Source organism: Liquorilactobacillus aquaticus DSM 21051 (assembly GCF_001436755.1).
Taxonomy (GTDB): Bacteria; Bacillota; Bacilli; order Lactobacillales; family Lactobacillaceae; genus Liquorilactobacillus; species Liquorilactobacillus aquaticus.
Genome location: NZ_AYZD01000011.1, coordinates 296,871 through 346,600, shown reverse-complemented (window position 1 = coordinate 346,600; position 49,730 = coordinate 296,871). Strand labels below are relative to the sequence as shown.

Genomic DNA, 49,730 nt, shown 5'->3' with positions numbered 1-49,730 from the left:
ACTCATTACTTGCTTTGCAGCCAATTTTCTATCATACAGATGAGTCGGAATTGTTAATTGTGATCCTCGGTAATGTTCATAAACTGCCAACATTGCATCAACCCCTACTATTTCACTAAGTCCCTTATAGAAAGACTGAAGTGCCTCAATATTTATCGATTCTTTCATAGCTGTCCTCCTCCATAGTTTTTTAAAATACAAACCAATTGTCGCCCTTTAGATATTTTAGGCACTAATCACGCCTTTCGCTACTTCACTTTAGAAGTTACTTTGCCTTACATTTTCCTTTCAAACCTCCTTATATTCAAAATAAAAAACACAACTTGATTAGCTGCATTCATTTTAATAATATATAAATCTAACGGTGGTCATTACGCTCATTGATGAATATTCGCTTGAAAATTCATAAAATCAATTGTAATATCTGTGTTTGCCCTTTCCCCCTCATTTGCTTGGTGTTATAACTCAGCATGATGTTCTATTAACTGACCCTGTTGCATTATTCAATTACATGTAGCTTGTTGCTCCGAGGTTACTTCTATTTTTCTTGAAACAAATTCCATTGTGAAGACTGTATATTTTCAAGAGTCACAATCTTGCTCATTCTGAATCCATAGTTATCAAGCGCTTCGACATCCACATCCTAGTTTTCAGATAATCATTCAGCTGTTCATAGCACAATTTAGTTCTGTTTCCCGCTTTATATGGTTTCTATCCCCTACAAATTGGGCAAAAATATGTTTAATTTAAAGCTATCCAAATCGATATTCCCGCTTTCCCGTTATATTTTAAACAGAACAATATACATTTACAGACATTCATATAAAAGCGACTTACAGTTTGCCAAGCTTATCCACGATTAATCATAAAAATATAATTTTATCAATATTGTTCTATACTTTTATAATTATTTCTTCGTGTGACTGCAAAGAAGGAGCAGGTGCTCCCTTCAGGGAACCCGCTCCTTCTCGTTGATGCTTCTTTATCTGCTGTACAACCTTATCATCGAAAAACATTTCTACCCAAATTAACTTTTCTTTGCGGCTAAACTGGATATTATCAATAAACAATGCAAACATTCTCTTGAGGTACTTGCGTTCCTTGTTCGAAATGATTTCTTTGATCAAACTTACAACCCTTTTTATCGATGTACTCGTTGGCCCGTTTCCATACGCTAATATTTTTTTCGAACATTGATTAATTTCTGCTTGCAGCCCCACAATTTCATTAATTAAAGCTACTTTTCTGGATGCTATACTCTGTGCAAGAACCGCATCTTCCCTTCCAAGATCCTCATACTTGCTGACTCTTGCCTCTAAATCCTTCATAATAGCCTCCTTATTAGAGACAATCTCTTGCAATAGTTGAATATTTGCATTCTTTTCCTTGTCCATTTTTCTCGCAATGATCTGTACGATGTTCGGCTCAGTTACAACATATAATAATTTTTTCATCACTAGTGTTTCGGCTTCTTCTGCACGAATTGAATTAGCATGACAAACTTTGCTACCCTTATTACGAAAATTTGCACAACTATAATAACGAATACGTTTTTTAGTTCCGTCTTTCAAAGTATTGGTCGTATTACTTGCTGCCATCGGTCCACCACACGCAGGGCATTTCAACAATCCCGTCAATATATTAGTACCTTGATGGTCCCATGCCGGAAGTTTTGAAGTACTTTTTCGCCTCGCCTCCACTCGATTCCAAAGTTCTTGTGAAATTATGGGTTCATGTTTTCCCTGCACTAGTACCATTTTTTCATTTAAACCATTGCGTCTTTTCTTATCCCAATTACGATACTTGGCATAGCGTACTTGTCCAACATATAACGGATTATCGATAATACCTTTAACTGCTATTGTCGAAAATTCATTACCATTTTTTGTTTGATAGCCTCGATGATTTAACTCATTAGCGATCGCCCTCAATCCCTTTTCTTGATCGAACAAATTGAAAATCAGACGAATGATCTTTGCTTCTTCAGGCTCAATCTTTAAAATTTTCTTTCCTAATTCATCAATTCCCGGTTTATATCCCAAAACCCGCCCAACAGTTGCATATCCCTCTTGCGCTCTTTTATACATACCAAGATAAACATTTTCTGCAATGTTATTTCTCTCAAGTTCGCTAACCGTGCCCATGATTGTGAACATGAATCTTCCTTGTGCTGAGTCAAGATCTATTTTTTCTGACACAGAAGCAAAGCCTATTCCATTTTTTTGAAAGAGATCGACCATCTCCAACAGATCTTTCGTATTGCGTGCAATTCGGCTGTTTTTCCAGACAACAACCATATCAAATTTTTTGCTTTTAGCATCCTCAAGAAGCTCTTGAATTCCAGGCCTTTTTGTAACACTACTTCCAGAAATTCCTTCGTCAGCGTAAATCTTTATTAGCTTCATATCATCATGTTGACAGAATTCATTTATTTTTTGCCGTTGAGCATCCAACGAGTAGCCCTCTAATGCTTGATCCCTGGTAGAAACTCTGATATATCCAACTGTCCTTTTTACCTTTATTTCAGCCAAATCATAACAGCTCCTTTTGTAAGTGTACGAGGTCAAATTCACCTTTACCTAATAAAATAGATTTTACATTTTTTCTTTTATCGACGGTTATACTGCTTACGATCAAATCAACAAAGCCTTGTTGTCCTAGTTTTAAAAACGACCCCAAAATCATATTCAAATTCACTTTACGTTGTCGGTTTCTTAGTGCATCTCTGTCATTAGTGATTGTTAGTCGTTCCTTCAATTGTTCCACAGTTAATTCACCGTTTTCAAATTGCATAAAAATTTGCTTACGGTCAGTAACGTGTTTCTCGTACGCCTTTACCTTTTTCTTAGCGGAAAGTTGTCGTACCACAGCTTTAACGAAAAGGCCTTGGAAAACCTCACTTTTAAAAATAGTGCGAATTGTTTCAGTAACTTTTCGTTCAATATCAGTACTTTTAAGCCGATAGGAATGGTACGCTTTGTCTTGTCGTGGATAATTCGTACCCACACTACAATAATAATAGTTGTACGTCTTCCCGTTTGAGCATACTCGATTATCTGACATATGGTGTTTGCACACAGGGCAGACTAGCTTTCCATGTAACAATTGTGGTTCTTTTTTGATTCTTCTTCTTGGACAGTTTTGTCTTTTTTTTGTCATTAATGTCTGCACATCAGCAAAGGTCTGTTTTTCTATAATTGTTGGATACATATCTTGACGTTTTCCGTAATTCGTTTTAACTATCCCAATATAACGTTGATTCATCAAGATCTTCTTTATATTAACCGGCCGAAGTTTCGTGTTAAATTTTTCTCTAACCAACGTTGATAGTTTACGATACCCCTTACCTTCCAGATATGTTTTGTACAGAAATTTAACAACTTCCGAGGTTGCTGTTTCAATTTGGACTTTGTGTTGCTCATTGAAAAAATATCCGTATGGTAACTGAGATGAAATCACTCGCCCCTGCTGAAACTTATTAGCCAAACCCAAGCGCACATTTTCTTGGATAATCGATCTTTCAAATTCTGCAACAGCTCCGTAAATCTGTGCTTGGGCCATTCCCATAGATGTTGTTAAATCATCCAATTGTTCAGTCAAACTGATTAATGTCACCCCATTCTTACGAAATAACTCCATCAGTTGCAAAAGTTCTTTTGCATTACGACTCAGACGATCAAGTTTAGTAATGATTAGATAGTCAATTTGCTTGGTGCATTTTATTTCTGTTATCAAACTCTGTATCCCTTGACGATTAGACATGTGATATCCACTTAAACCTTCATCCTGAAACATCTTCAAATCCCAGCCGCGCTCTTGTGCAATCCCTGCTATCCTTTGGCTTTGAGACAACAGGGAAAAACCCTGTGAAGCTTGTCTAATAGTTGAAACACGAGCATATCCAACAGCCCTTTTTCTCACGTTATTCCCCTTCTTCATTCATAAATTCAATAATAATCTGAACCAATTGCTCCGCAAATTTTTCTAATGTCAATTTTTTTTGACCCATGATATTTGACCTCCTTCTTAGTCTAAGAATTGTTTCTTATTGAGAACGAAAAATTCCTTACGATACTCCCAATCCAATTTCAAAGTGTAGGTTACTGCACGTTGACTATTTATCGTGACCCGCTTGGTTTTTCGATCTTTCTCACTTTCTAATATTCCGCGCTGTTTCCATAATCTAAAAACTGTTGACTTGTCTTCGTAGCCCAAGTCATCAAGTATTCGTGTCATTTCATTTTTTAAAATAGCTATACGAATGTTTGTATCAGTGGCTTCCGGGCGGATAAACATTCCAATTAAGTTCAACGGTGTGTTATAGTCGTCAACATACGATTTAAGGTCTCGTTGATGCCGTATCAGATATTGCACGACATCCGATAATGCTGCTTGTCCCACATCCTGACCGAGCTGCTCATCATCTGTATGCTCAACAACAAACCCATGTAGCTTTTCCAAATCAATACTTGTCCCCATTAATTTATTTAAAAGAAGAGCGGTTAGAATAAGTACAGCATTCCGGCCTGCAATACGATTTCGGTATTTTGACTCTGGAAGTTGTTTAATGCAAAGTGTGACACATTGCTCATAATAATCTGGAATAGCATTCCAAACAGCTTTTTCATTTATGAGTCTTTTTACGAATTCAGGTTGCAACCAACCATAGTTTCTCACCACCACACTTTTGATATACTCTGCCTTCTCTGGACTGGTCGTGAATTCAACATCTGATAACTCAAGTATCCTGACCCGTAAGCCATCATTTTTAGCAATTTTATCAGTAACCCGGGCTTCTCCTGTACTAATAATGGTAGTACTCCAATTACGAATTTGCTTTAGCCCAGCATCCTGATTTGAACGTGCTTTTTCGTTTCCATCCACTAATTGATAAACCAACGAAGTCATATCACTAATTTTAGACATGGATAGCTCATCTAGAATTATTGGAATACCAAAATTGTTATTAAGAGTCGCCATCAGCGCATTCTGAGTTGTCGCCCAAGTTCGTTTAAGGCCCCTATTGTTAGTAGTTGGCCGACCAGAAACTGAAGCAGCAAGTTGCGCACTGGTTGTTTTCCCCGAAGAAGACTGCCCCACAATATGAACGAGGAGATTGGAAATGTCTGGATTGATGAAAGAAATCAACGGAACCAGTGTTGATGAGACTCCTAGAACCAAAGCAAATTCTAAGGCCGTATTTCCCATGACTTCCTGTTGAACCATATTGTTCCAAGCATCAAAAGTTCCACGTGAAACAAGGTCGTACCGTGCCCCCTCATTAAATCCAGCCCATTCTTTTGAACTTATCAGGGTATCATGCGCAAACAGCTTATTGTCTTGCCAATCATTTTTCTCTATCCAACCGACTGAATTGTAGTAATATTGAATTTGAACACACCCTCTCTGTGATATCAGATAATCAAGTACCTCGAGCTTATTTCGAATCGGAAAATTAATCCCCTTCGCGATCAACTTTTCAATTCCTTGTGACGTGAAAGAATTCCCATCAACTCTAATAGTTTCAAAACATCCCGTTGCAGATTCAAAATATTCCAAATCGTACATCTCAGCATGAGTTTCCAAGCTTCGATAGTGACCAACAATTCCCATGACAGGAGTAATGAATTTAGCCCCATCTTTTTCACGTCTATAAATAGACGTGTTTTGCAAGTAATAAGGGTACGGTATGATGTTGTTATTGATATCCATTAAAAACGCCTCCAAAATTATTATATATAAATATTTTTTGTTTAATTAAGGTTAAGCAATAGCGAGTACATCGCCACAACACAGCTTAATCTGCTCCCCGCGAAATTTTCTTTGGCTCTTTAAGCTGAACAATAGAATCCACTGATGAGAGCAGCAATTGATGCAATTTTATTACCAACAACTGTACTGCCATCAATCACGGTTTAGTTTGCCCATCTGAACTTACATCCGTTCTTATCTTGATAAGCGCTTTTCCAACCCACATTTACCGAGAATTCTTCAACTTCTTTGATACCTATGCAAAAGGCTTTAAAACTGAAATTTTTTTGAATTTCAGAATTATTGATAAAATATTTAATTTAAGTTAGTATTATTTCTGTTATTGAATTGATCATAACTAGTTCCTCCTTTAATTATTTCGTAAACCTGTTAGCTTACAAAAATAGAATATAACTAGCATATGGAGTTTGTACTCGCTCTTAAAAAAATTTTTTTAAGGTTACTGTGTTCTCCAAATTCTTGCTAACTTGAAAATTTAATTATCATTTTCATTTCAGCGATTTTCGGCCAAAATTTTATCAAAAACTTGGAATAAAATTGACATTAACGTTGTATTACCTGATAAAAACATCATGTTTGTTCAATGATTTGAAGAAATAAAAAAATGAGATAGAAAATTCGAAAATTTTCTATCTCATTTTTTATCGATTCCGAATCACGTCCCAGACTCTTCCTCAATTTATAAGTATATTTACATTTAAGCCGATTACATCAGCGATTTAATTTTTGTTAACTTGTTAATGACTTTCTTTTATTTTGCCATTTGTTTTTATATATTTACAAACATTAAAAACATTAATAACTTTCTGTATTTCTTCCTTTTCTTGCTGTAAACTTCTAAGCACATTATTTGTGCTAGCCATAGCCCCTCTTAATGAGGTTATCATTTCCAATTTTTTTTTCTTATTTTTCTTATATTTTTGGGGAATATTTTCATTCATAAGCAAATTTATAATTGCAGTACTCTCATCTTCCACTTGCTTATCGTCATTAACTACTTTAGGAAATAGTATCTCCACTATAATAGCCTTAACTGCCTCTTTATTGTACCCACTTATATTCGCAAAAAGCTTAGCTCGTTTTTTGCTTATCTTTTTAACACTATTTTCACGTATTCTTTGTGTATATTCTTTATTAACACTAACTTCATCGACCAACCCTGTTTCATAAAGTGCAAATTCTTTAAGACCTAGAAAGTCCTTTGGCCATTCATAACCTCTGTTTGCAGGATTATAAAGATTCCTGCTATAAGTTTTATACATATCTATTGCCTCAAAAATACGTTTCAACGCAAACAACCGTACTAGCAATTGTTTGCCAGACTCATGAAAATGTCTATTCTTTACTATGCTGCCATTTGAGTTCAATAGAAAATCGTCATCACAAACTGCTCTGTTCATCTCCCCAATAAAAGACAATTTATCTTTAAAAGAACTATGCTGTTTGGAAAGCAAGTCTTCCAATACGTTTTTTTCAATTATTTCAGTTCCTAATTTATTTTTGGCAAAATGCACAACTGAATAAAATGCTCTCTTTAAGCTTTCATCATCCTTAGTAAGGTCAATACTTAATTCCTCAGCTATTAAATTAACAGATGTGAAAAGCTTCTTGTAACTTGTTATTAGCATAAATGCTACAATACACTCTCTATTTTCTATCTTTTCTTCTTTAAGTTGTAACTTACCAGACACAACTTCTTTCGCACTTAATTCTGTATTTTCAACAAATGTTTCAGATATACATAAAATTTTAAGGCTTTCAAGAGTTTGATTTATACTCTCACTTCCTCGAAAATACTGTCTAACATCTATCTTTTTTGTGCTTTTTCTGGGCTTGTAGCTTTTGGGTATACAATCTAAAATATCCTTAACTAACACTGGTAAAAAACTCCTCCGAAAAAATTATTACCTACACTGAACATTAACTTTATTCTTACTATATTAAAAATTGTCTGATTCCTCGTAAATGTGAACGACTTGGCTTTTCAATTAAACTTTTAACTATTTTAATTTCAATCCGACAATTTTCCATTAAATCTATTTAACAGTACACCAATAATTGTTGCAAGAATCTCGTTATGATACGCTATGCCATACTTCCTATTCAAAATTGAACCAATATCACTTGATTCCATTTTATGATCTTATTCAAAAAGATTCAACAATTGATGTAGTAACAATGATTTACCTCTCTCATTACATGATCTAATGGCCAATTTTACACCATTTATGATGACCAATCCTTTTCTGTACTATAAAAATATTGATTAGCCGCAAGAATTACTAGATACCGCGTTCAGTACCCAAACTATCGCATTAGCAGGAATATATCAATATAATTTTAATTGAAATGTAATAGTCTAATCCTATTGTTTTATTACCGAAAAACTCCGTAAAAGCTTGAGCTTGCAATAGGAACTCTGAAGTAAATTTATCAGGTTTGTCCCATTTGTCGACAATCAGGCGCATCAGGAGTCTGTGGCTCAGACACTCCAGCATGCAGAAAACCACATTGGTTGGAAAATTCAATAAAAAACTGGTTATTGACGTTTTTATTAGTTAAAATCCAGTTTAAAAACACTAAAATGCATTATATTCTTATTTCCAATATAAAATTTAAAAGAAACAAGAGTATTCCAACGGTAATCTACCACTATTTGAGGTACGTACTGAACCTCGTGGGTCTCCTATATTTTGAGTTTTGATGGTACAACCTATTTCTTTTGGATTCAACCATTCATTCATACACTGACAAACCGCATCACTTATGATAGGGACTTCCCACATTGATCATAAAACTCCGGTAGATTTGTTCTGTTAGTACAAGACGCATTAACTGGTGTGGTAGTGTAAAGCGCCCAAATGAAACTTGTGTGTCAGCGCGTTTGAGCACTGTTTCACTCAGACCCAACGATCCACCTATGACAAAGGTTAAATCGCTGTGTCCATAAGTTCCCAAATTCTGCAATTCTTGTGCCATTTCCTCAGAAGACCGCTCCTTCCCTAAAATTGCCAACGCATACACATATTCTTTATCCTTGATCTTATTTAAGATTCGCTCACCTTCAGTTTCCTTAACCTGCATCATTTCTGCTTCACTCAATTTTTCAGGTGCTTTTTCGTCCGCAACTTCAACAATCTTAAATTTGCAAAATTTGCTAAGTCTTTTAGTGTATTCTGCAATTCCCTGTTTCAAATACTTTTCCTTCAATTTTCCCACAACAATGATTTTGATGTTCATAACTCTCCACCTTTTCACAAGTTATCCCCAAAGTTATCCACTTATCCACAGGACGTTTTCTATATCTTGGACCGAACAAATTTTCGTCACAACATTTATTTATTTCACTTTTGTCAAGCTCAAATTAGTTATCCACAGTTATCAACAAAGGCTATTTAACTTTTTATTTTACAAAAACGCTGTTATACCAGCGATTAAGCTTGAATTATTTTAGTTCAAAGAAAGTTACTAACAGCCTTCAAGCTCACTTGTGGATAACTTTCAGCCATCTAAAACACTAACATATCAACTACTTAGCTATTTTTCAACAACTACTTTTCAAGTAAATCACTTTTTTGTCCACAAATAAACAGTTTTTCACTTTTTTCCTCAAAAAAAAAGGTACTTCAGCGTGATTTTCATCCACACCAAGTACCTTTTTTTAATCTACAATTATCTATAAACTTTATCTTACTTTAATTCCCCGAACTTGAAGATGTTGTTGTATTTGTATCGTTAGCCTCAAGAGTTAGCTTAATATTTGCTGTTTTCTGTGTTCCGTCATGATAATATTTGATTTCAACTGTATCACCTATCTTATGGTTATACAACGCCTCGCGCAAAGAAGACAATCCTTTAACATCTTTGCCGCCTAAAGAAGTAATAACATCATATTTAGATATCCCAGCTGACTTAAGTGGAGACTTGCTGGAGACTTTTAATACGACAACCCCACTTGTTACACTTGTCGGCAGCTTAAGCACTGATTTCTGATCACTCGTTGAAACATAACTCAAATCTACTAATGAGATTCCCAATGCTGGACGTTTGATTTTTCCATCTTTTACCAACAAATTAATAACTTTGACAACCTCATTACTTGGAATCGCAAAACCCATTCCTTCCACTGAAGTCGTGCTCGTCGTTGATGAGCTTGTTCCAGTGTTTGCCAGTTTCATGGAATTTATCCCAATAACCTGACCAGATAGATTGACTAATGGGCCGCCTGAATTACCTGGGTTGATTGCTGCATCAGTTTGAATAACAGTTGTCTGCCCCGTATTTACACCTGAGCTATCTGTAGTATCGATCGTCCGCTTCTTAGCTGAAATAATTCCTTGAGTCAGCGAAGTAGCATATGTTGAACCCAATGGAGACCCGATCGCAAGGGCCGTTTGACCAACTTGAATATTATCAGAATTGCCAAATGACGCTACTTGTTTAACATTTTGTGCATTGATTTTTAAAACAGCTAAATCCGTAACAGAATCATGTCCCACGATTGTCGCTGTTTCCTTTTTCCCACTATTTAGAAGCACTTCAACCTTATTCGACCCAGAAATAACATGATTGTTAGTAACAATAAAAGCCGTGTTACCTGTCCTTTTATATATTACCCCCGACCCTTCACTTTCTGAAGTTGAACTACTACTGCTTCCCGACTCTGAGCCGAAAATATCATCTAACGAATCACTAGAACTATTGGTCGAGTAAGCCTCGACCGAGACAACTGCATTTTGAATCTTATTGAATGCCTTAGTGCTCTGTGTACTTACATTGACTTTAATATTGCTGACACTTGTCTGTCCCTTAGAGTTATCTGTTGTAACTGAACTTGATTCGCTCTGCTGATAGAGTGTATAACCACCGACTATCGCTCCGCCGCCTAATACACCACCTAACAAGGCAATTATAAAAATTTTCAACATGCCGAAACGTCTACCACTGCTATTTTTAGAGGCTTTCACTTCACTGTACTTTGCTTCTTTTTCCTTTTGCTCATTACCATTCTTCATGAGTTTTGTGTTTTCTCATCATCAGGAAAAAACACTTCCCTCCCTCCCAATTAAAATATTCCATACTTACGTATGTCTTCATTTTAACGATAAAGTTTGAAAAAAGCATGAATTAAATCCTAAGTTTGTCTAAAAAAACCGTTTTGTTAAATAACCGTTAATTTCGTTGCCTTGTCTGGATCAGTATCAAAAAGATTAAAATCATGGCCAACACCAAAATCATGCTGTTTCATGGATGATGCAACAGTTAAATGTGCAAGTTCCTTAACGTTATTGTCCTGGCTCAAGTGCCCAAGATATATTTTTTTAGTATTTCTGCCCAAAATATCCATTAAAGCAGTTGCGCCATCATCATTGGAAAGATGTCCGCGATCGCTTAATATTCTTTGTTTAAGCGGCCATGGATATCCACCCATACGCAGCATTTCAACATCATGATTACATTCCAACAAATATCCATCAGCATTCTGGATGATTCCCTCAACATTTTCGGAAACATATCCCGTATCTGTCAAAATAACAAATGAATGACCATTGTGGTGCACTTGATAAAACTGCGGAGCTACTGCATCGTGCGAGACACCGAAACTCTCGACATCAAGATCGTCGAATGACATTGTTTTACCCATTCCAAAAAGATGCTTTTGCTCAGTCGGAATCTTACCTATTTTGTGTGCCATCGCATCCCATGTGCCTTCATTCGCATAAACATTAAGATGATATTTTCTGGCAAGCACACCCACTCCTTTGCAATGATCACTATGTTCATGTGTCACTAATAAACTATCGACATTGTTTAAATCACGACCAATTGACTTCATCAAACCAGCTATCTTCTTGCCGCTTAAACCTGCGTCAACAAGTATTTTACGTTTAGGTGTCTCGATATATGTAACGTTACCAGTGCTGCCACTGGCTAGAACACTGATCTTCATCGTATCTTCCTGTTGATTTTCTATAGCCATTTCTGTTATCTTCCTTTTCTCAACTCTGTCTTCGCCTATCCAATTACAATTAAAGTTAGTCTGTTTCTTCCATAAAGGCACCCGTAAATGCGTTTATTCTTCGATACTGAACACTTCCAGAAGAATCGCTCTTTACCTTGATCACCCATGTTGGGATATATACAATGCTGTCATTAACAGTCAATAACTGCGTATACCCTAAGCGCACCCATTCCACTGTGCTGTTATTAATTAATTTATTGTACTGATACAACCAGATTAATGCTCTTTGCTGGCTGATCATTGGTTTCTTCTCACGTAATATCTCGATGCTTGCTAAATGACCTTGAGTATATTCTGTAACATATCCATTTTTTATCGTAAACCGAATTTGACCATTGGATGTATACACTGGTGAGTTTAGAGCCTTCTGCGTGTATACAATCGTTTTATTAGTTGACAGATATTTATCATACTGATAATCGTCACCATCGATGACCTTAGTGTCATCTTTGACAACCGTGTTCAATGTTTTCTGTGGGTTGTCGGTGTCTTTAACCTTTATGCTAGTTCCGAAATCAACCGTCAGCTTATGATTGTTATACGACCAGATTACCCCTTGAAGTTGCCCCGCCTGTTCCTTAAGATTGCCCTTGATCGGGCTTGCAATGTAAAAACCTTGTCTCTTCTTATTAGACAATGTTCCGTAATATATCTGATCATTGTGGATGCTTTTCATGACCGATGTAGTTGTGTTCTTTGATGATGTATTGGTCGTTGATTCAACCGCATCATCCTTTTGTGTATACGAAGCAAACAAAAAGATGTCCAGCGCAATAAACGCAACAAAGAAAATCAGTTCAATTCGCTTAAAATTCATTCCTCACGCCGTCCTTTCATCTAATTCTCCTCAAAGTCTAGTTTAACAATTCGTTATAGTCTGTCCACTTGCCTGCATAATTCACGAAGTAAGTCGGCACCAAGTCTATAACTAAGCTCGATGCGTCATTCTCTCTCCAGCTATAACCAATTTGAATATTTTTCAGTTTGCTTGCTGAGTAACCGGCATTTATCAAATTTTGATAGACATCTGTCGTTGAAGGCAAAGTAACGTTTTTTCCACCCGATGGCACAGGAACCTGCAAACTCAGTAATGAAAAATCATACTTTAAGCCTCCTGAATTCATTGTCTGAATCTTAAAAGCACCATAGTTGTGCTTGTCAATGATAGGAAATCCCGAGACATAACTACGATATATCGTCATACTGTTTGACTGATCATACTCTGAATAATAGACATCATCAAGCGATGCACCGATTGAATTCAGCTTCGCAAAACTCTTTCTTAAATGGTCATTTAATGACTGACGCCGCTCTATCGTATTATTGCTGTAGTCAGAATTAGAATAATTAGCATATTTTATTTGACTAGTGCTGTCCATAACTGTCATACGATTGTCTGCGCCATCTGAATAAATTACCTTATTTTTTTGCATTTTAGTCGAAATCGAATCCCCACCATTAGAATCCAATAATTGTGTAACAAAAGAGCTTGCATTTGCCTTGTTAATCAAATAACTGTACTGCGGTACTTGAACGGAATTCAAATAGAATATCGCTAGATGCCCACCTAATAAATAGTACTCCATCTGCAAGCGCTTAATCTCATTGTTCTTCAACAGTGTTCTGATTTTTTTGACATTCTTTTTACTAAATGAGACTTTATAGACCCCTCTAGTTTGATCATTCATCAAATAAATCACTTTTTTTTGATTTAGCGGTATCAAGATTCGATTATACTTTTCACCTTGATGCTTCTCAATTTTTTGTGAGAAAGTCTGGTTAAATAACTTTATCGTCACATAATCTGAATAATTCAGTACAACAGCATTTTTTTGCTCCAGAAACGCAACATACTCTTCTTCGTTCTTAAAAGTTGTCTTGGTGACATTTTTCCCTGCACCCCACTTGCGGATCTCTTTACGAAGACTGTTAACCAGATTCGTTTTTGAGCTGTACAGCTGAAACTGTTCCCGATCTTGATTCAAAATTGTTTGGACAGGTACAAAAACATCGCTTATCGTTTTAGTACTCGTCGTTGCAGTGTCATTTTCTCCAGGTGAAGTCGTTGTTTTCGAATCTCGTTGAAAGGTTGCCGGATTTGTTAAGATAATGGTGGTTAAAACCACACTGAGAATTACGGTAACTGTCAGCCCAAAGTGCAATAAAAAGTTTCTAATTTTCATCCCACAGATCCCCCTCATATTCTTCATAAGGTAATGAGATATAGAATGTTGATCCTTTTCCTTCTATACTATCGACCCATATTTTGCCTCCGTGCATTTCAATTACTTCTTTCGAAATAGCTAAGCCAAGCCCTGTTCCACCTTGAGCACGTGATCTTGCCTTATCAACTCTGAAGAAGCGATCAAAGATATGCGAGACATCTTTTTTAGGAATTCCCAAACCTTGGTCAGAGATACTTAAGATAACATGATTATGTGTTTCTAAAAGACGGCAAGTAACTACGCCTCCATCAGGTGAATACTTAATAGCATTATTCATGATATTATCAACGACTTGCATAAATTTGTCCGTATCTATCTCAACCCATAGTTCTCTGCGTGTAAAATCACGCTTAATCGTATAATTTTTCTTAACCTTTTCAGTATTGTCACTAGAGTTATCTGTCTTCAGCATCATATCAAATCTATCGAGAATATAATTATACAACTCATTTAAATTAACTAACTCTAAATCCAGTTTTGATGTTCCTGAATCCATTCGTGACAAGCTCAGCAAGTCATTGATCATCCTGATCATTCGATCAGTCTCATCTTGTGTCACTTTTAGAAAATTAGGTGCCACGTTAGGATCTTTCCATGCGCCGTCATTCAATGCTTCAATATAGCTGCGCATACTTGTTAAAGGTGTCCGCAATTCATGCGAAACATTCGAAACAAATTGACGACGTTCGCGATCAATTTTCTTTTGTTCCGTAACATCATGCAGAACACATACAAGTCCGCTGATAAAACCTGATTCACGCTGAATCAGTGAGAAATAAGCGTTCAATACCTGTTCATGCTCCTCGTCAGACAAATCAAGAATGATTTCATCATGCTTTTCCAGTAAATCACGCAATGTATAACGTCCACGAATGTTTAATATATCCAAAATAGATTGACCATCTGCATCAGCTGCGTCAATATTGAGTGCTTCAGAGGCTGTTTCATTCATGATAATAACATTGCCACGGCGATCAGTCGCGATCACCCCATCAGACATATGCGACAAAACACTATCTAATCGTCGCCGTTCAGCTTCGGAGGATTCCTGAGCTTCTTCAACACGAACAGATAAGTTATTAACCGCTTGTGCCAATTGTCCTAATTCATCATTGCCATACACATGAACTTGACCAGAATAATCCCCCCGTGCAATTCGCGCTGTCTGCTTTTTCATTTCATCAATCGGCTGTGTAATAGCACGTGAAATTAGGATAGCTAAAAACAAACCTAACCCTGTTGCTATTAGTGAAGCAGAGAAAAAGATAACTGTTACATTGCTAAGAGAAGAATAAACTTGTTCTAGACTTGCTCTGAGATAAACGGCTCCGACTAAAGTGTTAGTACTACCGCTTGAACTAAACAAAGGTGTAATCGAGACATAATACCGCTTATCATCTGTCTTATCGTAAGTTAGCTTACTATATGTTCTACCATTATAAAGAACCTGCTTGATATCTTCGTCAGTTGTCTTCTGTCCAACCCAAGCTTGGCTATTGACATCACTGTCTCCACGAATTGTTCCCTTGGTATCTACAACTTGAACCTGGGTCACATTTGAGTTATTGATGTCTTCTAAAATATCACGAATATTGGAGTTGGCGCTTTTAGTATCTGTTTTGGAAAGATTATCAATCAAAGAATTGTCAACATAACTCGACAGCTCAACTTGTTGCTTAAAAGTCTTCAAGTTATCCTTTTTCAATTGTTGCACAAAATAAGCTCCGATTATTTGAAACGTTATTAGAAATAACAACGCAAAAACAAGAGCTATTTTAAAGTGTATAGACTGAAAAAAATGTAGTTTTTTATTCATTACAACTCCACTGACCTAATCTTAGAAATGTTCGCAACTTATTCTGTTTCTGGATTACGTAAATAATATCCAACTCCGCGGCGAGTTACCAACCATGTTGGGCGGCTAGGATTATCTTCAACTTTTTCACGCAACCGACGCACTGTCACATCAACTGTTCTAACATCACCAAAGTAATCATAACCCCAAACTGTCTGTAAAAGATGTTCACGTGTCATTACTTGCCCAATATGCTTTGCCAAATAATAAAGCAATTCAAACTCACGATGCGTTAATTCGATTTTTTCATCACGTTTAGACACCATATAGGCCTCTGGATGAATTGTTAGATCACCAATGGTAATCTCATTGTCCTTGTTCTCCTCCTCAGTTTGAGCAGTCGCTGCCGCGCTTGACTGTCGTCGCAAATTGGCCTTAACACGCGCAACCAGCTCACGATTAGAGAAAGGTTTTGTCACATAATCATCGGCTCCCAGCTCCAGCCCCAAAACCTTGTCTATTTCAGCATCCTTGGCTGTCACCATAATAATAGGCATATCGTGTGTTTTTCTTACCTCACGTGCCACTTCAAGTCCATCGATTTTAGGCAACATAATGTCAAGCAAAATCAGATCAGGATTTACCTCCTTGACCTGTTTCAAAGCTTCTTCCCCATCATAAGCTGTGTAAACGTCAAAGCCTTCTTTTGTTAAATTAAATTTTACTATATCAGAAATTGGTTTTTCATCATCCACAACTAATATCTTCTTCATTTTCATACTCCTTCCAATAAATACCTAATCATTCTAGGTACTCAGCCAACAGTCGATTATCTTTAAAAAACTGCTTTGCTTACTATACTAACAATCTATGCACATCTGCAGTCATTTTTTTAATGACTCTGCATAATTATAATTCGCCAAATCATAGCCTTTTTCATTATAACCTATCCTTAACTTAAAACCAACTAGCCTTCTGCTTGCATCATTGACTTGACAATGAAGAGAATGCTTTAAGGGTATACATCTAATTGTGCTATAATATTCTTACTCTATAAGAATTCAAGGAGGTGCACAGATGTCGACAGATGTTTTAGTTGCTCAGGATTTATCCTGCGTTGGTCAAGTTTCTATGAGTGTTGCTTTGCCTTTGCTGGGGGCCGCGGGGCTTAGACCCACTGTTCTTCCAACTGCTTTGCTGTCCACTCATACAGGTGGATTCGGTACTAATACATATCTTGATCTAAGCGGTGAAATCGAAAAAATCGTTAACCATTGGAACTCTCTCAATCTTAACTTTTCAGCTGTTTACCTAGGATATTTAGGTCAAGGACCTTTAAATACACTTTTGCAGCATTTCGAAGAATTAGTTACTCCCAAAACATTCAGTCTTATTGATCCAGTTATGGGGGATAATGGACATCTCTACCATGGTTTTGACAATGGCTACATTGAAGGTATGCGTAATTTGGTAAAAAAAGCTCACTTGATTACTCCCAATGTAACTGAGGCGGCATTGCTTTTAGGCAAACCACCATCTAACCGGGCACTATCTCTTCTTGAAGCACAAGATTTACTGGAAGAATTAGTCCAAGTGTTTAACAAACAGCAAATTATTTTGACCGGAGTCCACTTGGTTAACGACAAGATAGCAGTACTCGGCTGCGATGAGATTTCCCGGGAAATATGGGACCAGCAGATCTCGAAAATACCCGGCAACTATTTTGGGACAGGAGATATCTTTGCCAGCATCTTGTTTATCATGTTGCTGAAAGGCGCAGACATCAAAACATCTGTTAGTACTGCAATGGAGTTCGTCAGTGATTCCATTCAAAGTACACTTGAAATTCCAGGCTTTGATACACGCTATGGAGTTAACTATGCTCCACATCTGCCAAATCTTTTGAACAAAATAGCCCACATTCAAAGGGGGAACTAATCATGTTACACTACAATAAAAATTCACTTCAAGCAATTATTATGACCGGACTTTTTACTGCTCTTATTTATCTTGGGATTTTCATTTTTAGAATACCCATTCCAGCTCTGGTTGGACGACCATTTATTCATTTCGGCAATACTTTAGCCATTCTGGCTGTTTTGTTTCTTGGACTGCGGAACGGCGCTTTGGCGGGAATAATCGGCTTAGGCGGTTTTGATATCTTGAATGGCTATGCTCTAACTTCATGGCTCACGATGTTAGAAGTTGCTCTTGTAGCATTAGTCGTCAGCTTTCTTTTAAAAAGTTTTAATTATAATGACAATAAAAAAAATATTATTATCATTGCGATTGCCGCTGGAACACTTAAAATTTTAACATCTTATTGCACATCAATTATTGAAGCCCTGATGGTTGGAACATCATTCAATACGGCTGTGGTTGCTTCCTTCTTAAGTCTCCCAGCAACTGTGATCAATTCTATTTCAACTGCTATCTGTGTCCCACTTCTCTATTTCTTGTTGAAGCGAATTTTTAATACCATTAATCAAAGGCGCAATTAATTTTACTTGCTTGGCACAAAATAAGTCCTGATCCTCAGCATAAATATTCGAACTTTCAAATTTCTTTTAAAATTAGGTTGCATCTCATCAATATAAATGGTAATATATTTCTTGTTGATGAGATATGGGTGGCTAGCTCAGCTGGCAGAGCAACGGACTCTTAATCCGTGGGTCCAGGGTTCGATCCCCTGGCCACCCATCAGAGGTTTACTACCAGCAACAACGACTGTTAAAACAGCGTTGTTGCTGGTTTTTTTGTACCTAAAACTAAAGCTAGCATTGATACACTGAAAAATAGTACGCTAAAAAAACTAAAAGAGCCTAAGACAAGATCAAAACGACCTTATCTTAGACTTTTTTTATGAGGTTTCTTGCCGCTATTGTCAGCCCGTAACACCTATCTAAGTAAATAAATTAATGCCCATTTGTCTTGCATACATACGAATATTAATTTACTTGCTTATCTAACTAAAAATAAGTTACTTTGCGCTTAGATCGTATTGATATCATTCTTAAGAGAACGCAGTACGTTGATAACTTCTGAAGTGCTTAAAACGTTGCGGCCTTCTCGTAATACTGATTCAATATCATCAATTCTAGTAAAAATAAGACCCTTTTCTTTTTTATCCACAAGCTCACCCCCTTCCAGAGCTCTGTTTTAATGATACCATATGCTGCTGCACTATTTCATCCGCTTTTTTAATAATTTCACGCCTGCTAACATTAATTTTCACAGCACTTTTAAAACAATTTGAGTTAGTAAAAGCAGTATATTTCACAAAACTCTTCCAAAGTATTACTGTGGAGTTACACGCTTGAAATGAATTCTGTTTAATTAATGTTTATCAATAAGGAGGCCACATCACATGAACAATTCTAAAATAACGCTTAACGATGGTCATCGTATTCCTTCAATCGGGCTTGGAACCTATCAAATACGTGGTGGTCAGGGAATCGATCAGGTTCTCTCCGCCATTCAGGATGGTTATCGCTTACTTGACACCTCAACTAACTATGATAGCGAGGGCATTGTCGGTGAAGCTATCCGTCGTTCTGGTATTCCACGTTCAGAATTTACTGTTACGTCAAAACTTCCTGGTAAATACCATCATTATGATGACGCACTGATGAGTATTCAGGAGTCACTATGTCGAATGGGATTATCATATTTTGACTTGTATCTGATACACTGGCCGTTGCCCAAGAGAAAGCTTTATGTTGAAGCGTGGAAAGCTCTTATCACAGCAAGCAAGCTGGGACTGATTCGTTCGATCGGTGTTTCAAACTTTGAACCAGAACATCTTGATCGTCTTATCGATAAAACCGGTATTGCTCCTGCAGTCAATCAAATTGAAGTCCACCCATTCTGGAATCAGGAACGAATGCTGAAAGCAAATAAAGAGCGTGGAATAGTGACCGAAGCATGGAGCCCTCTCGGACGCGGAAGCAAAGCTTTGCAAGAGCCAATAATCAAAAAGCTTGCTGATAAGTACAATAAAAACGTTGGACAAATAATTTTGCGCTGGCATATTGACCGAGATGTTGTCCCCATTCCTAAATCAAGCAACTTACTTCATCAGCGTGCTAATTTAGACATCTTTGATTTTAAACTGACTGCTGCAGAAATTGCTGCAATCAATGAACTAACTCAAAGTGATGGACGAATCGATAATCAAGATCCTAACGAATACGAGGAGTTCGACTAACTTTTCTCCGCTGAATATACACTCAATTAGCCACTGAATACTATTGCTTACTAGTTAAAAAAAGATGTTTACAAAGCATAATTGATATGGTATAAATATATATGTGCTATTAATCATCATTGCTCAGTAGTTCAGTGGTAGAATAATTGACTGTTAATCAAGAGGTCGTAGGTTCGAATCCTACCTGAGCAGTTTATAACATATCGATACAAAAGAGAAACTTGTAATTATGCAAGTTTCTTTTTTTCATACTCTAATCTTGACCCGCAAATCTTCAATTTTATTCAATAACATTACTACTTTCCGCAGAAAAATATAGCTAGCAGAGAACAGACCTAAACAGCGATCTTCATCAGAAAGTTAATTTGATGACGATCGCTGTTTAAAATATCATATCTCATACTTATTTGAAATAAATTTCTCAATATTTACCATATTATATGGTGTAGCTCCAGTACAAAAAAATTCTATTTAAGAAAAGTTAGTTAGCCTGCCCTTCTTTTATTCTGTTTGGGCCAACCAATGTGGTCTTTGTATCAATGATTCGTTTCAACCCAACTCCTGTAAAGCCGCTTAGAAGCGAGAAAAGTGGGCATAGGAGACTGAAAAAGACAAATGGTAAGTACTGCACTGTCGGAACACTTAATGTATTAGCTAGAAAAACGCCCCCAACTCCCCAAGGAACCAAGTAGTTAATAACTGTACCTCCATCTTCAAGGACACGACCCAAAGCATTATTGGCTAAACCGCCCGCATTAAATGCTTGTTTAAATGCCCGGCCAGGCAGGATGATCGATAAAAATTGTTCGCCCACAAAAACATTAACACCAATACATACGAAAATTCCAGCGGTTATTAACTTGCCAGCACTATTAAGATGTTTTGCCAATGGATCCATTACTGTTTTTATTAAACCAAATTTTACAAGAAGCCCCCCTAAAGACAAGGTCAAAACAATCAAGGCAACAGTTGGCATCATGCTAACGATTCCTCCACGAGACAATAGTGTGTTGACTGTTGCGTTCCCTGTCTTAGCAACAAAACCATTTGTGATGATTTCCGCTAACTGCTTCAATGGGACTTGCGGATCCTGAATAAAAATCATGACACTAGTGACAAATACATTCAAGAGCATTGTTGGAACAGCTGGCATCTTTAACCCAGCACATACAAAAACTAAAATAATTGGAATTATTGCCCAAAATGAGACATTAAAATTTGCATTTAAAATAGCAACTGTTCGATTAATTCTCCCTAAACTCATATTAGAATCATCATGCCCCATAAACATGAAAAGAACAGCAGTTAATATTCCCGCTGGGAGCGTTGACCATAAAAGGTTTTTGATGTGCTCAAACAACTCCGTATCTACCACCGCTGATGCTAGATTGTTAGTTTCTGAAAGAGGAGAAAGTTTGTCTCCAAAAATTGCTCCTGAAATAATAGCACCTGCTATCATAGCTGGATTTAAGCCCATTGTTACTCCCATGCCCATGAAGGCGATCCCCACTGTTGAAGCTACTGTAAACGCACTTCCAACTGCTGCTCCCACAAGTGTACACACTACAAATACCGAAGGAAGGAACCAGCGGACATTTATTATTTTAAATCCTAGAACCATCAATGACGGTATCGTCCCCGCAGCGATCCATGTGCTGATCATGGCACCGATCAATATAAAAATAAAGATAGGTATGATTCCTTTTTCAATTCCATCCTTAATGCCTAGATTAACACTCGCCCAACTGAACTTTCTTAGCTTTGCCCATAAAATAATCGTCCCCATCGCTAACATAACTGGGACTTGTGGTGAAAGCCCAAAGCCAATCACTCCTCCGCCCATTATCAGCAACACTAAAATCAAAATACCGCTTGCTTCGCCCACACTTATTTTTTTAATTTCATTCATTCGTTACACTCCCCATTTATTAAAATTTAGCGCTCATTTTTGTTATTTAACGGTAATATTGATAACCTGCCATCCCACCAAAAGTCTCCATCATTATCATCATCCTTTTTTAAAATAAAAAAGTCCCTATTGCAATTATTGCAATAGGGACGAATTTCCGTGTTACCACCCAGTTTGAAGATAAACTGTTACATATCTTCCACTCACTAGACGATAACGGAGTCTAGTTATTAACCGTTCAGAGAAACTCTGCCAATGTATTTGATCAAACTACCCTGATCGGTTCGCAGCAACCACCGACTTCCTGACACCCAGATAGAGAGACTACTTATTATGGCATTCAACGTTCATTTATTAGAATATGCAAAGATTAACATGCCATACCTTTAATGTCAACCCACCTTTTCATTATACTGCTGATAAATTCATGGGGTATCTCTTGAGATGATATAAAAATTTTATTCAATTCAAAATCGAATGTTTGACAAGTCATGTGCCATAGTATATCATCAAGCTCGTACTTCGATGTGTTGCACATTATCTAAATTCAATTCAGTAGAATTTGAACTGAGCGTCCAGAAAGTCGGTGGTTGCTGCGAACCGATCAAGTTTAAATTTCGAATTACGTTGAATCAGTTTATTTACATTTAAATATTTTTTTAAAGAAAAACGTCTATCGTTTTAAAATTAAGGTGGTACCACGAGTGAAATCGTCCTTAGCATTAGCTAAGGGCGATTTTTTGATAAAAAAATATTTTTGAAATCATAAAGTTTAAATTCATAATTTAGGAGGACAAATCAATGCACGCAAAAAAAATATCATTACTCGAAACCAGCATCGTTCTTGCTGTGATCATCTTGAGTATTTCTTTGAGCGTTATCGTTTTAAAAGTGACACCTAGTATTGCAATTCTATTTTCAATCAGTCTGACCATGCTCTATGCTTGGATGCGGCGTTTTCCCCTCGCACTTTTGAATAAGGGAATTATCTCAGGAATTCAACCAGGTATCGTCCCGATTTTCATTTTTATTCTAGTAGGTTCGCTGATTGCCGTCTGGATAAAGGCTGGTATCATACCGACTCTGATGGTCGTCGGTTTCAAGATTATCAGCATTAAGTTTTTTGTACCTTCCATCTTTGTTGTTTGTGCTGTCGTTGGAAGTGCTGTTGGGAGTGCTTTTACTGTCATGTCGACTATTGGAATTGCTTTCTTCGGCATCGGAACAACACTTGGTTTGGACCCCGCACTGGTCGTTGGCTCGATCGTTTCTGGTGCTATATTTGGCGATAAAATGTCGCCTTTATCAGAATCTACTAACTTAACGGCGGCCGTCGTTGAAGCGGATTTATTCAAGCATATTAAGAATCTGATGTGGTCGACCGTCCCTGCCTTTATTTGTTCGCTTATTTTATTTTGTATATTAGGTTGGAACAATCACAGTGCCAGCTTGAAACAGATTAGGAACGTCGTCTCCGTATTAGAAGAAAACTTTTCTATTTCATTTTGGGCAGTAATTCCAATTTTATTTATGTTTATTTGTGCTTGGAAAAAAATACCTGCTGTTTTCACTATTCTACTAAATATCTGTATTTCAGTCGGAATGATTTTCATTCAAAATCCTCACACTAGCTTTAAATCTTTAGGAACAATAATTGAAAGCGGCTTTGTCTCGCACACTGGTAATAAGCAGCTCGATCTACTACTTTCACGTGGTGGAATTGAGAGTATGATGCCTACAGTTGCCCTGATTATTTTAACTTTATCACTAGGCGGTCTTTTGATGGAAACTGGCTTAATTGAGACAGCTATGAATGCAATAGCCCACAAACTCGTATCAACTTCCAGTTTGATCTCAGCGACACTTTTAGCAAGTATCGGCACTAACATTTTCGTCGGTGAGCAATTTTTATCAGTTATTTTACCTGGGAATGCGTTTAAAAGTGTTTATAAGAAAAAACAGCTTGATCCTGTTGTCCTAGGCCGTGCTTTGGAAGATGGTGGGACTGTTATTAACTACCTTATTCCTTGGGGAGTCGCTGGCAGCTTTGTTGCCGGAACATTCGGTGTTCCTACCCTTACCTACCTTCCTTTTGTTTTTTTCAGTTTATTTTCACCTCTTTTTTCATTTTTAAGTGCTCTAACAGGAATTGGAATAAAATACACAAAAAAATAAGATTCTTTTTGCTAATAAAAGGGTTACCAATGTTTCATGTGAAACATCGGTAACCCTTTTATTTTTTACAGTTTTTACCAGTGTGCTATTATTATACTAAAACCCACACTAAGAATTTCAGGAGGTCTAGACTTACTATGAACTGTCAACAAACCTTAGCAATTACGAGCCACCGCGTTCTAGCCAGTGATTTAAATGAACATGAAACCTTTTATGGTGGTCGTTTGCTTGAGTTGCTAGATAGCACTGCTTCAATCTCAGCATCTCATATCGCGCGCACAGAAACTGCCACTGCGTCGCTTGACCACTTTAACTTTATTGCTCCCCTCAAATTGAAAGACTTCTTCTACATCGAAACATACGTCAGCGGAGTCGGAAATCGTTCTATCGAAATCTTCGCTAAAATAATTGGTGAGCATCTTCAAACAGGTGACCGTTTTTTAGGAGCAACCGCCTTTTTAACTTTCGTCACCCTCAATAAAAAAAACGCGCTCGATTCCATTTCCCCATTATCGGAAGAAGAACGGGCTGTTTGTTCAAAATATTCTGAACGAAAACAAAAACAAGTTGAACTTCTTAAACAACAAAAAGAATTTAGAAAGAAAATCTCGCTTGCACTCCCCTGGCAGGAAGCATAAGCAAATGCCGACAAGTTATTAATTCATCGACTTTTGCTTTTGAACAACATCAATCAAAAATGCTATTGCTTCCTCATATGTACATGCTTTTTGTTTCATAACTGTCCTGATTGCCTTCTCAGTATCCTTAGAAAATACCATTATCATCACTCCTATAATAATTAACTCCCAGCACCGTACTCTCTATGAACCACAAGACAGTTTTGCCAGACATCAATCTTTTATCGAACGCTCATTCTCATTTTATAACGGTTAAAGAAAAAAAACGAGGATAATGTATTGTTAAAATTTGAAGTAAGTCTTCTCCTTAGCGTCAAATTAGGAATTTATCAAAACAATTTTTTTTAAAACAAAAAACACCCCTCATAGTTGAAGTGGAAAAAATTAACTATGGAGGTATTTTTTGTAACTAGAATTTTAAAAAAGAATATTTAAATTTGTTCCCAGACATTGTCTAAAACATTAGTTTGTTCACGGTCAGGTCCAACTGAGAAAGTTGAGATTCTGACACCAACTAATTCTTCTATTTTTTGTATATAATTACGTGCATTAACTGGTAAGTCTTCGAGACGTTTGATATGTGTAATATCTTCCTTCCATCCCGGCAATGTCTCATAAACAGGTTTACATTGGCTCAACTGTTTCAAACTCGCTGGATAATGATAAATTGTCTCTCCGTCTAATTCATACGATGTACAAATCTTTATTTCATCCAATCCTGTCAATACGTCCACACAGTTTAAGCAAAGATTTGTTAGACCCGAAACACGTTTAGCATGACGTAAAACCACGCTATCGAACCAACCGATCCGACGAGGACGATGAGTAACAGTTCCATATTCATGTCCCGCTTCACGGATGAAATCACCCGTTTCGTTATTCAGTTCCGTTGGGAAAGGTCCATCCCCCACTCTTGACGTATAGGCCTTGCATGCTCCTACAACTTTGTCAATCTTAGAAGGTCCTACACCGCTACCAATTGTCACTCCACCCGCAACCGGATTAGACGATGTTACAAACGGATAAGTTCCTTGGTCAATATCAAGCATGACACCTTGCGCACCTTCAAATAATACCCTTTTTCCACTATCAAGAGCGTCATTCAGTATCACTGAAGTGTCCGCAACATTATCTTTAAATTGTTGACCATATTCATAGTATGCTTCAAAAATATCCTCAAATTTCAATGGCTCATGGTCATAAAAACGCGTAAATTCTTGATTTTTTTCTTCAAGATTATGGCGTAGTTTAGCTTCAAAAATTTCTTTGTCTAATAAATCAGCTACACGAATTCCAACTCGTGCTGCTTTATCCATATAAGCCGGCCCGATACCTTTATTAGTTGTCCCAATCTTCTGATCCTTTTTAGCCTTCTCTTGAAGGCCGTCTAACAGAATATGGTACGGCAAAATAACATGTGCGCGATCCGAAATACGTAAATTATTGGTCGAAATTCCCCGATCTTTCAAGTATTTTAATTCTTCTACTAATGACTTAGGATTTAATACAACCCCGTTGCCTATTACACTCGTCTTAGATGCATAGAAGATTCCAGATGGTATTAGTCGGAGCTTGAAAGTTTCTCCGCCAAATACGATCGTATGACCCGCATTGTCGCCGCCTTGATAGCGAGCTATTACATCTGCATTATGACTTAAGAAATCGGTGATTTTACCTTTCCCTTCGTCGCCCCATTGACTACCTACAACTACTATTGATGACATTAAGTTTCACCTCATTAAATGATTTAAACAAAATAAACTACACAATCTTAATCATTAACCTCGATAATTGTATCAGTCAAAAGTTTATCTTTCAAGTAAATAACGAATATTTATTAAAAAGCTTTTTTTAAAATTCAAAAATAACGAACTTTAACATTGACTTTGGTTTTTTATGAATTAGTCTAAGAACTTTATGCAAATTGATATACCAAAAAAGGACTGCACTAAAAACCAAAGTTTAATGTGCAGTCCCTTATCTTTAACTTTTTTATATTGACGTGTTTCTGGGGATATTCTTCCCCGCCGACTATGAGTTGTCACGATAGTTCTATCAAGCCATCATCAGAACGTAAAAATCCCTCTCTTGGCAAAATGCTCTCTCCAACCTTGCTCTGTAAAAAAACAATAATGCACTAAAATGCTGTTTCAGCCATTATCAGGAACATATGCAACCGATGAAAATTTATTATAAGATTTCACAAACAAAAGTTTAACGGTGCCACGTGGACCTGAACGATTCTTCTCAATAATTACTTCCACTTCACCAACATCTTGCGTATCATCGTCTTTGTTATTGTTGCCATCATTTTCATCGCCTTCTTGCCGATCATAGTAGTCATCACGATACAAAAAAGCAACAATATCCGCATCTTGTTCGATTGAGCCTGACTCACGAATATCAGACAGGACCGGTCTTTTGTCTTGGCGCTGTTCAACCCCACGGGAAAGCTGTGATAGGGCAATTACAGGTACTGACAATTCCTTGGCCAGTTTTTTTAGCTGACGTGAAATCTCAGAAACTTCCTGTTGCCTGCTTTCCTTATTCGTTCCCTCAATCAACTGCAGATAATCAACGACAATTAAGCCTAAGTTTCCCTTTTCTTTAGCTAATCGACGACATTTAGCTCTTATCTCTGCCATCTTAATGCCTGGTGTATCATCGATGTAAATAGCCGCTTGTGATAGCGACCCCATGGCTACGACCAAATTCTGCCACTCTTCATCGTTCAACTGCCCGGTTCTCAAATGATTAGCATTGACGCTTCCTTCTGCACAAAGCATGCGATTAACTAAAGACTCAGCACTCATTTCAAGCGAGAAGATAGCCACAGTCTGATCGGTCTTAGTTCCGACGTTTTGTGCGATATTCAATGCAAAAGCTGTTTTCCCCACGGCTGGTCGAGCTGCTAAGATAATCAAATTATCTGGTTGAAGTCCAGCAGTCATTTTGTCCAATTCGTTATAGCCAGTTGCTAGACCCGTAATGTCTTCATCATTCTGATATAATTTATCAATTTGCTCGATCGTACTATTCAAAACATCTGTAATCGATTTAAAACCGCTTCGGTTCCTACGTTCAGAAACATCCATAATCTGCCGTTCAGCATCATCCAATAACGTTGGCACGTCTTCTTCTTGATTATACGTCTGAGTGACGATATTCGAAGCAGTCGCTATTAGCCGCCGCATAATCGCCTTCTCTTCAACAATTCGCGCATAATATGCAACATTGGCAGCCGTCGGAACAGCTGTTGCTAATTCAGCAATATAGCTAACTCCGCCGACATCCTCGCTTTGATTCTTAGCGTTCAAATAATCATTCATCGTAACTACGTCAATTACCTCATCTTGATTATTTAAATCTATCATCGCTTGGAAAATTATCTGGTGTGCGCGCCGATAAAAATCATCCGGTTGAAGATATTCCATCGCCTCGACTAACGAATCTGAACGCAAAAAAATCGAACCTAAAACTGCTTGCTCAGCCTCGATATTCTGCGGTGGCAAATGATCTGTCAAAACATCATTACTCATCTTTTTTCCTCTCACTCCAAATAACCCTAAACATTAAGAACATTCCATTTGAATTGTCAAAGCTCTTATCACTTGTTATTTTTCTGTCACGTGAACTCGAACTTTAGCACTGACTTTACTATGCAGTTTAACTGGGATATTAGTATATCCAAGTACTTTAATCGGTTCTGGGAGATCCATCTTCCGTTTGTCGATTTTTAAACCATATTGCTTAACAAGTGCCTGTGCTACTTGTTTACTTGTAATCGAACCAAACAATCTTCCATCTTCTCCGGCTTTAGCTTTCAATTCAACGACCATTTCACCAGATTCTAGTTTTTCTTTGAATACTTTTGCTTCTGCCAGAATTTCAGCATCTTTCTTTTCTTCAGCACGCTGCTGTGCCTTCAGTTGGCTCATCGCCTGTGCAGTTGCAGCTTTAGCTTTATTCGACTTCATCAAGAAATTAGCGTATCCATCAGGGATATCCTTAATTTCTCCACGTTTTCCTTTACCTCTAACATCTTGTACAAAAATAACTTTCATGCTAAATCCTCCTCAAAATAAACTTCTAATTTTCTTTTTTCAGAACATCTAAAAGTTGTTCTCGTGCTTCGCTAACCGAAATACCCTCCAACTGCGTTGCCGCATTTGAAAGATGTCCACCACCGCCAAGCTGTTCCATGATAACTTGGACGTTTGCCTTACCGTTACTGCGTGCGGATATACCTACTTTTCCATCCTGACGTTGGGTAACAACAAATGAAGCCTCGACCCCACTAACTGTGAGCAGTGCATCCGCTGCCTGTGCTGCAGTCACTGGGTCATAAATTTTATCTGTTTCTCCGGCACACAGTGCCAAATTATCACCAATGAACTCTACACGATCAATTAGATGATTGCGCTGCAAGAAATTGTCAGCATTTTCCTTCATAAAATGCTGCGACATGGCTGAATCTGCTCCGACTGAACGTAAGTAACTAGCCGCATCAAAAGTCCTCGTCCCTGTTCGTAACGAAAACGATCTTGTATCTACGATAATTCCTGTCAACATTGCTGTTGCCTCAATCTTGTTGATCGGCTCACTCTCTTTGGATTGATACTCAAACATTTCTGTTATCAATTCACATGTCGATGACGCATAAGGTTCGATGTAGACTAAAATTGGATTCTCAGGAAATTCTTCACCCCGTCGATGATGGTCAATCACCATTACCCGGTTAATTAATTTAGTATACAGCTCTTCACTAACTGAGATTGAGGGCTTAGAATGATCAACCATTATTAGCAAACTCTGTTCTGTCGTTTTTTCCAAGGCTTCCTCAGCTGAGATAATGGTTCCTTTTATATCAGGATACTGCTCAAGTTCTTCCATTAGTCGCTCAACATCTGAATGCAGACTATTTTTATCTAAAACAATCCAGCATTTCTTTTTGTTCATAGCAGCAATTCGTCTAATTCCAAGACACGCACCTACAGAATCCATATCCGGCTGTTTATGACCCATCACAAAAATCTGTTCCGACTGACTCATCAATTCCTGCAAAGCTTGTGATATCATACGTGCGCGAACACGAGTCCTTTTCTCCATCGGATTCGTTTTTCCACCATAAAAGCGAGCTTGACCATCAGGTGTTTTCACAACTACTTGATCTCCTCCGCGGCCAAGAGCCAAATCTAGATTGCTTTGCGCTAATCTAGCCAAAGCGGCTAAATTATCATCATCGTATGCGATCCCGATACTTAAGGTTAAAGGAAAGTTCTGTTTTGAAGTTCGTTCACGGATTCGATCCAATATCCTAAATTTTTCATCTTCTAACTGTTTTAGGACACCTGCATAGGCTACAACAAAAAAATGATCATCATCAATACGTTTGAGATACATCTTAAACCGCTTAGCCCAGTTGGAGAGTTCGTTAGTCACATAATTGCTTAGGTTAGAGACCTTTTTATCCGTCATCGTCTGGGTGACCTCATCATAGTTATCCAGGAATATTTGTCCAACAACAATTCCTGTATCACGATCATGCTGCTCGATTTGGGCATAGCGTGTCACATCCATCAAATATACCGCATGAATATCATTTTGGATCATCATCTGAAACTTACGTTCGCCCCAAGAAACCTCCAAAGCATCCTTAGCTTTGGAGTTTTCTTCGATCAAGGTTGCCAACTCTTCATCAACTTCAGATACAGGTTTCCCCAGTACTTCATTTTTACCAAAATACTTCTGCAGATAAGGATTGATCCACTCGATCTCGCCTTTTTCGCTTAAAAATAAAATTCCGATTGGCATTTTTATTAGTGATTCCTGCTCACCACGCTTGATGCGATAAGATAAATCTGAAATATACTCAGTAGTATCTTCTGTAATTTCCTTTAGCGTAAAGAATGCCACCACGATTGTCAGCACTACTAAAACCAAAAGAACGAGCCCCAAAATTGGGTTTACAATAAATGCCATTATCTCGCAGACAATCGATAGCAATAAAAGAAAAATTGCGATTAGCATTATTTTACTGTTTTTCATAAAAGCTGGCAGATGCCAGAAATCCTTTGAAAAAAATTGTTTCACTATCTTCTCCTCACATTCTGTGAATATTAACAAAAACTGTTAATCAGATTAAAAGCAGCCATGGGTTTCCCTATAGAATCTTCAATCAGTATACAGCCTCACTTGATAGCATAAAACATATGAAGCTCATCGTGCTTTCTATTTTATCACAAACAACGAACGGTTACACCAGATACAAAATTGCCTGATACGTTGAAATTGTTTTTGAACATCAATTAAGTTTATCTTTACAAAAAACAAGGGAAACTGTGAATTTGATACTCAAACTCACAGCTTCCCTTACTTTTATTATATTATCTTATTAAAATTAAACTTCCGTATGTGTGTTTGAACGAAACCATCCGCGAACACTGAAAAATGCATACATATCATTTAAGAAGAAGACACTATAACTAAAAATCAGTGCAAAGTTGCCATCCCCTTGCAGCATGGTCTGCATCCACAACGCGATCGTAAAGATTGAACTGATCGTCCATACATAATACTGCTCACGTTTCCGATTCAATTCAAGTAATGATCCGGTAATAGCCATTGCTAAGTTCAAACTATCCAAGAAAACACGTGGATCGCTAGTTAAACTAAAAATATAATAAAGAACCACCCATGCTAAGCCAAAGAAAATGATGTAAGCGATCCATTCAAAGCGATTTTCAAACTTTTCAGCTTGAATATTATCGTTCCATTTTGGATCTAGGATACAGAAAAAATCAAGAAATAGCAAGTACCCTATTTGCTCCCACGCAGTTGCGTAGTTACCAGCCATAAATCCCACCGAGGCAATACAGATCGCACTAACAGCACCGGCCCAGCCTTGGATTCCTGAACGATTTGAGATTCCAATAACACAGGCCACAGAGAGATTCCCTCCAACAAATGAAATCACAGATTGAAGGGGAGCAACATTGAATGATTGCAGCAATGAAAAAACCTGTAAAATAAAATTAAATGCCAAGAGACCGTAACTAAATTTTCCCCATCCGCGACATTGGTTTAGTAACCAGTTAAAATAACCCTTGCGAAAGACATTCTTGGAATAGCTTGGTAAATTTGTTAACACATCGATATAACGATTAAACATTTTGATATTATCCCCCTTAAAATTTAACGCACTTTCAATTGGTTCAGGAAACATTTTTCTGAACCGCATATCAAGCAACTCACGCTTTCCTAGTATATGCGTTAAAATCAGGAAAAAACAGTCTTGACATTTCGATATATTGATTAATCATTATAAAAAAACACTATATATAGTGTTTAATTTCTTAATTAAGAAATTAAACACAAAAAAAAGGCTCGGAAAACCGCGCCTTGTTTTTCTTAATCTTCTGTAACAAATGGTAAAAAGCCCATAATACGTGAGCGTTTAATTGCAATAGTTAAACGGCGCTGGTTTTTTGCGCTTGTTCCTGTTACTCGGCGTGGTAAAATCTTGCCTCGCTCTGAGATGAAACGTTTTAAAAGATCTGTATCTTTGTAATCAATATATTCAATGTGATTAGCCGCAATAAAATCTACCTTGCGACGGCGGCGACCGCCTCTACGTTGTTGTGCCATTTATTTTCCCTCCCTTTGGATTAAAATGGTAAGTCATCATCCGAGATATCTATCTGTTTTCCATTGTCTGCAAAAGGATCGACATCATTATTATTATCCTGCGCTTTTGCAGGATTGCTTTTAGCTGGACCGCCAAACAAATTATCATTGTTTGCACTAGATCCATTCTGAGAGGAAGCGGAACCTTGGTTATCATTGCCATGTTGCTGTTGATAACGTTCTGATTGTGAACGAGATTCAAGCAATGAGAAACTGTCAACAACAATCTCAGTCACATAAACACGATTACCCTGCTGGTTTTCGTATGAGCGAGTTTGAATACGACCATCTACTCCAACCAATGAACCTTTATGGGTAAAATTAGCAAAATTTTCTGCTGCTTTACGCCAAATCACACAATTAATAAAATCAGCTTCACGTTCCCCTTGCTGATTAGTAAATTGACGATTGACAGCAACCGTAAACGTTCCAACGGCCACTCCACTGCCGGTATAACGTAAATCTGGATCACGTGTTAAACGACCTACAAGTACAGCTCTATTGATCAAGATTCCGTTCCTCCTTTTTTAATTTCAAAATAATTAAGCTTCACGTTTAACTATCATGTGACGTAAGATTCCTTCGTTGATCTTAGCAAGACGATCAAATTCGTCAATTGCCTCTGCATCATCAGCCTTTACGTTAACGATATGGTAAATACCTTCTGTAAAACCACCGATTTCGTAAGCAAAACGACGCTTAGACCAGTCTTTTGAATCTACGACTTCAGCACCATTGTCTTTTAAAACTCCATCGAAACGTTCTACCAAAGCAGCTTTGGCAGCTTCATCGATAGCTGGGCTGATAATATAAGTAATTTCGTAAGTCATGACTGTTTACACCTCCTTATGGACTATTGGTTCTTATTTTTTAAGAACAAGGAAAGTAATCTAATGCTATTTCTAGTTAGATACTAACGAATAAAAATTATAACATTCAAAGATGGATAATGCAAGGGGACCCCCTGTCATCCTTACGACTATTAAGTACGCAAGTTTAACGAGGTCCCCTTGAAAAATGTTTTTTTATTTATTATTCTGTCTCTGTTTCAATTGCTTCTGCTGTCTGTTCAGGTTCCACCTTCGCCATCGTTGAAACTACTGCATCCGAATCAACTTTGATCAAATGAACCCCTAAGGTCGCACGACCTGTCTGAGAAACACTATCAATTCCAAAACGAATCATTACACCTTTATTCGTAATCAGCATTATGTCTTCTCCTCCAAGAACCGTGGTCAATCCTGCTAAGGGACCATTTTTCTCGGTTATATTGGCTGTTTTGATTCCTTTGCCGCCACGCCCTTTGATCGGATACTCTTTTGACGCCGTTTGCTTACCAAAACCTTTTTCACTGATAACAAAAACACGACTGTCTGGATACAATATGTCCGCTCCTACTACGTAATCACCTTCACGCAGACGAATTCCTCGAACTCCTGCAGCAGATCTTCCCATTGATCTTACAGCCTCTTCAGCAAAACTGACTGCATATCCTAAATGAGTCCCTATAATGATGTTACGCTCGCTGTTAGTTATCTGAACACTCATCAATTCGTCTCCGTCTTTAAGTGTAATTGCTTTAAGACCATTACTCCTTATATTCGAAAACTCGTCAACTGCCGTTCGTTTAACAATTCCCAGCCGGGTAGTGAAGAAAAGATAGTTCTTCTGATCTTCATTATTCCTCGAAACGTTGATCACTGCCTGAATTTTCTCACCTGAATCAATTCCTAAAAGATTAATAACGGGAATCCCTTTAGCAGCGCGACCATACTCTGGAATCTCATAGCCTTTCATCCGATAAACTTTCCCCATATTAGTGAAGAACAAAATGCCTTCATGTGTTGAGGTAGTAATCAAATGTTCAATAAAATCATCATCGTGAACTCCCATGCCTTGAACGCCACGGCCTCCACGACGTTGAGACTTAAATTCGCTGGTTGGTAATCTTTTAACGTATCCGTTATGCGTCAATGTAACAACAATTTCTTCTTCTTCGATCAAATCTTCATCTTCAAGACTTAAGACCTCACCAACCATTAGTTCAGTCCGGCGATCATCTCCGTACTTCTCTTGTATTTCAAGAAGTTCTTCGTATATTATCTGGTCAATACGTTCTTGATGTGCCAAAATATCTTTGTAATCAGCAATAGCTTCCATTAATCGCTGATACTCATCTTCAATCTTATCGCGTTCCAATCCAGTTAACTTAACTAACCGCATATCCAGAATTGCCTGTGCTTGCTTATCTGATAATTGATATTCATTAATCAAACGAGCTTTAGCAATCTCACCGCTTTTTGAACCCCGGATGATATTGATAATGGCATCAATATGATCAAGTGCGATCCGTAATCCTTCTAAAATATGCGCACGAGCTTGTGCCTTCTTTAACTCAAATTCAGTTCGCCGTCTGATCACAATTTCCTGATGTTTGAGATAATACTGTAAAATTTGTTTCAAGTTTAAAATCCGTGGTGTTCCATTTACAATTGCCAACATATTGAAACTGAAAGTTGTTTGCAGCAATGTCATTTTATATAGATTATTCAAAACAACAGACGCACTCATATCTTTTCGAACATCAATTGTAATCCGCAGTCCTTCACGGTCAGATTCATCTCTGATATCTGTAATTCCTTCAATTTTCTTTTCTCTAGCCAGTTCAGCTATTCGTTCAATCAGTTTTGCTTTGTTGACCATGTATGGTATTTCATGAACTACAATTACTTCTTTACCGCTCTTAAGTTCTTCAATCTCAACTTTAGCACGAAGCGTAACTGTTCCCTTACCCGTTTCATAAGCTTTTCTTATCCCAGATTTTCCTATAACAATTGCACCTGTAGGAAAATCAGGTCCTTTAATGACTTCCATTAAATCGGCTGTTGTTGCATCAGGATTATCCATTAAAATATGTAACCCTGCAATAACTTCTCGCAAATTGTGCGGTGGAATATTGGTAGTCATCCCAACAGCGATTCCTGTTGCTCCATTGACTAACAGATTAGGAAAACGTGCTGGCAAAACCTTAGGCTCACGCTCAGTTCCATCGTAATTTTCCTTAAAATCAATCGTGTTTTTATTAATATCTCGCAGCATTTCAGTCGCTATCTTACTCATTCGAGCTTCGGTGTAACGCATAGCTGCAGCGCCATCGCCATCAACTGATCCAAAATTTCCATGCCCGTCGACAAGCATATATCGATAACTGAAATCCTGTGCCATTCTGACCATTGATTCATATATTGCTGAATCGCCATGAGGGTGGTACTTCCCCATTACATCGCCGACAATTCTAGCAGATTTTTTGTATGGTTTATCTGGTGAAACACCCAATTCATTCATCCCATATAAAATGCGTCGATGTACTGGCTTCAAGCCATCACGAACATCCGGCAAAGCTCGAGCCACGATAACGCTCATAGCGTAATCCAAAAAGGACTTGCGCATAATACCAGACAAATCAGTTTTCTCCACTCGATTTGGTAATTCTACCAATATTCCTACCTCCCACTTTTAGGCCTCTTTAATCTTTTAGAAAACGGACATCACAAAAAATTTCCTGGGAAATTTTTTATACATCCAAATTTTCAACAAAGGTTGCATTCGTCTCAATAAATTCACGCCGAGGTTCTACTTTATCCCCCATTAACATGTCAAAGACTGCGTTTGCCTCTTCTGCATCGGATAAGCTGACTTGCAGAAGGCGTCTTTTATCTGGATCCATTGTTGTTTCCCACAATTGTTCTGCATCCATCTCACCCAGTCCTTTGTATCGTTGAATAGACGGTTTAGGACTTGGCTGTAATTTGCTCAGCGTTTCTTCCAGTTCTTCATCTGAATCAATATATCTAATCATTTTTCCCTGTCTAACTTGATACAACGGCGGTTGTGCTATATAAACAAAACCACTATCTATCATTGGACGCATGAAACGATAGAATAGGGTCAAAAGCAGCGTTCGAATATGTGCTCCATCAACATCTGCATCAGTCATAATGATCAACTTATGATAATTTGCTTTACTGACATCAAATTCATTGCCAAACCCTGTTCCTAGAGCCGTAAACAGCGAACGGATCTCTTCATTTGCCAGAATTCGATCTAAACTTGCTTTTTGGACATTCAAGATTTTACCTCGAATAGGCAAAATTGCTTGTGTTAGACGAGAACGCCCTTGTTTAGCTGATCCTCCCGCAGAATCACCCTCGACAATAAACAGTTCTGAAATTGCAGGATCTTTGCTTGTATTATCAGCTAGTTTCCCTGGTAGATTGCTGATTTCTAAGCCATTTTTCTTACGTGTCACTTCACGCGCTCTTTTAGCAGCAACTCGTGCTTTCGACGCAAGAATTCCCTTGTCTATTATTTTGCGTGCAACTGTAGGATTTTCCATCATAAATTTGCTAAAATGTTCTGCAAACATTCGATCCGTAACTGTCCGTGCATCAGAATTTCCTAGTTTAGTCTTTGTCTGTCCTTCAAATTGCGGATTTGGATGTTTAATGCTGACAACTGCTGTCAGACCCTCACGCACATCTTCACCCGACAGATTATCTTCGTTTTCCTTCATCAAGTTATTTTTGTGCGCATAATCATTGATGACACGCGTCAAAGCAGTCTTAAATCCTGCTTCATGCGTTCCACCTTCATAGGTGTGAATGTTATTTGTAAATGTCAGCAAATTTGAATGATAATCATTGGTGTATTGCAACGCAACTTCCACCGTAATCCCTTTTTGCTCACCTTCAACATAAATTGGTTCATCAAAAATAACTTCTTTGCCCTTGTTTAAAAACTCAATATAGTGCTTAATTCCACCTTCATAATGAAAAGTGTTATGCGTTGCTTTTTCAGGACGCAAATCACCAATCGTTATTTTCAAGCCCTTATTCAAAAAAGCTAATTCTCTTATCCTCGTTGTCAATGTTTTGATATCATAGACCGTTGTTTCTGTAAAAATGTCTGGATCCGGTAAAAAGTGAACGATGGTTCCATGCTCATGTGCCCCACAAGTTCCGATCACACGCATTTCTTTGGCAACTTTCCCACGTTGAAAATCCATTGCATAAACTTGACCATTGCGCAGAACTTTAACACTCAAACTGGTTGACAAAGCGTTAACAACCGAAGCACCTACACCATGTAAACCGCCTGAAACTTTGTAGCCTCCGCCACCAAATTTCCCACCAGCATGCAGAATCGTAAAAACTGTTTCCAAGGCTGGACGACCCGTTTTAGCTTGCATATCAACGGGAATTCCGCGACCATTATCTTTGACTGTAATACTATTGTCTTTTTCAACAGTAACATTAATTTCATCTGCAAATCCGGCCAAGGCTTCATCGATACCATTATCAATAATTTCCCAAACCAAATGATGAAGTCCTTGTGAACTGGTCGAACCAATATACATTCCTGGACGCTTTCTAACCGCTTCAAGCCCTTCAAGCACTTGAATTTGGCTCGCATCGTAGTCTTTAGCTCGTTCTTCTTTGACTTCTTCTTGCTTTTCCTTGTCTGTCAACCTTTTTTCCTCCTCAAAGCAGTTACTCAATCGTAATATAACTATTTACTTTCTTGCAAATTCACTCTTCCTTGTGTGATTCTGAATATCTTAGGATCATCGATCAATTGCCTAGTAACCTCACTCAAACTAGGTGTTGTCAAAAAAGTTTGCACCTTGTCTTGAATTGTCTTCAACAAATGTGTCTGTCTTTCTCCATCAAGCTCAGACAAAACATCATCCAAAAGCAAGATCGGATACTCTCCTGTCTCTTCTTTCATCAAGTCAATTTCAGCCAGCTTAACTGACAAGGCAGTCGTTCTTTGCTGTCCTTGTGAACCATATGTCTGTACATTCTTGGTATTGACCAAAAAACGCACATCATCCCGATGAGGTCCATACATAGTTGTTCCTTGGAAAATTTCTTTTTTACTGTTTTCAGCAAAATATTGTTTCAAACGACTATAAAGTTCGTCGACCGTTTTTCCTGAAACATCTGAAATACTTGATTCATATTTGAAAGTTAGGTTTTCTCTCGATTGTGTTATATTATTCTGAATCTTTTGCGCATACCTCTCAAGTTTACTCAAAAATTTCAAACGACGTGCGATTATTTCAGCACCAAATGCCGCTAATTGATCCGAAAGTACTCCCAACAGAACTAGATCCCCCGTTTTTTTGAACTGCAATTCCTTCAGGTATTTGTTGCGTTGTTTTAAAACCGTTCTGTACTGACTCAAATTATGCAGATAATGAGGATCTATCTGTCCAAATTCCATATCAATAAACTTTCTTCTTACGGCTGGAGCACCTTTCACAAGCGATAAGTCTTCAGGAGCAAATAAAATGACATTCATCTGGCCGACATACTGAGAAAGCCGGGCTTGCTCCAAATGATTTACTTTGGCTTTCTTTCCTTTTCTGCTCAATATCAATTCCAATTTCAGCTTTCCAAGTTTGCGTTCGATCGTTCCACAAACAGTTGCCGTGTCCTTTTTAAAAGTTAAAAGCTCGCGCTCACTGCTTGTCCGATGGCTCCTTGTCATCGCAAGAACATAGATTGCCTCAAGTAAATTTGTTTTACCTTGCGCATTCTCACCGATCAAGACATTGATTTTTGGAGAAAAAGAGAGCTCCACATCTTCATAATTACGAAAGTTTTTCAATGTCAACTCGCTTAAATACATTATTTTTCCTGCTGTTTAGAACGCATTAAAAAAGTTCCTGCATCTGGAACAACAACTTTATCTCCAGCACGCAATTTACGTCCGCGGCGTGCCTCGAGTTCGTCATTAACTAAAACTTTATTCTCTTGTAAAAACCACTTTGCTCGTCCACCTGAGTCAATAATTCCAGCAATTTTTAAAAATTGCCCTAATGTTATGTACTGCGTTTTCAAAAAAAGATCCTTTTCCAACGGACGTCACCTACCTTTAACTAGTATGTTAATTATAACCTTTTTTAATATAAAAAACAATTTTATAAAGCCCATAGAAGCCTTTAGAGACATTTTAAACCCTTTGAATGGATTTATACTTAATTAGTTTAAAATCGTTTATAAGCTAATTTAATTACAAATCAGCTTGTTTTTTCATCTAGCCGTATGCTGGGCACAAAGCCCTGTATTATCAAAAATAATTTGTTTCACTTAAGAAATAAGAATTTGCATTATATAACTAAAAGCGGCCTATTCCTAATCACGGAATAAGGCCGCTCTCGCTATTTGTTGTTACTCTGGTCTCAAATTTGAACTCTCGATCACATTTCAAAACTTTAAAGGAGTCGTGAATCTAAAAAGTTCTAACGGGTGTGATCAACTGAATAAAGTGTTCATGATCTTCACTTGGAACAAGAGTGAATGGGCGCAGAGGTTTTGTAAAGGAAACAGTTACCGTGGTTTGACCAAACGACCGCAACGCGTCCTTCATATAATCAGGATTAAATGATATTTCCAAAGTATTTCCTGTTAAATTTTGAAATTTTAAAGTTTCTTCAACATTCCCTATTTCGGGAGAATTACTGTAGATTGTCGCTTTTTGTTCAGAAACCTCCAAAGAAAGTTTCACAATATTGTTGTGGCTTTCATGAGACAGCAACGAGGCGCGTTCGATTGAAGAAAGAAATTCTACCGCATTAAATTCAATCGTTGTCTCTGAATTTTGGGGGATCAAACGTTCTGTATCCGGATAATTTCCTTCCAGTAAGCGTGAGTAAAATGATGTCTTTCCGAAAACAAAAAGAATTTGGTTTTCAGAAATTCTCAATTCCACATCACTAGAATCCTCTGGTAACATTTTGGCTAGTTCATTCAGAGATTTTCCAGGAACAATGATGTCATAGTCATTGTCCTGCTCGCTATCGATTGTAATTTTACGTTGGCTCAATCGATGACTATCGGTAGCAACAGCCATCAATTTATTATTTTTAATTACAAGATGAATACCAGTCAGAATAGGCCGACTTTCTTGATTAGAAACCGCAATAACTGTTTGGCTGATTATTTGTTTCAAAATATCGCTTGCTAAAGACAAATGCTGAGTTTCATCAATTTCAGGCAAGTGTGGATAATTATCAGCATCAAGTCCTTTGATTGTAAAGGATGCCTGACCAGAAGTTATTTCTGTTTGATAATTATCTGTTACATTGATAGTTAATACTGATTCAGGTAATTTCTTGATGATTTCACTAAAGAATCTTGCTGGTAATACTATTTTACCTGTTTCTTCAATTTGAAGTTCTGCACTATCATCATCTGCAGAGATAAATGTTTCTATTGAAATATCTGCATTACTTCCTGTCAATGTTAAACCTTGTGCTGCTAAAGTTAATTTCAATCCTGTTAGTATCGGAATTGTGGTTTTAGCTGAAATAGCTCGTTGGACATCAGTTAAGCTTTTTATGAAATTTGTTCGATTAACTGTAAATTTCATGAGAACCTCCTGTATATATTTATTAATAATAAAATCTAGTAATAGTAGTAGGGCCTGTGGAAACTGTGGGAAACTAAAAAGGGCTGTTATTTTGTAAGATATCCACATGTTGATATCCTGTGTATAAGTACGCGCTTTTATCCACATTTGTCCACAAGTGGATTATTTTTTTAACTCACCTTTTAAATCGTTGATGGCTCTTTGCATATCATTATCAGTACCTAAAGCACCAGAAATTTTTTCATGAGCATGAATTACGGTAGTATGATCTTTGCCTCCAAACTCATGTCCAATTTTTGGTAAAGAGGCATCTGTCAACTCACGTGCTAGATACATCGCGATCTGGCGCGGAATAACGATGTTTTTGACCCTCTTTTTACCCTTCAGATCACTGATAGAGATATGGTAGTATTTAGCAACTTTATCCTGAATAACTGCTATTGATATTTCATTACTTTTTCCGTTCAGCTTGAGATTTTTCAAAGCATCAGCTGCTAGACTAGTTGTGACAGGCATATGTGTCATGGATGAATATGCTTGGACACGCACAAGTGCACCTTCGAGTTCTCTAATATTCGAGTCTATCTGCCCTGCTATGTAGCTTAACGTGTCATCAGGAATAGCCAAATCATCAGCATCGGCTTTGTTTCTAAGAATGGCTATTCTTGTTTCGAGATCAGGCGGAGTTATATCGACTGAAAGCCCCCATTTGAAACGAGAAACTAAACGTTTTTGCAATTTGGGAATCTCATTTGGGAGGCGGTCTGACGAAAGTACAATCTGTTTCTTGTCATCATAAAGTGCATTAAAAGTGTGGAAGAACTCTTCTTGTGTTCCTTCCTTATCTGCAAAAAATTGGATATCGTCGACTAATAAAAGATCAACACTGCGGTATTCCTTTCGGAATTCCTCTTGACGCTTTGTTTGTATTGAATTAATAAAGTCATTTGCAAATGCTTCACTTGTGACATATTTGACTTTTGCTTGAGGATTATTTGCTAGCATCTGATGTCCGATAGCGTGCATTAAATGCGTTTTCCCCAGCCCAACACCTCCAAAAAAGAACAAAGGGTTGTACAAAGCGCCTGGTTCTTCGGCAACAACTAGCGCCGCAGCATGCGCCATTTGATTTCCTTTTCCTATAACGAAGGTATCGAATGTATACTTGTCATTCAATTTTGTTTCACGCATAAACGTCGGGCGTGAAGGATCTCTTGCGGGTGACGGATTTGTACTTGTGTATGAAGAATTGTCCAAAGGATTTGGTTCTTCTGGCAATTTAGCGACTACATCAATTTTTTGGCCTATTGAAGCAGCTATCATAGAAGTTACTTGTTTGCTTAAGTTTGCTTTCCAATAGTCTTTGTGAAGAGCAGTTGGAACTTCAAGAACTAAAGTATTGGACTTGAACTGGATGGGTTTGACGGCTTTAAGCCAAGTATTATAGCTGATAGTCGACAGTTTTTTACTGAATTCATCACAGATATATTGCCATAAGGTTTCAAGATCAGGCACAATTAAACCTCCTTTTCTGGGTTATCACTATGCTATTCTAGCATTTAATCAAAAAGTTTTCCACAGGTTTGTGTAAAACTGGTAATTTTAAATAACACCCTGTTCAAAAAGTTTTCCACAGCAAAACGCGCTAAGTGCACAACTTGTTATTTTTCGAGTTTTCCACAACGAAATGTGTTTCTTTAAGCCCTACGCATAGGCGCTAATCAGAGTTTTGCACAGGATAAAAACCGCTTGTGGAAAAAATATTCACAGCTTGTTTATTTGTGGTTAAACACTGAGGAGAAACTGTGCGTAAAAAATATGGATAGCAAGAAATCCACAGATACTGTGTGTCGATTAGGACCTTTTGTGGATAACTGTATAGAAGCTTTTTTTAAAATTGTCTTTTATTAAAAACTAAATTATGATAGGATGGTTCAGTAAGGCAACTTGACAGAAATAGTTTTTTTTAGTAAAATTCTGATTACGATTGTTGAGTATGCTTATTGGATTAAGGAGGTGTTGAATCCTATGAAGAGAACTTACCAGCCAAAGAAGCGTCATCGTTCAAGAGTACATGGTTTCCGCAAACGTATGAGTACAAGTAACGGTCGTAATGTTTTAGCACGTAGACGCCGTAAAGGTAGAAAAGTATTGTCTGCATAGACCACTGACCGTCAGTGGTCTTTTCTTTATTTGAAGACTTTTACAAGGCACTTGGAGATGTATTATGCGAAAATCATACCGTGTCAAGAAAGAAGCGGAGTTTCAAAAAGTATTTGTGCAGGGAAAGTCATGTGCTAATCGACAGTTTGTCGTTTATATGATTGAAAAACCACAGCAGGCTCATTTTAGAGTTGGAATTTCGGTGGGTAAAAAAATTGGGAATGCCGTTGCTAGAAATTGGGTGAAACGTCGTATAAGGCAAAGCTTGACAGAACTTAAGCCGCAATTGAAACAAGATTGCGACTTTATTGTTATTGCTCGTCCTGCCGTTTCTGGGTTGTCAATGGCTGAAACAAAGCAGCATTTAATACATGTTTTGCGCTTGGCCCATGTATTGAAAAAAGATTAGAAGATGTTTAAAGTGAGGGAAGTGCAGTGAAGAAAGCAAAGCGGATCGGCATGCTGTTTAGTGCTGGCATGATAATGTTCTTTTTAGCTGGTTGTAGCAGATCAACTGTGACACAAAATAGTTCCGGTATTTGGGATCACTATATTATTTGGAACTTTATTAAAGCTATTCAGTTTTTAAGTAGGGTGTTCGGTGACAGTTATGGCTGGGGGATTATTGTATTTACGATCATCGTTCGTGTCATTCTTTTGCCGCTAATGTTTTATCAGACAAAAAGCATGCGCAAGACGTCTGAATTACAACCAAAACTAAAAAAGTTGCAGAAAAAATATTCTGCTAAAGATAGCGAAACACAAAGCAAGTTACGTGAAGAACAGCAGAAATTATATGCAGAAGCTGGGGTAAATCCAGTAGCTGGCTGCTTGCCGATTTTAGTGCAAATGCCTATTTTATTGGCTTTGTATCAAGCTATTTTAAGATCGCAGGTCTTGAAAACAGGATCATTCTTATGGATGCAGCTTGGTGATCGTGATCCATACTTTGTCTTACCTATCCTTGCAGCTATCTTTACCTTTGGTACATCTAAGTTGAGCGTGATGTCACAACCGGAGCAAAATGGAATGACAGCTGCCATGACTTATGGAATGCCAGCAATTATTCTTTTTTCTGCGATCAGTTTGCCTTCAGCCCTCTCGCTTTACTGGGTTATTACAAATGCTTTCTCAGTCGGGCAAACAATGCTCATCAATAATCCGTTCAAAATCAATAAAGAACGTGAAGAGAAGAAAAAAGCAGAGAAAGCAAGAAAAAGAGCGCTTGAAAAAGCAAAACGAAAAGCTTACAGAAGTAAGAAAAAGTAATAGTATTCATGTGTTGATTAATTGATCTCTGTGATTCAATTATGAATACATACTAATAAAACAAAGACAGCTTATTTCCTAGGAAATAAGCTGTCTTTGTTTTTGTTTGGGGATACTTACCAGATATTAACACGTTTTGAAGGCTCTAAGTACATACCATCTTCTGGCTGAATATTGAATGTTTTATAGAAATCACCTAAGTTTTGAGGCTGGATATTGGCTCGCAACTCATGGGGCGCATGGACATCAATTGCTAAAAGTAATTTTTGACGTTCTAGCGAGGATTTCATGCACCAGACCCGTGCCCAGTTATAAAAGAAGCTTTTCAGGTCAACATCAGATTCGTTTTTAGCAGCTTCTAAGGCACAACTTAACCCACCAGCATCAGCAATGTTTTCTGAGACAACTAGTTTCCCATTAACATTTCCAGCAGGTGTTTTTAGCCCATCGAATTCTTCAATCATTTTTTGAGATAATTTATTGAAGTACTCGAGATCGTGTTTGGTCCACCAATTATGGAGATTACCTAATTCATCGAAGTGTGCACCATTATTATCAAAAGCATGTGAAATTTCGTGTGCGATAACTGCACCGATGCCGCCATAGTTTTCACTTGCCGACTGTTCAAAGCTATAAAATGGAGCCTGGAGGATGGCAGCTGGGAACACAATAACATTGTATGAAGGGTTATAATACGCATTGACTGTGTGAGCACTCATTTCCCATCGGGTCCGATCTACAGGCTTGTTCCACTTGCCATAATGTTCTTTCAGCGCGATTTGATCAAAGGCGAGACTGTTTTCTAATAAGGAACCTGTCTTAACCTTGAATTTTTTATACAACGGATCAAGTTTATCTGGATAACCAACTTGAATACCGAGTTTTTCGAGTTTGACAACAGCTTTTTCACGGGTGTCCTTGCTCAGCCAACTATTAGTGGAAAGCCGCTTTTTATAAATATCAGTCATTTTTTTGACCATTGCTGTTACGTCTTTTTTAGCAGCTTCGCCAAAGTACTTATGCGCGTAATATAAACCAACAACTTGGTCGAATTGTGAAGTTGCTAGATAATAAGCACTTTTAGTTGGATTCATAGGTTCTTTACTGCCTGAAATTGTGCGAGAATAAGTTCCGGCAATTATTCGTATTTTATCAGAGAGGTAAGGGCTAATGGATAAAATTGTTTTTGTTAAGAGCCAGCTCTTCATATTGGAAAAAGTCTCTTCGTTAACGAGATCATTCAATGCAGCATAATACTTTGGCTCACTGACAATAACCTGATCGGGTTCGTGACCGAGTAAGGTTGTGAGATAGTTTTGAATGTCAAAATGCTGATTACAGTTTGCAAAATCTTGCAGGCTATATTTATTATATGACTTGACATAATCAGCCAATTCAGTGCTGTCCTTAACATGGGAAACTAAGGATTTATCAAACGCTAATGCCCCAGCGATCGTTTTTTGAACAAACTCCTTTGAATAGCCGGCAAGTTCTAGTAATTTCGTTAACATTGCGGAATAAATTTGCAATAATTTTTTAGATGATGGATTCTCTGGAGAATAGTATGTTTTGTCAGGAAGAATAAGATTTGGGACGCCCGCATATAGTGCATAAAGTTGTGTGTTTTTCATATCTGGTTCGACATAGAGAGGAATTGGGGAAGAATATCCAGCTAAGGTTAGGTCTGTTAGTTGTTTTTCCCAATCTGACAAGCTTTTTAAATTCTCAATTCTTTTCAGATATGAACGAGCGGGGTCGAAACCAGCGGTATCCCGCTTGGAAAAGTCTGTTGCCAAGCTGTAATATTTTAAGAATTCGGTCAAATATGGATTATCTGAATTAAGCTCACCACTACTTAGTTGGTTAAAGTCACGCATTAAGGTCTTTTCGATGTTGTCTGCTAGATCTGCGAAACCTCCAGTCAAAGGTTTATCTGCGGGAATTTTTGCAGTTTTGAGCCACTCACCATTGACAGCCATGTATAAGTTGTCTTTGATTAAAGATTCTTTTACCTTTTTACTCATGTTAAAACCCCTTTGTTATAATATATTTTTTATTGTAATTCAAAATTATTTGAGATAAAAGCTTAGTAGTTGACCAGAAAAGAGCCATGACAAAACAAAAAATTTGTCACAGCTCCAGGACTAAAGCATAAATATTTCTGGATTTAGATTTATGCGCAATTGTAATTAATAATTACGCATAAATGTCATGCTATTACAGAGTTGGGGAGTTGTCAAAACTCAACTTTATCAGGATCAGGGGCATAACCCACTATTCCATCAAGCTTATTTATGGTCTCCATGTCTTGATCAGATAATTCAAAGTCAAAAAGATGTGAGTTTTCTTCAATGCGGTCCTCATGGATTGATTTTGGTAAAGGCAAAAATCCTTGCTGAAGAGACCATCTAAGACATATTTGGGCTATGGTTCGGTCATTTTTTTCTGCAAGAGCTTTCATTGTGTTATCAGAGAAAATTTTACCTGTACCTAAGGGACTGTATGCTTCTAGTAGGATATTTTTGCTGCGACAGTAATCGATCGTGTCTTTGTCTACATCTCCTGGACAAATTCGAATCTGATTGACCATTGGCGCAGTATGTTGAGTTTTCTCCAATATTTCAAAATGCCTTTTTTTAAAGTTAGAAACCCCAATCGCTTTGAGCTTTCCTTCATCATAAGCATCTTCAAGTGCACGCCAAGTATCTTGCAAATGTTCTTTCCAGTGTGCATCACGAGCTGGTTTTGGATTAGGCCAGTGAATCAAAAACAGATCGAGGTAATCAACTTGGAGATCTTTGAGTGATTTGTCAATAGCATCTCTTGCCGCTTCATAACTGTGTGCGTGATTGTTCAGTTTACTCGTTACAAAAAGTGTTCTGCGAGATATGCCGCTTTCTCTAATGGCTTTCCCAACGCTTTTTTCATTGCCATACATCTCAGCAGTGTCTATATGACGGTAACCTGATGATAATGCTGATTTAACAGCAATGACTGCAAGTGGACCATCTTGGGTCTGCCAGGTTCCAAAACCAACAATTGGGATTTTTGAGCCGTTGCTTAGTGTGTAAGTGTCAATTAAACTCTTCATCGAAAAACCTCGCTTTTAATTGATTTAAAATACAAAGTATATTCTACTACAATCCGCATAAAAATGTTTGAATCCAAATGTTTGAGAACAAAATCGCAATAACGCATCTTTAAGGGATAATCTAAAGAATAAAATGCTATAATGTCTAATATGTGGCAATTATGGGTAATTGAGCATGAGGAGCAGCTTTTTACTGCAGTAATATTAGTTAGGGGGGAATGATAGTGTCTAGATATAAAGGTTGGACAGTTTCAGAGGCCATTGATAACGGGCTAACTATTCTGCATAAAACTAGGAATGATGTTAAAATAACAGTTTTATCAGCTGGGAAAAAGGGTTTTCTTGGAATAGGTAAAAAGCAAGCTGAAGTTGAAATCGAGCTCAACCCAAAGCTCCAAAAGAAGAAAAAAACAGAAAAAAAAGCTTGTCGAACTGTTAGAACGAATGCACAGCAACAGAAGGAAGAAAGTGTTCCAAAAAGAATAAACAGTAAAAGCAGCGAAAAAGATGTTATTATTCGCCAGTTAGGGTATTATTTAGCTGATATTACAGAAAAAATGGGGATAGAAACTTCTATTACTGTCGATCAAGTGTCTCGCAACGTTGTTTATAATTTCAATACTGAACAAGAGGGTGCGCTTATTGGAAAACATGGGCGGATCTTGAATGCTTTACAAGTTTTAGCACAAAATTATTTAGAACAGCGAAATTGCTCAAAAATGAGACTTACGCTGGACGTTGGAGAATATCGTGAAAAGCGGAAGCAAACATTGGAGAGACTGGCTCAAAATGTTGCACGGGATGCAGTGATGCACAAGAAAACAGTTTATCTGGATGCAATGCCATCATTTGAAAGAAAAATAATTCATGCAACTTTAGCGCATGATAAGCGTGTGATAACGCACTCACGCGGAAGTGAACCACGTCGTTATGTTATTGTCGAACCATTGAAATAACTTCATAGTAGTGAACTGAAATCTTTAGAAAATAGGAGAGATTCACCATGGGATTAGAGCACGTACCGAATAAATTAGATGATGAATTATGTTTTGCTATTTATACTGCACAAAAAATATATAATAAGTTTTACGCTGGAGCTCTTAAAGAATACAAACTAACATATCCGCAATATATCACTCTATTGGCTTTATGGGAGACAGGGGAGCCGATGATGATCAAGGAGTTAGGAGCGAAACTGAATTTAGATAATGGAACATTGACACCTCTTTTGAAACGGATGGAGAAAGATGGTTGGATCGAACGTAATCATAGTCTTGAAGATGCAAGAAAAGTTTTTATTTGTTTGACAAAAAAAGCCAAGCAAAAAAAATGTGAAATAAAGAATAAAATGACTTCTTGTTTTGCTGCGGTCGACATGACAGCGAGTGAATACAGAAAAGACGTCGAGCTTATTAAAACCATTGGAAAAAGTATTGAGGATGGAAATACGAAGTAAGCACAGATGGAATTAACCACTGAAGTATACTAATGTGGATGGATATTACAAGAGAAGTATAACCAGGCTGACTATTGGAACACGTTAGAGGCATAATGTAGAATTAAAACAAAGAGGCTGTGACATAACTAGCCTCTGTATAAGCAAATAGGACGAGAAACCAAAATTCGGTTTCTCGTCCTATTTGCTTAAGTCTTTGATTTTTTAAGCTGGCCCCTAACGTGACCAGTTTCATGATATTTAATGCCATGACGACGATGCCGGCTTCCTTGGTGACCTTCTCAAAGCCACGCACCGAGAAGCGATTAAAACGCAAAGAAGCCTTCATCTTACCAAAAATCGGTTCAATGTCGATCTTGCGTTGACCATAGATTACTTGTTGGGCTTGATGTTCACGCATTTTGTCACGCCGCTCGTCAAGTTTTCATTTTTGAGATTTAATGGTACGACATTGCTGTTTGGCTGGGTTCGGTGAGACCTGCTTCGTGGCTTCAGCGGTTTCGTTCAATACCACTAAGTGGTCCTCAACTTTGCTGATCATCGTGTCTATCAATTCAGGAGTTAAATTCGAACCGGCCGGGACTTCATCGACAATTTTAGCTTCATGTAGTTCGCCTAAAAGTTTCACTAATTTTTTTCGATTCATTTGATCAAAGCGAATTGTATTCTTCTTCCAAACAAAACTATATTTGTTCGCATCAGCTAAAATCTTTGTCCCATCAATAAAAGATACATCGTCAACCATGCCATTTTGACGGAGATCAACCAACTAGCTGGCTTGTTTTCACGGGCAAAGCGTTCAATTTTTCGACTACTGAAAATGCCGTAACTGTACGCCAAAAGAACCAGTTTTACCATGGCACCGAGGTTGTATTCCCGTGGGCGA

41 protein-coding genes, 2 tRNA genes and 1 pseudogene are annotated in these 49,730 nt (G+C 37.6%); 12 read left to right on the top strand and 32 right to left on the bottom strand.

What is annotated here, in order from left to right:
* Positions 1-893: 893 nt before the first annotated feature.
* The 12 genes from FC19_RS03370 to yycF form a co-directional block, all read right to left on the bottom strand.
* Complete coding sequence (locus FC19_RS03370) at positions 894-2,531, bottom strand: recombinase family protein (RefSeq protein WP_057875579.1); 1,638 nt, start codon at positions 2,529-2,531, stop codon at positions 894-896.
* Between the two features lies 1 nt (position 2,532).
* Positions 2,533-3,939, bottom strand: a complete 1,407-nt coding sequence (locus FC19_RS03365) for a recombinase family protein (RefSeq protein ID WP_083488321.1) — start codon at positions 3,937-3,939, stop codon at positions 2,533-2,535.
* An 87-nt stretch (positions 3,940-4,026) separates the two neighbouring features.
* Positions 4,027-5,712 (bottom strand): DUF927 domain-containing protein, encoded by a 1,686-nt coding sequence (locus FC19_RS03360; RefSeq protein WP_057875577.1) that lies wholly within the window; start codon positions 5,710-5,712, stop codon positions 4,027-4,029.
* Between the two features lie 797 nt (positions 5,713-6,509).
* Positions 6,510-7,649 (bottom strand): hypothetical protein, encoded by a 1,140-nt coding sequence (locus FC19_RS03355; RefSeq protein WP_057875576.1) that lies wholly within the window; start codon positions 7,647-7,649, stop codon positions 6,510-6,512.
* 134 nt (positions 7,650-7,783) lie between these two features.
* Positions 7,784-7,906, bottom strand: a complete 123-nt coding sequence (locus FC19_RS11895) for a hypothetical protein (RefSeq protein ID WP_268872810.1) — start codon at positions 7,904-7,906, stop codon at positions 7,784-7,786.
* A gap of 626 nt (positions 7,907-8,532) precedes the next feature.
* Positions 8,533-9,012: a 23S rRNA (pseudouridine(1915)-N(3))-methyltransferase RlmH gene (gene rlmH / locus FC19_RS03350; protein ID WP_057875575.1), complete on the bottom strand. Its 480-nt coding sequence runs from the start codon at positions 9,010-9,012 to the stop codon at positions 8,533-8,535.
* A gap of 455 nt (positions 9,013-9,467) precedes the next feature.
* Positions 9,468-10,700 (bottom strand): S1C family serine protease, encoded by a 1,233-nt coding sequence (locus FC19_RS03345; RefSeq protein WP_338037336.1) that lies wholly within the window; start codon positions 10,698-10,700, stop codon positions 9,468-9,470.
* A gap of 233 nt (positions 10,701-10,933) precedes the next feature.
* A complete protein-coding gene (locus tag FC19_RS03340; RefSeq protein WP_057875573.1) occupies positions 10,934-11,752 on the bottom strand; it encodes an MBL fold metallo-hydrolase in 819 nt (272 codons plus the stop codon).
* Positions 11,753-11,807: 55 nt separating this feature from the next.
* Positions 11,808-12,611, bottom strand: a complete 804-nt coding sequence (locus FC19_RS03335) for a two-component system regulatory protein YycI (RefSeq protein WP_057875572.1) — start codon at positions 12,609-12,611, stop codon at positions 11,808-11,810.
* Between the two features lie 37 nt (positions 12,612-12,648).
* A complete protein-coding gene (locus tag FC19_RS03330) occupies positions 12,649-13,977 on the bottom strand; it encodes a YycH family regulatory protein (RefSeq protein WP_057875571.1) in 1,329 nt (442 codons plus the stop codon).
* Positions 13,967-15,835: a cell wall metabolism sensor histidine kinase WalK gene (gene walK, locus FC19_RS03325; RefSeq protein ID WP_057875570.1), complete on the bottom strand. Its 1,869-nt coding sequence runs from the start codon at positions 15,833-15,835 to the stop codon at positions 13,967-13,969. Before walK ends, FC19_RS03330 begins: the two co-directional genes overlap by 11 nt.
* Before the next feature lie 38 nt (positions 15,836-15,873).
* Positions 15,874-16,587 carry a response regulator YycF gene (yycF, locus tag FC19_RS03320; RefSeq protein WP_057875569.1) on the bottom strand — a complete coding sequence of 238 codons (714 nt, stop codon included), beginning with the start codon at positions 16,585-16,587 and terminating at the stop codon, positions 15,874-15,876.
* A 304-nt stretch (positions 16,588-16,891) separates the two neighbouring features.
* Between yycF and FC19_RS03315 the strand changes: the two genes are divergently transcribed.
* From FC19_RS03315 to FC19_RS03305, 3 genes are all read left to right on the top strand, one after another.
* The gene (locus tag FC19_RS03315; protein ID WP_057875568.1) at positions 16,892-17,752 is read left to right on the top strand and encodes a pyridoxamine kinase; all 861 of its coding nucleotides are present in this window, start codon (positions 16,892-16,894) and stop codon (positions 17,750-17,752) included.
* A gap of 2 nt (positions 17,753-17,754) precedes the next feature.
* Positions 17,755-18,315: an ECF transporter S component gene (locus FC19_RS03310; protein ID WP_057875567.1), complete on the top strand. Its 561-nt coding sequence runs from the start codon at positions 17,755-17,757 to the stop codon at positions 18,313-18,315.
* 126 nt (positions 18,316-18,441) lie between these two features.
* Positions 18,442-18,514: transfer RNA gene (locus FC19_RS03305), tRNA-Lys, on the top strand.
* A gap of 291 nt (positions 18,515-18,805) precedes the next feature.
* Here FC19_RS03305 and FC19_RS11430 read toward each other — a convergent pair.
* Complete coding sequence (locus FC19_RS11430) at positions 18,806-18,946, bottom strand: hypothetical protein (RefSeq protein WP_157061242.1); 141 nt, start codon at positions 18,944-18,946, stop codon at positions 18,806-18,808.
* Between the two features lie 235 nt (positions 18,947-19,181).
* Here FC19_RS11430 and FC19_RS03300 point away from each other — a divergent pair, with 235 nt between their 5' ends.
* Together FC19_RS03300 and FC19_RS03295 are read left to right on the top strand one after the other, a co-directional pair.
* Complete coding sequence (locus FC19_RS03300; protein WP_057875566.1) at positions 19,182-20,021, top strand: aldo/keto reductase; 840 nt, start codon at positions 19,182-19,184, stop codon at positions 20,019-20,021.
* Positions 20,022-20,141: 120 nt separating this feature from the next.
* Positions 20,142-20,213: transfer RNA gene (locus FC19_RS03295), tRNA-Asn, on the top strand.
* Between the two features lie 289 nt (positions 20,214-20,502).
* Here the strand turns inward: FC19_RS03295 and nhaC (FC19_RS03290) are convergent.
* Positions 20,503-21,930 carry a Na+/H+ antiporter NhaC gene (gene nhaC, locus FC19_RS03290; RefSeq protein ID WP_057875565.1) on the bottom strand — a complete coding sequence of 476 codons (1,428 nt, stop codon included), beginning with the start codon at positions 21,928-21,930 and terminating at the stop codon, positions 20,503-20,505.
* 801 nt (positions 21,931-22,731) lie between these two features.
* Between nhaC (FC19_RS03290) and nhaC (FC19_RS03285) the strand changes: the two genes are divergently transcribed.
* On the top strand, positions 22,732-24,105 hold the full coding sequence (gene nhaC / locus FC19_RS03285; RefSeq protein ID WP_057875564.1) for a Na+/H+ antiporter NhaC: 1,374 nt from the start codon (positions 22,732-22,734) through the stop codon (positions 24,103-24,105).
* Positions 24,106-24,242: 137 nt separating this feature from the next.
* Positions 24,243-24,743 carry an acyl-CoA thioesterase gene (locus FC19_RS03280; protein ID WP_057875563.1) on the top strand — a complete coding sequence of 167 codons (501 nt, stop codon included), beginning with the start codon at positions 24,243-24,245 and terminating at the stop codon, positions 24,741-24,743.
* Between the two features lie 18 nt (positions 24,744-24,761).
* On the opposite strand, the gene FC19_RS11890 is transcribed toward FC19_RS03280, so the two are convergent.
* From FC19_RS11890 to dnaA, 15 genes are all read right to left on the bottom strand, one after another.
* The gene (locus FC19_RS11890; protein WP_268872808.1) at positions 24,762-24,884 is read right to left on the bottom strand and encodes a hypothetical protein; all 123 of its coding nucleotides are present in this window, start codon (positions 24,882-24,884) and stop codon (positions 24,762-24,764) included.
* A 290-nt stretch (positions 24,885-25,174) separates the two neighbouring features.
* Positions 25,175-26,467, bottom strand: coding sequence for an adenylosuccinate synthase (locus tag FC19_RS03275; RefSeq protein ID WP_057875562.1), 1,293 nt, complete (start codon positions 26,465-26,467; stop codon positions 25,175-25,177).
* A gap of 426 nt (positions 26,468-26,893) precedes the next feature.
* Positions 26,894-28,282, bottom strand: a complete 1,389-nt coding sequence (gene dnaB / locus FC19_RS03270) for a replicative DNA helicase (RefSeq protein WP_057875561.1) — start codon at positions 28,280-28,282, stop codon at positions 26,894-26,896.
* A gap of 75 nt (positions 28,283-28,357) precedes the next feature.
* Positions 28,358-28,807, bottom strand: a complete 450-nt coding sequence (gene rplI, locus FC19_RS03265) for a 50S ribosomal protein L9 (RefSeq protein ID WP_057875560.1) — start codon at positions 28,805-28,807, stop codon at positions 28,358-28,360.
* A 25-nt stretch (positions 28,808-28,832) separates the two neighbouring features.
* Positions 28,833-30,836, bottom strand: a complete 2,004-nt coding sequence (locus FC19_RS03260; RefSeq protein WP_057875559.1) for a DHH family phosphoesterase — start codon at positions 30,834-30,836, stop codon at positions 28,833-28,835.
* Between the two features lie 307 nt (positions 30,837-31,143).
* Positions 31,144-31,914 (bottom strand): nicotinamide riboside transporter PnuC, encoded by a 771-nt coding sequence (gene pnuC / locus FC19_RS03255; RefSeq protein ID WP_057875592.1) that lies wholly within the window; start codon positions 31,912-31,914, stop codon positions 31,144-31,146.
* A gap of 239 nt (positions 31,915-32,153) precedes the next feature.
* Positions 32,154-32,390, bottom strand: a complete 237-nt coding sequence (rpsR, locus tag FC19_RS03250) for a 30S ribosomal protein S18 (RefSeq protein WP_057875558.1) — start codon at positions 32,388-32,390, stop codon at positions 32,154-32,156.
* 20 nt (positions 32,391-32,410) lie between these two features.
* A complete protein-coding gene (gene ssb, locus FC19_RS03245; RefSeq protein WP_057875557.1) occupies positions 32,411-32,938 on the bottom strand; it encodes a single-stranded DNA-binding protein in 528 nt (175 codons plus the stop codon).
* Positions 32,939-32,971: 33 nt separating this feature from the next.
* Positions 32,972-33,259: a 30S ribosomal protein S6 gene (gene rpsF, locus FC19_RS03240; protein ID WP_057875556.1), complete on the bottom strand. Its 288-nt coding sequence runs from the start codon at positions 33,257-33,259 to the stop codon at positions 32,972-32,974.
* A gap of 202 nt (positions 33,260-33,461) precedes the next feature.
* On the bottom strand, positions 33,462-35,927 hold the full coding sequence (gene gyrA / locus FC19_RS03235) for a DNA gyrase subunit A (protein WP_057875555.1): 2,466 nt from the start codon (positions 35,925-35,927) through the stop codon (positions 33,462-33,464).
* Positions 35,928-36,003: 76 nt separating this feature from the next.
* A complete protein-coding gene (gene gyrB, locus FC19_RS03230; RefSeq protein WP_057875554.1) occupies positions 36,004-37,956 on the bottom strand; it encodes a DNA topoisomerase (ATP-hydrolyzing) subunit B in 1,953 nt (650 codons plus the stop codon).
* Positions 37,957-37,997: 41 nt separating this feature from the next.
* Positions 37,998-39,122: a DNA replication/repair protein RecF gene (recF, locus tag FC19_RS03225; RefSeq protein ID WP_057875553.1), complete on the bottom strand. Its 1,125-nt coding sequence runs from the start codon at positions 39,120-39,122 to the stop codon at positions 37,998-38,000.
* Positions 39,122-39,352 (bottom strand): S4 domain-containing protein YaaA, encoded by a 231-nt coding sequence (gene yaaA, locus FC19_RS03220; protein WP_057875552.1) that lies wholly within the window; start codon positions 39,350-39,352, stop codon positions 39,122-39,124. Before yaaA ends, recF begins: the two co-directional genes overlap by 1 nt.
* A gap of 373 nt (positions 39,353-39,725) precedes the next feature.
* On the bottom strand, positions 39,726-40,865 hold the full coding sequence (gene dnaN, locus FC19_RS03215; RefSeq protein WP_057875551.1) for a DNA polymerase III subunit beta: 1,140 nt from the start codon (positions 40,863-40,865) through the stop codon (positions 39,726-39,728).
* A 162-nt stretch (positions 40,866-41,027) separates the two neighbouring features.
* Positions 41,028-42,380 (bottom strand): chromosomal replication initiator protein DnaA, encoded by a 1,353-nt coding sequence (gene dnaA, locus FC19_RS03210; protein WP_057875550.1) that lies wholly within the window; start codon positions 42,378-42,380, stop codon positions 41,028-41,030.
* Positions 42,381-42,893: 513 nt separating this feature from the next.
* On the opposite strand from dnaA, the gene rpmH reads away from it, so the two are divergent.
* From rpmH to yidC, 3 genes are all read left to right on the top strand, one after another.
* Positions 42,894-43,028, top strand: coding sequence for a 50S ribosomal protein L34 (rpmH, locus tag FC19_RS03205; RefSeq protein ID WP_057743847.1), 135 nt, complete (start codon positions 42,894-42,896; stop codon positions 43,026-43,028).
* A gap of 64 nt (positions 43,029-43,092) precedes the next feature.
* Complete coding sequence (gene rnpA, locus FC19_RS03200; protein ID WP_057875549.1) at positions 43,093-43,437, top strand: ribonuclease P protein component; 345 nt, start codon at positions 43,093-43,095, stop codon at positions 43,435-43,437.
* Between the two features lie 26 nt (positions 43,438-43,463).
* A complete protein-coding gene (gene yidC / locus FC19_RS03195) occupies positions 43,464-44,297 on the top strand; it encodes a membrane protein insertase YidC (RefSeq protein ID WP_057875548.1) in 834 nt (277 codons plus the stop codon).
* A 116-nt stretch (positions 44,298-44,413) separates the two neighbouring features.
* Here the strand turns inward: yidC and FC19_RS03190 are convergent, their stop codons facing one another.
* Together FC19_RS03190 and FC19_RS03185 are read right to left on the bottom strand one after the other, a co-directional pair.
* Positions 44,414-46,321 carry a M13 family metallopeptidase gene (locus FC19_RS03190; protein WP_057875547.1) on the bottom strand — a complete coding sequence of 636 codons (1,908 nt, stop codon included), beginning with the start codon at positions 46,319-46,321 and terminating at the stop codon, positions 44,414-44,416.
* A gap of 212 nt (positions 46,322-46,533) precedes the next feature.
* On the bottom strand, positions 46,534-47,388 hold the full coding sequence (locus FC19_RS03185) for an aldo/keto reductase (protein ID WP_057875546.1): 855 nt from the start codon (positions 47,386-47,388) through the stop codon (positions 46,534-46,536).
* A 224-nt stretch (positions 47,389-47,612) separates the two neighbouring features.
* Here FC19_RS03185 and jag point away from each other — a divergent pair, with 224 nt between their 5' ends.
* Positions 47,613-48,344, top strand: a complete 732-nt coding sequence (gene jag, locus FC19_RS03180) for an RNA-binding cell elongation regulator Jag/EloR (protein ID WP_057875545.1) — start codon at positions 47,613-47,615, stop codon at positions 48,342-48,344.
* 47 nt (positions 48,345-48,391) lie between these two features.
* Entirely contained in the window at positions 48,392-48,844 is a 453-nt protein-coding gene (locus FC19_RS03175) for a MarR family winged helix-turn-helix transcriptional regulator (RefSeq protein WP_057875544.1), read from the top strand.
* A gap of 103 nt (positions 48,845-48,947) precedes the next feature.
* On the opposite strand, the pseudogene FC19_RS03170 reads toward FC19_RS03175, so the two are convergent.
* Positions 48,948-49,730 (bottom strand): annotated as a pseudogene (locus tag FC19_RS03170) (transposase); the annotation flags it as partial.

Excerpts from the sequence above, each read along its gene's own strand:
- recF (WP_057875553.1), bottom strand. The coding sequence starts at position 39,122 with ATGTATTTAAGCGAGTTGACATTGAAAAACTTTCGTAATTATGAAGAT.
- FC19_RS03365 (WP_083488321.1), bottom strand. The coding sequence starts at position 3,939 with ATGAAGAAGGGGAATAACGTGAGAAAAAGGGCTGTTGGATATGCTCGT.
- FC19_RS03330 (WP_057875571.1), bottom strand. The coding sequence starts at position 13,977 with ATGAAAATTAGAAACTTTTTATTGCACTTTGGGCTGACAGTTACCGTA.
- FC19_RS03185 (WP_057875546.1), bottom strand. The coding sequence starts at position 47,388 with ATGAAGAGTTTAATTGACACTTACACACTAAGCAACGGCTCAAAAATC.
- dnaB (WP_057875561.1), bottom strand. The coding sequence starts at position 28,282 with ATGAGTAATGATGTTTTGACAGATCATTTGCCACCGCAGAATATCGAG.
- nhaC (WP_057875565.1), bottom strand. The coding sequence starts at position 21,930 with ATGAATGAAATTAAAAAAATAAGTGTGGGCGAAGCAAGCGGTATTTTG.
- rpmH (WP_057743847.1), top strand. The coding sequence starts at position 42,894 with ATGAAGAGAACTTACCAGCCAAAGAAGCGTCATCGTTCAAGAGTACAT.
- pnuC (WP_057875592.1), bottom strand. The coding sequence starts at position 31,914 with ATGTTTAATCGTTATATCGATGTGTTAACAAATTTACCAAGCTATTCC.
- FC19_RS03315 (WP_057875568.1), top strand. The coding sequence starts at position 16,892 with ATGTCGACAGATGTTTTAGTTGCTCAGGATTTATCCTGCGTTGGTCAA.
- FC19_RS03280 (WP_057875563.1), top strand. The coding sequence starts at position 24,243 with ATGAACTGTCAACAAACCTTAGCAATTACGAGCCACCGCGTTCTAGCC.
- walK (WP_057875570.1), bottom strand. The coding sequence starts at position 15,835 with ATGAATAAAAAACTACATTTTTTTCAGTCTATACACTTTAAAATAGCT.
- rplI (WP_057875560.1), bottom strand. The coding sequence starts at position 28,807 with ATGAAAGTTATTTTTGTACAAGATGTTAGAGGTAAAGGAAAACGTGGA.
- nhaC (WP_057875564.1), top strand. The coding sequence starts at position 22,732 with ATGCACGCAAAAAAAATATCATTACTCGAAACCAGCATCGTTCTTGCT.
- FC19_RS03345 (WP_338037336.1), bottom strand. The coding sequence starts at position 10,700 with ATGTTGAAAATTTTTATAATTGCCTTGTTAGGTGGTGTATTAGGCGGC.
- dnaN (WP_057875551.1), bottom strand. The coding sequence starts at position 40,865 with ATGAAATTTACAGTTAATCGAACAAATTTCATAAAAAGCTTAACTGAT.
- FC19_RS03175 (WP_057875544.1), top strand. The coding sequence starts at position 48,392 with ATGGGATTAGAGCACGTACCGAATAAATTAGATGATGAATTATGTTTT.
- FC19_RS03190 (WP_057875547.1), bottom strand. The coding sequence starts at position 46,321 with ATGAGTAAAAAGGTAAAAGAATCTTTAATCAAAGACAACTTATACATG.
- FC19_RS03310 (WP_057875567.1), top strand. The coding sequence starts at position 17,755 with ATGTTACACTACAATAAAAATTCACTTCAAGCAATTATTATGACCGGA.
- FC19_RS03340 (WP_057875573.1), bottom strand. The coding sequence starts at position 11,752 with ATGGCTATAGAAAATCAACAGGAAGATACGATGAAGATCAGTGTTCTA.
- FC19_RS03300 (WP_057875566.1), top strand. The coding sequence starts at position 19,182 with ATGAACAATTCTAAAATAACGCTTAACGATGGTCATCGTATTCCTTCA.
- rnpA (WP_057875549.1), top strand. The coding sequence starts at position 43,093 with ATGCGAAAATCATACCGTGTCAAGAAAGAAGCGGAGTTTCAAAAAGTA.
- FC19_RS11890 (WP_268872808.1), bottom strand. The coding sequence starts at position 24,884 with ATGGTATTTTCTAAGGATACTGAGAAGGCAATCAGGACAGTTATGAAA.
- rpsR (WP_057875558.1), bottom strand. The coding sequence starts at position 32,390 with ATGGCACAACAACGTAGAGGCGGTCGCCGCCGTCGCAAGGTAGATTTT.
- FC19_RS03335 (WP_057875572.1), bottom strand. The coding sequence starts at position 12,611 with ATGAATTTTAAGCGAATTGAACTGATTTTCTTTGTTGCGTTTATTGCG.
- rlmH (WP_057875575.1), bottom strand. The coding sequence starts at position 9,012 with ATGAACATCAAAATCATTGTTGTGGGAAAATTGAAGGAAAAGTATTTG.
- FC19_RS11895 (WP_268872810.1), bottom strand. The coding sequence starts at position 7,906 with ATGGAATCAAGTGATATTGGTTCAATTTTGAATAGGAAGTATGGCATA.
- FC19_RS03360 (WP_057875577.1), bottom strand. The coding sequence starts at position 5,712 with ATGGATATCAATAACAACATCATACCGTACCCTTATTACTTGCAAAAC.
- yycF (WP_057875569.1), bottom strand. The coding sequence starts at position 16,587 with ATGAAGAAGATATTAGTTGTGGATGATGAAAAACCAATTTCTGATATA.
- rpsF (WP_057875556.1), bottom strand. The coding sequence starts at position 33,259 with ATGACTTACGAAATTACTTATATTATCAGCCCAGCTATCGATGAAGCT.
- FC19_RS03275 (WP_057875562.1), bottom strand. The coding sequence starts at position 26,467 with ATGTCATCAATAGTAGTTGTAGGTAGTCAATGGGGCGACGAAGGGAAA.